The 54,022-nt window shown below is 72.5% G+C and carries 57 protein-coding genes and 1 tRNA gene (2 of these 58 cut by a window edge); 37 read left to right on the forward strand and 21 right to left on the reverse strand.

Annotated elements, in window-relative coordinates:
• On the forward strand, positions 1-598 hold the 3' portion of the coding sequence (locus tag ACZ6K0_RS25320) for an aldo/keto reductase (protein ID WP_376407524.1). It extends 380 nt beyond the left edge of the window; only the last 598 of its 978 coding nucleotides appear in the window; the start codon falls outside the window, past its left edge; its stop codon occupies positions 596-598.
• Entirely contained in the window at positions 595-2,856 is a 2,262-nt protein-coding gene (locus tag ACZ6K0_RS25325; RefSeq protein WP_469234545.1) for a helix-hairpin-helix domain-containing protein, read from the forward strand. Before ACZ6K0_RS25320 ends, ACZ6K0_RS25325 begins: the two co-directional genes overlap by 4 nt.
• 63 nt (positions 2,857-2,919) lie before the next feature.
• Here ACZ6K0_RS25325 and ACZ6K0_RS25330 read toward each other — a convergent pair whose 3' ends face one another.
• The gene (locus ACZ6K0_RS25330; RefSeq protein ID WP_469234543.1) at positions 2,920-3,609 is read right to left on the reverse strand and encodes a hypothetical protein; all 690 of its coding nucleotides are present in this window, start codon (positions 3,607-3,609) and stop codon (positions 2,920-2,922) included.
• A gap of 47 nt (positions 3,610-3,656) precedes the next feature.
• Between ACZ6K0_RS25330 and ACZ6K0_RS25335 the strand changes: the two genes are divergently transcribed.
• Positions 3,657-3,845, forward strand: a complete 189-nt coding sequence (locus ACZ6K0_RS25335) for a DUF5703 family protein (RefSeq protein WP_376407519.1) — start codon at positions 3,657-3,659, stop codon at positions 3,843-3,845.
• 55 nt (positions 3,846-3,900) lie between these two features.
• On the opposite strand, the gene ACZ6K0_RS25340 is transcribed toward ACZ6K0_RS25335, so the two are convergent.
• From ACZ6K0_RS25340 to ACZ6K0_RS25350, 3 genes are all read right to left on the reverse strand, one after another.
• Positions 3,901-4,779: a chaplin gene (locus ACZ6K0_RS25340; protein ID WP_469234541.1), complete on the reverse strand. Its 879-nt coding sequence runs from the start codon at positions 4,777-4,779 to the stop codon at positions 3,901-3,903.
• 155 nt (positions 4,780-4,934) lie between these two features.
• The gene (chpH, locus tag ACZ6K0_RS25345) at positions 4,935-5,168 is read right to left on the reverse strand and encodes a chaplin ChpH (RefSeq protein WP_015032475.1); all 234 of its coding nucleotides are present in this window, start codon (positions 5,166-5,168) and stop codon (positions 4,935-4,937) included.
• A 128-nt stretch (positions 5,169-5,296) separates the two neighbouring features.
• Complete coding sequence (locus tag ACZ6K0_RS25350; protein ID WP_376407515.1) at positions 5,297-6,622, reverse strand: M20/M25/M40 family metallo-hydrolase; 1,326 nt, start codon at positions 6,620-6,622, stop codon at positions 5,297-5,299.
• Positions 6,623-6,832: 210 nt separating this feature from the next.
• Here ACZ6K0_RS25350 and ACZ6K0_RS25355 point away from each other — a divergent pair.
• Positions 6,833-6,920 (forward strand) — tRNA-Leu (locus tag ACZ6K0_RS25355).
• A 70-nt stretch (positions 6,921-6,990) separates the two neighbouring features.
• Complete coding sequence (locus ACZ6K0_RS25360) at positions 6,991-7,917, forward strand: pseudouridine synthase (RefSeq protein ID WP_469234539.1); 927 nt, start codon at positions 6,991-6,993, stop codon at positions 7,915-7,917.
• Here the strand turns inward: ACZ6K0_RS25360 and ACZ6K0_RS25365 are convergent.
• The 4 genes from ACZ6K0_RS25365 to ACZ6K0_RS25380 all read right to left on the reverse strand — a co-directional run bounded on the left by ACZ6K0_RS25365 (position 7,901) and on the right by ACZ6K0_RS25380 (position 12,154).
• Positions 7,901-8,530 (reverse strand): MBL fold metallo-hydrolase, encoded by a 630-nt coding sequence (locus tag ACZ6K0_RS25365; RefSeq protein ID WP_469234537.1) that lies wholly within the window; start codon positions 8,528-8,530, stop codon positions 7,901-7,903. The two genes, ACZ6K0_RS25360 and ACZ6K0_RS25365, sit on opposite strands and share 17 nt — an antisense overlap.
• Complete coding sequence (locus tag ACZ6K0_RS25370) at positions 8,530-9,615, reverse strand: S-(hydroxymethyl)mycothiol dehydrogenase (RefSeq protein WP_376407503.1); 1,086 nt, start codon at positions 9,613-9,615, stop codon at positions 8,530-8,532. The genes ACZ6K0_RS25365 and ACZ6K0_RS25370 overlap by 1 nt, the downstream gene beginning before the upstream one ends.
• A gap of 123 nt (positions 9,616-9,738) precedes the next feature.
• Positions 9,739-11,199 (reverse strand): amino acid permease, encoded by a 1,461-nt coding sequence (locus ACZ6K0_RS25375; protein WP_376407501.1) that lies wholly within the window; start codon positions 11,197-11,199, stop codon positions 9,739-9,741.
• 253 nt (positions 11,200-11,452) lie between these two features.
• A complete protein-coding gene (locus tag ACZ6K0_RS25380) occupies positions 11,453-12,154 on the reverse strand; it encodes a FadR/GntR family transcriptional regulator (protein ID WP_376407499.1) in 702 nt (233 codons plus the stop codon).
• Between the two features lie 147 nt (positions 12,155-12,301).
• On the opposite strand from ACZ6K0_RS25380, the gene ACZ6K0_RS25385 reads away from it, so the two are divergent.
• The 3 genes from ACZ6K0_RS25385 to ACZ6K0_RS25395 all read left to right on the forward strand — a co-directional run bounded on the left by ACZ6K0_RS25385 (position 12,302) and on the right by ACZ6K0_RS25395 (position 14,813).
• A complete protein-coding gene (locus ACZ6K0_RS25385; protein ID WP_469234535.1) occupies positions 12,302-12,829 on the forward strand; it encodes a gluconokinase in 528 nt (175 codons plus the stop codon).
• 102 nt (positions 12,830-12,931) lie between these two features.
• Complete coding sequence (locus tag ACZ6K0_RS25390) at positions 12,932-14,329, forward strand: GntP family permease (RefSeq protein WP_469234533.1); 1,398 nt, start codon at positions 12,932-12,934, stop codon at positions 14,327-14,329.
• Positions 14,330-14,381: 52 nt separating this feature from the next.
• Positions 14,382-14,813, forward strand: coding sequence for an ASCH domain-containing protein (locus tag ACZ6K0_RS25395; protein ID WP_469234531.1), 432 nt, complete (start codon positions 14,382-14,384; stop codon positions 14,811-14,813).
• On the opposite strand, the gene ACZ6K0_RS25400 is transcribed toward ACZ6K0_RS25395, so the two are convergent.
• From ACZ6K0_RS25400 to ACZ6K0_RS25410, 3 genes are read right to left on the reverse strand one after another with little or no spacing between them, the layout of a single operon-like run.
• On the reverse strand, positions 14,801-18,172 hold the full coding sequence (locus tag ACZ6K0_RS25400) for an NACHT domain-containing protein (protein ID WP_469234528.1): 3,372 nt from the start codon (positions 18,170-18,172) through the stop codon (positions 14,801-14,803). The genes ACZ6K0_RS25395 and ACZ6K0_RS25400 overlap by 13 nt on opposite strands.
• On the reverse strand, positions 18,169-18,588 hold the full coding sequence (locus ACZ6K0_RS25405; RefSeq protein WP_469234526.1) for a hypothetical protein: 420 nt from the start codon (positions 18,586-18,588) through the stop codon (positions 18,169-18,171). The genes ACZ6K0_RS25400 and ACZ6K0_RS25405 overlap by 4 nt, the downstream gene beginning before the upstream one ends.
• Before the next feature lie 32 nt (positions 18,589-18,620).
• Positions 18,621-20,276 carry an FAD-binding dehydrogenase gene (locus ACZ6K0_RS25410; RefSeq protein WP_376407487.1) on the reverse strand — a complete coding sequence of 552 codons (1,656 nt, stop codon included), beginning with the start codon at positions 20,274-20,276 and terminating at the stop codon, positions 18,621-18,623.
• Positions 20,277-20,381: 105 nt separating this feature from the next.
• On the opposite strand from ACZ6K0_RS25410, the gene ACZ6K0_RS25415 reads away from it, so the two are divergent.
• The 7 genes from ACZ6K0_RS25415 (at position 20,382) to ACZ6K0_RS25445 (ending at position 24,587) form a co-directional block, all read left to right on the forward strand.
• A complete protein-coding gene (locus tag ACZ6K0_RS25415) occupies positions 20,382-21,014 on the forward strand; it encodes a TetR/AcrR family transcriptional regulator (RefSeq protein ID WP_469234524.1) in 633 nt (210 codons plus the stop codon).
• A 61-nt stretch (positions 21,015-21,075) separates the two neighbouring features.
• A complete protein-coding gene (locus ACZ6K0_RS25420) occupies positions 21,076-21,840 on the forward strand; it encodes a glucose 1-dehydrogenase (RefSeq protein ID WP_376407483.1) in 765 nt (254 codons plus the stop codon).
• Positions 21,841-21,867: 27 nt separating this feature from the next.
• A complete protein-coding gene (locus ACZ6K0_RS25425; protein ID WP_376407481.1) occupies positions 21,868-22,383 on the forward strand; it encodes an NUDIX domain-containing protein in 516 nt (171 codons plus the stop codon).
• Between the two features lie 53 nt (positions 22,384-22,436).
• A complete protein-coding gene (locus tag ACZ6K0_RS25430) occupies positions 22,437-22,832 on the forward strand; it encodes a YidH family protein (RefSeq protein WP_376407479.1) in 396 nt (131 codons plus the stop codon).
• Positions 22,833-22,839: 7 nt separating this feature from the next.
• Complete coding sequence (locus ACZ6K0_RS25435) at positions 22,840-23,151, forward strand: DUF202 domain-containing protein (RefSeq protein WP_376407477.1); 312 nt, start codon at positions 22,840-22,842, stop codon at positions 23,149-23,151.
• A 116-nt stretch (positions 23,152-23,267) separates the two neighbouring features.
• The gene (locus ACZ6K0_RS25440) at positions 23,268-23,564 is read left to right on the forward strand and encodes a hypothetical protein (RefSeq protein WP_469234520.1); all 297 of its coding nucleotides are present in this window, start codon (positions 23,268-23,270) and stop codon (positions 23,562-23,564) included.
• Between the two features lie 111 nt (positions 23,565-23,675).
• Positions 23,676-24,587 (forward strand): MBL fold metallo-hydrolase, encoded by a 912-nt coding sequence (locus ACZ6K0_RS25445; RefSeq protein ID WP_376407473.1) that lies wholly within the window; start codon positions 23,676-23,678, stop codon positions 24,585-24,587.
• A gap of 36 nt (positions 24,588-24,623) precedes the next feature.
• Here ACZ6K0_RS25445 and ACZ6K0_RS25450 read toward each other — a convergent pair whose 3' ends face one another.
• Positions 24,624-25,973: an enolase C-terminal domain-like protein gene (locus ACZ6K0_RS25450; protein ID WP_469234518.1), complete on the reverse strand. Its 1,350-nt coding sequence runs from the start codon at positions 25,971-25,973 to the stop codon at positions 24,624-24,626.
• 131 nt (positions 25,974-26,104) lie between these two features.
• Here ACZ6K0_RS25450 and ACZ6K0_RS25455 point away from each other — a divergent pair, with 131 nt between their 5' ends.
• Together ACZ6K0_RS25455 and ACZ6K0_RS25460 are read left to right on the forward strand one after the other, a co-directional pair.
• Positions 26,105-27,127, forward strand: a complete 1,023-nt coding sequence (locus ACZ6K0_RS25455) for a phosphotransferase family protein (protein WP_376407469.1) — start codon at positions 26,105-26,107, stop codon at positions 27,125-27,127.
• A gap of 6 nt (positions 27,128-27,133) precedes the next feature.
• Entirely contained in the window at positions 27,134-28,348 is a 1,215-nt protein-coding gene (locus ACZ6K0_RS25460) for an acyl-CoA dehydrogenase family protein (protein WP_376407467.1), read from the forward strand.
• A gap of 61 nt (positions 28,349-28,409) precedes the next feature.
• Here ACZ6K0_RS25460 and ACZ6K0_RS25465 read toward each other — a convergent pair whose 3' ends face one another.
• Complete coding sequence (locus ACZ6K0_RS25465) at positions 28,410-29,003, reverse strand: TetR/AcrR family transcriptional regulator (protein ID WP_376407466.1); 594 nt, start codon at positions 29,001-29,003, stop codon at positions 28,410-28,412.
• Between the two features lie 84 nt (positions 29,004-29,087).
• Entirely contained in the window at positions 29,088-29,864 is a 777-nt protein-coding gene (locus tag ACZ6K0_RS25470) for an SDR family oxidoreductase (protein WP_376407464.1), read from the reverse strand.
• 148 nt (positions 29,865-30,012) lie between these two features.
• Here ACZ6K0_RS25470 and ACZ6K0_RS25475 point away from each other — a divergent pair, with 148 nt between their 5' ends.
• The 5 genes from ACZ6K0_RS25475 (at position 30,013) to ACZ6K0_RS25495 (ending at position 35,842) form a co-directional block, all read left to right on the forward strand.
• Positions 30,013-31,302, forward strand: a complete 1,290-nt coding sequence (locus tag ACZ6K0_RS25475) for an exo-beta-N-acetylmuramidase NamZ family protein (protein ID WP_376407462.1) — start codon at positions 30,013-30,015, stop codon at positions 31,300-31,302.
• Positions 31,303-31,398: 96 nt separating this feature from the next.
• Positions 31,399-32,763, forward strand: coding sequence for an erythromycin esterase family protein (locus ACZ6K0_RS25480; protein WP_469234513.1), 1,365 nt, complete (start codon positions 31,399-31,401; stop codon positions 32,761-32,763).
• Positions 32,764-32,784: 21 nt separating this feature from the next.
• Positions 32,785-34,248 carry a serine-threonine protein kinase gene (locus tag ACZ6K0_RS25485; RefSeq protein ID WP_469577036.1) on the forward strand — a complete coding sequence of 488 codons (1,464 nt, stop codon included), beginning with the start codon at positions 32,785-32,787 and terminating at the stop codon, positions 34,246-34,248.
• Positions 34,249-34,478: 230 nt separating this feature from the next.
• Positions 34,479-35,096: a hypothetical protein gene (locus tag ACZ6K0_RS25490; RefSeq protein WP_376407458.1), complete on the forward strand. Its 618-nt coding sequence runs from the start codon at positions 34,479-34,481 to the stop codon at positions 35,094-35,096.
• A gap of 71 nt (positions 35,097-35,167) precedes the next feature.
• A complete protein-coding gene (locus ACZ6K0_RS25495) occupies positions 35,168-35,842 on the forward strand; it encodes a 3-keto-5-aminohexanoate cleavage protein (RefSeq protein ID WP_469234686.1) in 675 nt (224 codons plus the stop codon).
• On the opposite strand, the gene soxR is transcribed toward ACZ6K0_RS25495, so the two are convergent.
• Positions 35,839-36,312: a redox-sensitive transcriptional activator SoxR gene (gene soxR, locus ACZ6K0_RS25500; RefSeq protein ID WP_376407456.1), complete on the reverse strand. Its 474-nt coding sequence runs from the start codon at positions 36,310-36,312 to the stop codon at positions 35,839-35,841. The two genes, ACZ6K0_RS25495 and soxR, sit on opposite strands and share 4 nt — an antisense overlap.
• A gap of 114 nt (positions 36,313-36,426) precedes the next feature.
• Here soxR and ACZ6K0_RS25505 point away from each other — a divergent pair, with 114 nt between their 5' ends.
• Positions 36,427-36,888 carry a MaoC family dehydratase gene (locus ACZ6K0_RS25505; RefSeq protein WP_469234511.1) on the forward strand — a complete coding sequence of 154 codons (462 nt, stop codon included), beginning with the start codon at positions 36,427-36,429 and terminating at the stop codon, positions 36,886-36,888.
• Here ACZ6K0_RS25505 and ACZ6K0_RS25510 read toward each other — a convergent pair.
• From ACZ6K0_RS25510 to ACZ6K0_RS25520, 3 genes are all read right to left on the reverse strand, one after another.
• Positions 36,879-37,505, reverse strand: a complete 627-nt coding sequence (locus tag ACZ6K0_RS25510) for a TetR/AcrR family transcriptional regulator (RefSeq protein WP_125749469.1) — start codon at positions 37,503-37,505, stop codon at positions 36,879-36,881. The genes ACZ6K0_RS25505 and ACZ6K0_RS25510 overlap by 10 nt on opposite strands.
• 90 nt (positions 37,506-37,595) lie before the next feature.
• Positions 37,596-37,883, reverse strand: a complete 288-nt coding sequence (locus tag ACZ6K0_RS25515; protein WP_376407451.1) for a YiaA/YiaB family inner membrane protein — start codon at positions 37,881-37,883, stop codon at positions 37,596-37,598.
• Between the two features lie 113 nt (positions 37,884-37,996).
• Complete coding sequence (locus ACZ6K0_RS25520; RefSeq protein WP_469234508.1) at positions 37,997-39,148, reverse strand: acyl-CoA dehydrogenase family protein; 1,152 nt, start codon at positions 39,146-39,148, stop codon at positions 37,997-37,999.
• Between the two features lie 70 nt (positions 39,149-39,218).
• On the opposite strand from ACZ6K0_RS25520, the gene ACZ6K0_RS25525 reads away from it, so the two are divergent.
• From ACZ6K0_RS25525 to ACZ6K0_RS25540, 4 genes are all read left to right on the forward strand, one after another.
• Positions 39,219-39,899, forward strand: coding sequence for a TetR/AcrR family transcriptional regulator (locus ACZ6K0_RS25525; RefSeq protein WP_376407448.1), 681 nt, complete (start codon positions 39,219-39,221; stop codon positions 39,897-39,899).
• Positions 39,900-39,917: 18 nt separating this feature from the next.
• Complete coding sequence (locus tag ACZ6K0_RS25530) at positions 39,918-40,613, forward strand: ArsR/SmtB family transcription factor (protein WP_469234505.1); 696 nt, start codon at positions 39,918-39,920, stop codon at positions 40,611-40,613.
• Between the two features lie 146 nt (positions 40,614-40,759).
• Positions 40,760-41,680: a DMT family transporter gene (locus tag ACZ6K0_RS25535; RefSeq protein WP_376407444.1), complete on the forward strand. Its 921-nt coding sequence runs from the start codon at positions 40,760-40,762 to the stop codon at positions 41,678-41,680.
• 213 nt (positions 41,681-41,893) lie between these two features.
• Positions 41,894-42,880, forward strand: a complete 987-nt coding sequence (locus ACZ6K0_RS25540) for a TetR family transcriptional regulator (protein WP_376407442.1) — start codon at positions 41,894-41,896, stop codon at positions 42,878-42,880.
• Positions 42,881-42,908: 28 nt separating this feature from the next.
• On the opposite strand, the gene ACZ6K0_RS25545 is transcribed toward ACZ6K0_RS25540, so the two are convergent.
• On the reverse strand, positions 42,909-43,577 hold the full coding sequence (locus ACZ6K0_RS25545; RefSeq protein WP_376407440.1) for a TetR/AcrR family transcriptional regulator: 669 nt from the start codon (positions 43,575-43,577) through the stop codon (positions 42,909-42,911).
• 121 nt (positions 43,578-43,698) lie between these two features.
• Between ACZ6K0_RS25545 and ACZ6K0_RS25550 the strand changes: the two genes are divergently transcribed.
• The 10 genes from ACZ6K0_RS25550 to ACZ6K0_RS25595 all read left to right on the forward strand — a co-directional run bounded on the left by ACZ6K0_RS25550 (position 43,699) and on the right by ACZ6K0_RS25595 (position 52,643).
• Positions 43,699-44,637: a DMT family transporter gene (locus tag ACZ6K0_RS25550; RefSeq protein WP_376407438.1), complete on the forward strand. Its 939-nt coding sequence runs from the start codon at positions 43,699-43,701 to the stop codon at positions 44,635-44,637.
• A gap of 22 nt (positions 44,638-44,659) precedes the next feature.
• Positions 44,660-45,460: an oxygen-binding di-iron domain-containing protein gene (locus tag ACZ6K0_RS25555; protein ID WP_469234501.1), complete on the forward strand. Its 801-nt coding sequence runs from the start codon at positions 44,660-44,662 to the stop codon at positions 45,458-45,460.
• A gap of 35 nt (positions 45,461-45,495) precedes the next feature.
• A complete protein-coding gene (locus ACZ6K0_RS25560; RefSeq protein WP_376407434.1) occupies positions 45,496-46,212 on the forward strand; it encodes a DsbA family oxidoreductase in 717 nt (238 codons plus the stop codon).
• A 219-nt stretch (positions 46,213-46,431) separates the two neighbouring features.
• Complete coding sequence (locus ACZ6K0_RS25565; RefSeq protein WP_376407433.1) at positions 46,432-47,610, forward strand: pyridoxal phosphate-dependent aminotransferase; 1,179 nt, start codon at positions 46,432-46,434, stop codon at positions 47,608-47,610.
• Positions 47,600-48,133, forward strand: coding sequence for a DUF6190 family protein (locus ACZ6K0_RS25570; RefSeq protein ID WP_469234498.1), 534 nt, complete (start codon positions 47,600-47,602; stop codon positions 48,131-48,133). The genes ACZ6K0_RS25565 and ACZ6K0_RS25570 overlap by 11 nt, the downstream gene beginning before the upstream one ends.
• Positions 48,134-48,159: 26 nt before the next feature.
• Positions 48,160-48,963, forward strand: coding sequence for a dihydrodipicolinate synthase family protein (locus tag ACZ6K0_RS25575; protein WP_376407429.1), 804 nt, complete (start codon positions 48,160-48,162; stop codon positions 48,961-48,963).
• Positions 48,960-49,856, forward strand: a complete 897-nt coding sequence (locus tag ACZ6K0_RS25580; protein ID WP_376407427.1) for an iron-containing redox enzyme family protein — start codon at positions 48,960-48,962, stop codon at positions 49,854-49,856. The genes ACZ6K0_RS25575 and ACZ6K0_RS25580 overlap by 4 nt, the downstream gene beginning before the upstream one ends.
• Entirely contained in the window at positions 49,853-50,215 is a 363-nt protein-coding gene (locus ACZ6K0_RS25585; protein WP_469234495.1) for a Rieske (2Fe-2S) protein, read from the forward strand. The genes ACZ6K0_RS25580 and ACZ6K0_RS25585 overlap by 4 nt, the downstream gene beginning before the upstream one ends.
• Positions 50,212-51,711, forward strand: a complete 1,500-nt coding sequence (locus ACZ6K0_RS25590) for a purine-cytosine permease family protein (RefSeq protein ID WP_469234493.1) — start codon at positions 50,212-50,214, stop codon at positions 51,709-51,711. Before ACZ6K0_RS25585 ends, ACZ6K0_RS25590 begins: the two co-directional genes overlap by 4 nt.
• Positions 51,708-52,643: a PDR/VanB family oxidoreductase gene (locus ACZ6K0_RS25595; protein ID WP_469234491.1), complete on the forward strand. Its 936-nt coding sequence runs from the start codon at positions 51,708-51,710 to the stop codon at positions 52,641-52,643. The genes ACZ6K0_RS25590 and ACZ6K0_RS25595 overlap by 4 nt, the downstream gene beginning before the upstream one ends.
• Before the next feature lie 49 nt (positions 52,644-52,692).
• Here ACZ6K0_RS25595 and ACZ6K0_RS25600 read toward each other — a convergent pair whose 3' ends face one another.
• Together ACZ6K0_RS25600 and ACZ6K0_RS25605 are read right to left on the reverse strand one after the other, a co-directional pair.
• Positions 52,693-53,775 carry a Zn-dependent alcohol dehydrogenase gene (locus ACZ6K0_RS25600; protein WP_469234684.1) on the reverse strand — a complete coding sequence of 361 codons (1,083 nt, stop codon included), beginning with the start codon at positions 53,773-53,775 and terminating at the stop codon, positions 52,693-52,695.
• An 86-nt stretch (positions 53,776-53,861) separates the two neighbouring features.
• Positions 53,862-54,022, reverse strand: the end of a protein-coding gene (locus tag ACZ6K0_RS25605) for an aldehyde dehydrogenase family protein (RefSeq protein WP_376407419.1). The gene runs 1,231 nt beyond the window's last position; 161 of the gene's 1,392 nt are visible here — the last part of the coding sequence; the start codon falls outside the window, past its right edge; its stop codon occupies positions 53,862-53,864.

Raw genomic sequence — 54,022 nt, forward strand, 5'->3', positions numbered from 1 at the left:
CCTTGACGAGTCCCTCCAGGCACTCGACATCGCCGTAAGGAGCGGGCGGGCGCGGTACGCGGGCGTGGCGAACTTCTGCGGCTGGCAGCTGGCCAAGGCGGGCACCTGGCAGCTCGGCGGAGACCGGACCCGGCTCGCGGGCGCGCAGCTGGAGTACTCGCTGCTCCAGCGGGGCGTAGAGCGCGAGGTGCTGCCCGCCGCCCTGGACCTCGGCATAGGTCTGCTGCCCTCGTCGCCCCTCGGCCGCGGGGTCCTGACGGGCAAGTACCGCAGCGGCACCCCCACGGACTCGCGGGGCGCGTCGGAGACGATGGCGCCCTTCGTCGAGCCGTACCTGGACGAGGCGGCGAGCCGGATCGTCGACGCGGTCGCGACCGCCGCCGACGGGCTCGCCACGACCCCGCTGGAGGTGGCGCTCGCCTGGGTCCGCGACCGGCCGGGAGTGACCGCGCCGATCGTCGGCGCGCGCACGGCGCGGCAGCTCACGGCCGCGTTGTCGGTGGAGAGCCTTAGTCTTCCTGACGAGATCTGCCGGGCGCTGGACGATGTGTCGGCGCCCGTGCACCGCTATCCGGATCACGACTGGAGCACCCTGTGACCGAGCCTGCCGGGGAGACCGCGCCCGAGGCACCCGAGGCCGTGGAACCCGAGGCCCCCGAGGCCGTGGAGCCTGCGGAGGAGCCCTCCGAGGAGCCCGCCGAGGACGTACGAGAGGGCGCCGAAGCCGACGAGGCCTCCGACAACGACGAGGGCACCGACGCCTCCGCCGTCTCCGAGGCCTCTGAGGCTTCCGAGGCTTCTGACGCCTCCGAGGCTTCCGAAGCGGAGACGGACGGCGTCAAGGCCGAGGCCGCTCAGGGTTCCGACACGCCCGAGCTGAGCGACGCGCAGGCCGAGCTCGCCGCGCAGCGCGAGCTCCGGGCCCGGATCGAGGCCCGGAAGGCCGAGAAGGAGGGGCCCGTCGCGAGCGGCGCCAAGCTGAGCGGCACGGCGGCCGACCTCCTCGCGGCGGTCCGGGCCGTCGAGGGCGGCGCGGCCGCGGGCAGCGCGTTCTACGAGGCACCGGAGCCCGCGCCCCGGCGCCCCGCGCCCGAGGCCGCCCCCGCCGTGACCGTGCGGCCCCCCGTCCAGGACGCGGCGCCGGTTCCGGCGCCCGGCACCACGGCGGCCGTGCGGGAGGTACTGGCCCAGGGCGGCGCGCCCGAGACGCTGGCCGGGCAGGTCGCCGCCGCGCTCGGCGAGGGCGCCGCAGGGGCACTGCGCGAGGACCCCTGGCAGCTGCTCGCCGTGCCCGGGGTACGACCGGAGCAGGCGGACGGTTTCGCGCGGGCGCTGCTCGGCGGCGCCTGCGGACCCGACGACCCGCGCCGGACCGTCGCCCTCACCGTCTGGGTCCTTGAGCAGGCCGCGCTCCAGGGACACACCGCGCTGGAGCTCCAGACCGTGCGCGCCGGACTCGCCCGGCACACGGTGCCGGATCCGGACAAGGCGATCGAGACGGCGGTCTCCGAAGCGGCCGTCCTCGTCTTCCAGGAGGAGACGGCGGAGGAGCCCGGCACGGACGAGGACGAGCACGACGACGCGGCCGAGGCGGCGGAGGCGGAGGCCGCCGGGGAGCCGGCCACGCCCGTCCTGCTCGGGCTCGACCGGTACGCGCTGGCGGAGGAGAGCCTCGCCGACGGTCTCGCGCGGATCGTCAGGACGGCCACTGCCGGCACCTGGGAGGGCACCGAGCTGGAGCGCGCCGCCGGGGAGCACGGACTCGTCCTGCACACGGGCGGCGAGGCGGCCCGCGCCGAACCGGGCGCGCTGGTCGCGGCGGCCCGCGAGCGGGGCCTGCGCGCGCTGCTCGCGGTCCACGCGGAGGACGGGCGGCGGGCGCTCGGCGACGCCGGGGCGGACGCGGTGACGGTGGCCGCGCTGCTCTCCGGGACCGCCGGTCCCGGCCGTGACGAGGACGGCGCGTTCGCCCTGGACCTGCTGGCCGTCCTGGACGCTCCGCAGCTCGACGTGGAGACGGCCGCGATGCTCGTGGAGTCGCTGCCGGACGGCTGCCGGCTGGTGCTGAGCGGCGACCCCGAGGTCCTGGGGGCGCCGGGCGCGGGCCGGGTCTTCGCCGACGCGCTCGCCGCCCGGGTGTGCCCGCGGATCGCCTCGCGCGTGCCCGACCCGGGGCCGCTCGGCGAGCTCGTGTCGGGCATCGGCGTCGGTGAGCTGAACCAGGTCGAGGCGCCCGGCAAGGAGGTCGTGATCGTCCCCGTGCGGGACGCCGGCGAGGCCGTGCACCGTACCGTCCAGCTCGTGGCCGACTCGGTGCCCCGGGCGATCGGTGTGCCGTCCGAGCAGACCCAGGTGGTCACGGTCGGCCACGGCGGCTCTGCGGGTACGCGCGCGCTGAACGCGGCCCTCAAGCAGCGGCTCAACCCCGGCCCCGGCCGCTTCGGCGGCTACGACCCCGGGGACCGGGTGGCGTACGCGCCCGTGCCGGGGCGGACGGTGACGGGGACGGTCCTGTCGGCCGACGCCGAGGGCCTGCGACTGCGGTGCGGGGACGAGGCCTTGCTCGTACCGAAGGAGCGCGTGGAGTCGGCGCTGCGGCACGGCTGGGCGCTCACCGCGCACCAGGCTGCCGGGGCGCGCTGGCCCGCGGTGGTCGTGGTGCTGCCCGGGGACGCCGCGGCGGGCCTGAGCCGCGCGTGGGTGTACACGGCCTTCGGCCGGGCGGAGCGCCATCTGTCGGTCGTGCACGGCGTGGACCAGGCGCTGGCCCGCGCGGTGGCCGAGGGGGTCGCCCCGGAGCGCACGACGCGGCTGCGGCCGCTCCTGGAGGGCCTCCTCGCCACGCCCGAGGAGTAGGACCGGGAGAAAGCGGCGGAGGGCCGGAACACCCTTGTGGTGTCCCGGCCCTCCGCCGTCTCCTCAGGAGCCGACGGCCACGGGCCCGTCCCCGGCGACCTCGTCGTCGTCCTCGTCCTCGTGCTCGTGCTCGTCGTCCTGCTCGTCGAAGACGGAGCTCACGTCGAAGCGACAGATGATCCGCTCCGGATCGGCGTGCTCGAAGGGGGCGTTGAGCCACTCCCCCGGTTCCGGAAGCTCCTCGGCCGCGGTGACCCAGAGCGTGGAGTCGCCCTCCTCCAGGCCGAACTCCTTGTGCCGGGAGGCGATCTCGTCGGGCTCGTACTCGCCGAAGAGCACCCCGAGCGCGGCGAGCGGGGAGACGCCGGCCTTGCCCGCCGCCCCGGTCGTGTCCTCCTCGCCGTCGAGCTCGGCGACGCGCCGCGCCTGGGCGAGCAGGCGCTGCGGTTCCGCCACGGCGTAGTCGCGGCGGATCAGGAGGCTGAGGGCATGAGGTTCGTCAGGTCCGGCGTAGGGCGGCAGGGCGCCGTCCGCTCCGGGGATCTCGAAGGGGGTGACCTCGTCGTAGCGGTCGTAGAGGAGTTCGTCGTACTCCTCGGCGGCCGCGGCCAGGGCGTTGAAGGCCTCGTAGACGGCCGTGTCGTCGTCCCCCGTGCGGCGTTCGACCGCCGCGAGGTGACGGTCCAGTGCGGCTTTGACCGCCTCGGCGGCGGCACGTACCTCGGCAGCGGTGGGCTGCGCAGCATCAGACATGGGACGCACGCTATCCGTAGCAGGCCCGTGCCCGCACAATAGATGCGATGCCGGAATACGAATTTGTCGACGTGTACGTGCCGCGCGGTGTCTCCCGCAAGGAGGCGACGCGGCTGTTGACCGACCATGCCGAGTACGGACACTGGGAGTTGGAGCGCCTGAGCCTGCACCGGGACGGGAGCCGCAGAGTACGGCTGAAGCGGCGGATCATCCGCCAGATCCGGGCGACCTGGTAGGACGACGAGAAGGGGCCCCGCCGTGTGCGGGGCCCCCGTGCGTGGTGCGGTGGGATCAGGCCGCGCTGCGGGAGCGGCGGTAGATCAGCGCACCGGCGAGCAGCAGACCCGCGCCCGCGGGAACGATCACGCCGAGCGGGCCGGAGCCGGTCTCGGCGAGCTCCTCGACGGCACGCGGCTGCGTGAGGCCGTGGGTGTCGGGCGTGTTCGCACCGGGAGTGTGCGGGCCGCCCTCGCTTCCCGGAGTGCCGGGGGTACCGGGGTTACCGGGCGTGCCCGGAGTACCGGGGTTGCCAGGAGTCCCAGGGTTACCCGGGTTGCCGGGATTGCCCGGATTCCCAGGAGTCCCAGGGTTACCCGGGTTGCCGGGATTGCCCGGATTCCCAGGGTTACCAGGGTTGCCGGGGTTACCGGGGTTACCCGGATTCCCAGGGTTGCCGGGGTTGCCCGGATTACCAGGATTCCCAGGGTTGCCCGGATTCCCGGGGTTGCCCGGGTGCGTCGGCTCGATGCCGTTGCCGCAGTCGTTGCCCGCGGCGGCGTTGCCCAGGCCGATGCCCGTGACGCTGTTGCCGCACACGTTCACCGGGACGTCGACCGGCACCTGCACGGTGTTGCCGGAGCCCACGCCGGGAGAGTTGCTCGTGTGCCCGCCGGCGGAGGAACCGCCGCCCGGCTTGCCGGGCTTGGAGGTGTTGGCGCATTTGTTGCCCATCGCCGGATTCAGCAGTCCGACGACGTTGACGGTGTTCCCGCAGGCGTTCACCGGTACGTGTACCGGGACCTGGACGGAGTTTCCGGACGCTACGCCCGGGGAATTCGTTGCCGTACCGCTCGCGCCGGAATCGGCGTGCGCGTAACCGCCACCGACGGCGGCGAAAACGCCGCCCGCGGCCGCGACGGTGATGAGACCTTTGCGCGTGACCTGTCGCATAGCTTGTTCCCTGCCTTTTCGGCTCTCGCCTGCTCGGCTTCGAAAGAGCGCCACCGGGTGGAGAACCCGGGGCGGAAATAGCCACCGGCCCCGGAGTGCATGGCACGCACTCCGGGGCCGGACCGGCTCACACCCTCACGGGGCGAGGCACAACGTCAGGCGTTGACGCAGGTGTTGCCGAAGGCGGGGTTCAGCAGGCCGATCACGGAGACCGTGTTGCCGCACACGTTCACCGGGACGTGAACGGGAACCTGGACGACGTTGCCCGAGAGCACGCCGGGGGAACCGATGGCGGCACCCTGAGCGCCCGCGTCGGCAACGGCCATGCCCGCACCCGCGAGAACGAGACCGCCAGTGGCAGCCGCAGCAGCGACGACCTTCTTGATCATTATTCCTCCTAGTTGCCAATGCGATCCCAGCCGCGGACCGCACCACCTGTAACGAGGGGGAATGGAGGGGGCTACGAGCCCCCGAGTGCATTCACTCTTTCCGGTCACATGCGAAAGGGTGGGCGAATTCAGCAGGCGTCGAGGAAACGGTCCAGGACGCGGACGCCGAACTTCAGGCCGTCGACCGGCACGCGCTCGTCGACGCCGTGGAACATGCCGGCGAAGTCGAGCTCCGGCGGCAGCTGGAGCGGCGCGAAGCCGAAGCAGCGGATGCCGAGGTCGTCGAAGGACTTGGCGTCGGTGCCGCCGGACAGCATGTACGGCACGGCGCGGGCGATCGGGTCCTCGGCGCGCAGCGCCAGCTGCATGGCGTCGACCAGGGCTCCGTCGAAGCTGGTCTCCAGAGCCTTGTCGCCGTGCACGTCCTCGCGCTTCACCTTGGGACCGAGGATCCGGTCGAGGTCGGCCAGGAACTCCTGCTCGTACCCGGGCAGGAAGCGGCCGTCGACGTGCGCCGTGGCCTGGCCGGGGATGACGTTCACCTTGTAGCCGGCGCCGAGCATCGTCGGGGCGGCCGAGTTGCGCAGGGTGGCGCCGACCATCTTGGCGATGCCGCCGAGCTTGGCGAGGGTGCCGTCCATGTCCTCGGGGTCGAGCGGGGTGCCCAGCGCGTCCGAGAGCTCGTCGAGGAAGGACCGTACGGTCTTGGTCACCCTGACCGGCCACTGGTGGCGGCCGAGACGGCCGACGGCCTCGCAGAGCTCCGTGATCGCGTTGTCGTCGTTGGTCATCGAGCCGTGGCCGGCCGTGCCCTCGACGGTCAGCCGCATCCAGTGCATGCCCTTCTGGGCCGTCTCGACCAGGTAGAGCCGCAGGTTCTCGTTGACGGTGAAGGAGAAGCCGCCGACCTCGCCGATCGCCTCCGTGACCCCGTCGAAGAGACCACGGTGCTTGTCGACCAGGTGCCGGGCGCCGTACGTGCCGCCGGCCTCCTCGTCGGCGAGGAACGCGAGGACGATGTCGCGCGGGGGCTTGCGGCCGCTGCGCATCCGGTCGCGGACGACCGCGAGGGTCATCGCGTCCATGTCCTTCATGTCGACGGCGCCGCGGCCCCAGACGCAGCCGTCGGCGATCTCCCCCGAGAAGGGGTGATGGGTCCAGTCCTCGGCGTTGGCCGGGACGACGTCGGTGTGGCCGTGGATGAGCAGGGCCGGGCGGGACGGGTCCTCGCCCTCGATCCGGGCGACGGTGGAGGCCCGCCCCTTGTGCGACTCGATGATCTTCGGCTCGAGTCCGACCTCCGCGAGCTTCTCGGCGACGTACTCGGCCGCCGCCCGCTCGCCCGGGCCGGAGTGGTCGCCGTAGTTGCTGGTGTCGATGCGGATGAGGTCGCGGCAGAGGTCCACGACCTCGTCCTCGCCGGTGATGCCCTTCGCCCTGTTCGACTCGCTCACTCTGCTTCCTCCCACTACGTGCCCCACGTGGTTCCTGGTGATCTCCCCCCATCCTCCCGCGTGGCCCCCTCGCCGCCCAAGGGCGACGGTCGGCCGACATGCCGCCGTCACACGACGGAGGCCGAAAGGGGGTGGTGATCGACCCCCTCGAATGTTTGCTATTGTTTTCCACGTCGGAAGGGCCGAGCGGCCCGGAAGACAAGACACCTTGTCCGGGTGGCGGAATGGCAGACGCGCTAGCTTGAGGTGCTAGTGCCCTTTATCGGGCGTGGGGGTTCAAGTCCCCCCTCGGACACCACACGGAGTCCCGGTCGAGTTCATCTCGACCGGGACTTCTTGCATGGGTACGCGCGGCACGAGGCGGAGCGGTGAGACGGAGAGCGAAGGCGCCGGCCGCGCCGCTCCCCCAGCGGGACGGGATCGATCCCGTGCGGGTGCGGCTGCCGGAGGATCCGGGCGGCGCGTGGGCGACGGTGCGGGAGCATCTGGTCGACCGGTACGCGGCGGCCGTCGGGGCCGGGCGGGTCGAGGAGATGCTGCGGCAGGGCCGGTTCGTCGGGGTCGACGGGCCGGTGACCGGGGACGAGCCGTACACCGTGGGGCGGTATCTCTGGTTCCACCGGGACTTTCCGGCCGAGGTGCCGGTTCCGTTCGAGATCGGGATCGTGTACCGGGACGAGCGGATCCTCGTCGTGGACAAGCCGCACTTCCTGGCGACCATGCCCCGGGGACGGCACGTGACCCAGACCGCGATGGCCCGGTTGCGGCGGGAGCTGGAGCTGCCTCGACTGCAGCCCGCGCACCGGCTGGACCGGCTGACCGGGGGGCTCGTGCTGTTCGTCGTACGGGAGGAGGACCGGGGCGCGTACCAGACGCTGTTCCGGGACCGGCTCGTACACAAGGAGTACGAGGCGGTGGCGCCGTACGACCCTGCCGTGGAGCTGCCGGTGACCGTGCGGAGCCGGATCGAGAAGGAGCGCGGGGTGATGGCCGCGCGGGAGGTGCCGGGCGAGCCGAACAGCGAGAGCCGGATCGAGCTCCTCCGGCATGCGGGAGGGCTCGGCCGGTACCGGCTCGTGCCCGTCACCGGGCGGACGCATCAGCTGCGGGTGCACATGAACGCGCTCGGGCTGCCGATCCTGCACGATCCGGTCTATCCCGTCGTCCGTGAGGACGGGTCGGAGGACTTCTCGCGGCCGCTTCAGCTGCTGGCGCGGACGCTGGAGTTCACCGACCCGTTCACGGGGGATGTCAGGCGTTTCGAGAGCCGGCTGGCTCTCAGTGGCCTCGGTTGATCCACTCCTGGAGGTGCGGGGCCTCGGCGCCGATCGTCGTCGGGTCGCCGTGGCCCGTGCGGACGGTCGTCTCCGGAGGCAGGGTGAGGAGCTTCTCGCGGATCGAGTCGACGATCGTCGGGAAGTCCGAGAAGGACCGGCCCGTCGCGCCGGGGCCGCCCTGGAAGAGGGTGTCGCCCGTGAAGACCGTGCCGAGCTCGGGGGCGTAGAGGCTCACCGCGCCGGGGGCGTGGCCGGGGGTGTGGAGGACCGTGAGGTCCGTGCCGGCGATCGTGAGGACCTGGCCGTCGGCGAGTTCGCCGTCGGGGGTGTGGTCGGCGTGGGTCTGCTTCCACAGCGGCTGGTCGGCGGGGTGGAGCAGGATGCGGGCGCCGGTGGCGGCCGCGAGCGCCGGGGCCGCGTCGACGTGGTCGTTGTGGGCGTGGGTGCAGACGATGGCGCGCAGGGCGCGGCCGTCGAGGGCGGCGAGGATGGCCTCGGCGTCGTGGGCGGCGTCGATGACGATCGCCTCGGTGTCGTCGCCGACGATCCAGACGTTGTTGTCGACGTCCCAGGTGCCGCCGTCGAGGCTGAAGGTGCCGGAGGTGACGAGGTGGTCGATGCGGGCGGCCATCAGAGGACCACCACCGAGCGGAGGACGTCGCCCTCGTGCATGCGGGCGAAGGCCTTCTCGACGTCGCCGAGGCCGATGGTCTCGGTGACGAAGGCGGCGAGGTCGATGCGGCCCTGCTGGTGCAGGTCGATCAGCATCGGGAAGTCGCGGGAGGGCAGACAGTCCCCGTACCAGGAGGACTTGAGGGCGCCGCCGCGGCCGAAGACGTCGAGGAGGGGGAGCTCCAGCTTCATCTCGGGGGTGGGGACGCCGACGAGGACGACGGTGCCGGCGAGGTCGCGGGCGTAGAAGGCCTGCTTGTACGTCTCGGGGCGGCCGACGGCCTCGATGACGACGTCGGCGCCGAAGCCGCCGGTGTGCTCGCGGATCGCCTCGACGGCGTCTGTGGAGCGGGAGTTGACGGTGTGGGTCGCGCCCATCGTCTTCGCCGTCTCCAGCTTCCGGTCGTCGATGTCGACGGCGATGATCTTCGCGGCGCCGGCGAGGCGGGCGCCGACGATGGCCGCGTCGCCGACGCCGCCGCAGCCGATGACGGCGACGGTGTCGCCGCGGCCGACGTTCCCGGTGTTGATGGCGGCGCCGATGCCCGCCATGACGCCGCAGCCGAGGAGGCCCGCGACCTCCGGGGCGACGGCGGGGTCGACCTTGGTGCACTGCCCCGCGGCGACGAGGGTCTTCTCGGCGAAGGCGCCGATGCCCAGCGCCGGCGAGAGCTCCGTACCGTCGAGGAGGGTCATGCGCTGCTTGGCGTTGTGGGTGGCGAAGCAGTACCACGGGCGGCCTCGCCGGCAGGCGCGGCACTGACCGCACACCGCGCGCCAGTTGAGGATCACGTAGTCGCCGGGCGCGACGTCGGTGACGCCCTCGCCGACCGACTCGACGATTCCGGCGGCCTCGTGGCCGAGCAGGAAGGGGAACTCGTCGTTGATCGCGCCCTGCTTGTAGTGGAGATCGGTGTGGCAGACACCGCAGGCCTGGATCTTCACGACGGCCTCGCCGGGGCCGGGATCGGGGATCACGATCGTCTCGACCCGTACCGGTTCGTTCCTGCCGGGGGCGATGACCCCCTGGACGTGCTGCGGCATCGCGAACTTCCCTTCCTCCGACCGGATCTTGTAAGGCTCTTGCGTACCACTATCTCCTGACAAATAGCGAGTCCCCCGCAGGCGGTGCCTGTGGGGGACTCGCCGGCTCCCGTGGGGGGAGTCTCAGTGCCCGTGCGTCGCGGCCGTCGTGCGGACCCGGCGGCGGACCAGGAACCAGCCGCCGACGAGGGCGGCGGCGATGAGCGGCAGACAGGCGACGGTGGTGCGGCCGACGCCGCCGTCCATCCACATGAGGACGAGGACGGAGGCGAGGAAGCCCAGGGTCACGATCTGGGTGTACGGGGCCCAGGGCAGGTTGTAGCCGGGGCGGGTCAGCTTGCCCTGCTGGGCGTTGCGCCAGAAGAGCAGCGAGCAGACCATGATCATGGCCCAGGTGCCGATGATGCCGATCGAGGCGAAGTTGAGGACCAGCTCGAAGGCCTCGCCGGGCATGACGTAGTTGAGGGCGACGCCGAGGACGCCGAAGCCCGCGGTGAGCAGGATGCCGCCGTAGGGGACACCGCCCTTGTTCATGACACCGGTGAACTTGGGCGCGGAACCGGCGAGCGACATGGAGCGCAGGATGCGGCCGGTGGAGTAGAGGCCGGAGTTGAGGCTGGAGAGGGCGGCGGTGAGGACGACGAGGTTCATCACGCCGGCGGCGCCGGGGATGCCCAGCTTGTCGAAGACGGTGACGAAGGGGCTCTGGTCGCCGGTGTACGCGGTGTACGGGAGGATCAGCGCGAGCAGGACGACGGAGCCGACGTAGAAGAGGCCCACGCGCCACATGATCGAGTTGATCGCCTTCGGCATGATCTTCTCGGGGTTCTCGGTCTCGCCGGCGGCGACGCCGCACAGCTCGACGGAGGCGTAGGCGAAGACGACGCCCTGGATGAGCAGGAGCATCGGCATCATGCCGTTCGGGAAGATGCCGCCGTTGTCGGTGATGTTGCCGAGGCCCGGGGTGTGGCCGCCGACGTCGTGCGAGGTCACGACGAGGAAGATGCCGATCAGCATGAAGGCGACGAGCGCGCCGACCTTGATGATCGCGAACCAGAACTCCATCTCGCCGAAGTACTTCACGGAGATGAGGTTGGCGGCGAGGACGACCGCGAGGGCGATCAGGGCGAGGACCCACTGCGGGACGTCGCTGAACATCGCCCAGAAGTGCGCGTAGGTCGCGGCGGCGGTGATGTCGGCGACGGCGGTGGTCGACCAGTTGAGGAAGTACAGCCAGCCGGCCGTGTAGGCGCCCTTCTCGCCCATGAACTCACGGGCGTAGGAGACGAAGGCGCCGGACGAGGGGCGGTAGAGCACCAGCTCGCCGAGGGCCCGCACCACGAAGAAGGCGAAGACGCCGCAGACGGCGTAGGCGATGAAGAGGGAGGGTCCCGCCTGGGACATCCGGCCGCCGGCGCCGAGGAAGAGGCCGGTGCCGATGGCGCCGCCGATGGCGATCATGTTGATGTGCCGGGACTTGAGGTCCTTGCGGTATCCGGCGTCGCCTGCGTCGACGTGGGGGGTTGCGGCCGGGCTCGCCTGAACGGCGGACAGCGGCTCGGCCGCGGTGACGCGGTCACTCATGGAGTTGTTCGCCTTCGTGAGGGGGCAGTGCGGTACCCGGCCGTGCCTCCTGGGGGTTCTCCCCGGCACGGCCAGCGCACATCCTCACGGCAAGGAGCGCCCACTGACTGTGGCGCATGTCACTGAACGCCCATATTTGAGCTAGTTCAGAGCTTGACGGCGCTCGTGGTGCTTCACCTCGTGATGCTTTCGCCTCGCGGCGCTTGTGCCTCGTGGTGCTTGTGCCTCGTGGTGCTTGTGCCTCGTGGTGCTTCTACGGGGCGAGGACGTCCAGCTCCTGGAGGGCGCCGACCGCGATCTGGCGGGTGAGCTCCTCGGCGCGGGGCGCGTCCCGCTCCCGTACGGCCTCGGCGACCTGGACATGGAGGGTGACGGCGGCCGGGTCGGGGTCCTCGAACATCACCTGGTGGTGGGTGCGGCCGGTGAGGACCTCGGCGACGACGTCGCCGAGGCGGGCGAACATCTCGTTCCCCGAGGCGTTGAGGACGACCCGGTGGAAGGCGATGTCGTGGACGAGGTACTCCTCCAGGCGCCGGCCGCGCGAGGTGGCGACCATGCCGAGGGCCTGTTCGGTGAGCTCACGACACTGCTCGGGGGTGGCGTGGAGCGCGGCCAGACCGGCGGCGACGGGCTCGACGGCCGAGCGGAGCACGGTGAGGGAGCGGAGCTGGCGGGGGCGGTCGGCGCCGGCGAGCCGCCAGCGGATGACCTGGGGGTCGTAGACGTTCCAGCTCGCGGTGGGGAGCACGGTCACGCCGACGCGGCGGCGGGACTCGACGAGGTGCATGGACTCCAGGACGCGCACGACCTCGCGGACCACCGTCCGGGAGACGTCGAAGCGCTGGGCGAGCTCGTCGGTGCGCAGCACAGTGCCCGGCGGGTACTCCCCCGCGGTGATCGCGAGACCCAGGGTGGCGAGGACGTGCGAATGAAGCCCCTGGGCCGGTGTCGTCATGGTGGCCAGCCTATGCGGGTGGGCGTGGATGATCACGCCGGGAATTAAAAGTACTACTTTTATGTCACAGCCTCTTGAATACGTCGTACCCAATGGGTTTCATGGGCGCGACGGATCGATGTCGAAGAAGACAGCGAGGCACCACCCATGAGCACCACCCCCCAGCCCGGCACAAGGACAGTCGTCGTCGTGATGGGCGTCGCCGGGACCGGCAAGACCACGATCGGTCCGCTGGTCGCCGAGGCGCTGGCCCTCCCCTACGCGGAGGGCGACGACTTCCACCCGGCGGCCAACGTCGCCAAGATGTCGGCCGGCACCCCCCTGGACGACACCGACCGCGAACCGTGGCTCGACGCCATCGGGGCGTGGGCGCACGACCGGGCCGGGCTCGGTGGCGTGGTCAGCAGTTCCGCGCTGAAGCGGGCGTACCGGGACCGGCTGCGTGCCGCGGCGCCCGGCGTCGTCTTCCTCCACCTGACCGGCGACCGGGAGCTCATCGAGGGGCGGATGGCCGCGCGCAAGGGGCACTTCATGCCGACGGCGCTCCTCGACTCCCAGTTCGGCACCCTGCAGCCCTTGCAGGACGACGAGGCCGGTGTCGCCGTCGACGTCACCGGCACCCCCGAGGAGATCGCCGCCCGGGCCGTCGCCGCGCTGCGCCGGCTCACCAGCTGATCCGCGACACAGCTCCCGACACCGCTCGCGACATCGCCTCCGGCATCGCTTCCGAATCCGCCCCCGACACCGCCCCCCGGCCCTGACCTCCAAGGACCCAGCGTGACCAGTCTCAGCGTCGAGATCCTGGCAGCGGACGCCGCCGAACCCATCACCTCGGCAGGCAACGCCCAGCTCGGTATCGCCGTGCTCGCAGGCATCGCCCTCATCGTCCTGCTCATCACCAAGTTCAAGCTGCACGCGTTCCTGGCGCTGACCATCGGGTCGCTCGCGCTCGGCGCGTTCGCGGGTGCGCCGCTCGCCGACACCATCAAGTCCTTCACCACCGGCCTCGGCAACACCGTCGCCGGCGTGGGCGTGCTGATCGCGCTCGGCGCGATCCTCGGCAAGCTCCTCGCCGACTCGGGCGGCGCCGACCAGATCGTCGACACGATCCTGGCCAGGACGAGCGGCCGGGCCATGCCCTGGGCGATGGTCCTCATCGCCTCCGTGATCGGCCTGCCGCTCTTCTTCGAGGTCGGCATCGTGCTGCTGATCCCGGTCGTGCTGCTCGTCGCCAAGCGCGGCAACTACTCCCTGATGCGGATCGGCATCCCGGCCCTCGCCGGCCTCTCCGTGATGCACGGCCTGATCCCGCCGCACCCGGGCCCGCTCGTCGCGATCGACGCGCTCGGCGCCAACCTCGGCGTCACGCTCGCCCTCGGTCTCGTCGTCGCCGTCCCGACCGTGATCATCGCCGGACCGCTGTTCTCCCGGTACGCCGCCCGCTGGGTCGACATCAAGGCCCCCGAGAACATGATCCCGGTCCGCCCCTCCGAGGACCTGGAGAAGCGCCCCGGCTTCGGCGCCACTGTGGCGACCGTCCTGCTACCCGTCGTCCTGATGCTGGTCAAGGCGCTCGTCGACATCGTCGTCGACGACCCGGACAACGGCGTGCAGAAGGTCACCGACGTCATCGGCTCGCCGCTCATCGCGCTGCTCGCCGCCGTCATAGTCGGCATGTTCACCCTGGGCCGGGCGGCCGGCTTCACCAAGGAGCGGATCTCCTCGACCGTCGAGAAGTCCCTCGCCCCGATCGCGGGCGTGCTGCTGATCGTCGGCGCGGGCGGCGGCTTCAAGCAGACCCTCATCGACATCGGCGTCGGCCAGATGATCCTGGACTTCTCCAAGAGCTGGTCCATCCCTGCGCTGCTGCTCGCCTGGCTGATCGCGGTCGCGATCCGGCTCGCGACCGGTTCCGCGACGGTGGCGACGATCTCGGCGGCGGGGCTCGTGGCTCCGCTGGCGGAGGGCATGTCGACGAGCGAGACGGCGCTGCTCGTGCTCGCGATCGGTGCGGGGTCGCTCTTCTTCAGCCACGTGAACGACGCCGGGTTCTGGCTCGTGAAGGAGTACTTCGGCATGACCGTCGGCCAGACGATCAAGACCTGGTCGGTGATGGAGACGATCATCTCGGTCGTGGGCATCGTGGTCGTGCTGCTGCTGTCGCTGGTGTTGTAGCCCCGGGCGAAATCGGCCGTACGGGCCGGTCGTGGCTGACAGACTGTCGGCCATGACCGGCCCTCACGCGCTCAAGCCCTTCCTGCTCGCCTACCCCGGCCCCCTCCGGGACCAGCTCGTCGCGGCGGTGCTGGCCGGCGAGAAGGTCTCCACGACGGGCCTCCTCGTGGAATGGCAGATCGAGAACGAGGAACTTCCGGAGGTGGGCGAGCGCTCGGCCCTCATCGACTCGGACGGCCGCGAGGTCGCGGTCGTGGAGGTGACGGAGGTCCGGGTCCTGCCGCTCGGCGAGATCGACCTCCAGCACGCCCTGGACGAGGGCGAGGGGTATCTCTCGGTACCGGAATGGCGGTCGGCCCACGAGCGCTTCTGGCACAGCGCGGAGATGCGGGAGGGGCTGGGCGACCCCGGGTTCCTGGTGGACGACGGGACGATGGTGGTGGCGGAGCGATTCCGGGTGGTGGAGTCGCTTCAGGTGGGGTGAGGGGCGAGGACGGTCAGGAGGCGTTCGGCGAGGGCGCGGATCTCGGGGGCGTCGTCCACGGCGGCCTCCCGGAGGAGCGGGATGAGCCCGGGGTCGTCGCGGCGGATGTCGGCGATGAACCGGAGGGCTGCGACCCGTACGCCCGGGTCGGGGTCCTCGTCGAAGCGGTTCCGGGCGAGGTCCCCCACCTCCGGCGTACCGCCGCATCGGTCGACGAGCCGACGGAGTGCCGTGATCCGTACGGCGGGGCTCTCGTCACCGGCGGCGAGGTCGAAAACGGTGCGGACCGCGTCGGCGTCGTCGGCGTGCTTCGTCAGCAGGCGGTGGATCGCCCGGGCCCTGACCGGCCCGGCGGGATGGTTCCGTGCCTGCTCGATGGCGAGCTCCCGCGCCTCGTCGACGTCCAAGTCCGCCAGTCTGCCGAGGGCGTAGATCTGGAAGGCCTGGCTCGGGTCGTTCCGTACCCGAGCCAGAAGGACGTCCCGCACCGTCGCGTCGTCCCCCTCATTCCGTACCAAGAGACTCAGCGCCGTATCCCGGACGCCATCGTTCTCGTCGTGCACGAGGCGATCGGAGAGCAGGGCGGAGTGGCTGCCGTCCCCCGCTTCCACGAGACACCGCAGCGCGGCCTTCCTGACTGTGGGGTCCTCGTGGCCGGTGAGGTCGTGGAGGAGCCCGTGGGTACGGGGGTCGTCCGATCCGATCGACCGGACGACGGTGATCGCCGCGGCCACGACCTGGGCGTCCCCGTCGTTCCTCAGCCGGTCCTGCACGAGTACACGGACGTCCGGGTCGTCGCCCGCGGTCTCCTCCACGGCGGACAGGGCTCCGAGACGCATCTGGGGATCGGCGTCCCGCAGACCGGCCTCGATCAGCGCCGTACGCCTGCTGCCCTCGGAATGAACGATGAGACGGTACAGGGCGCCCTTACGAACGCCGGAGTCCGTGTCGTTCAGGGCTTGTTCGAGCGCCGCGCGAACCTCGCGGTCGGCGGGCCGCTCACGAGGCAGGCAACCCAGCGCCGTCAGGCGCACGTTCGCGTCGGTGTCGCGGCTCAGCCGTTCGAGCGCGAGGCGCTTCGACAGACCGGGAGCCGCGCCGAAGTCGTTCCTCAGGACTCGCAGGATCGTCGATCGCGCCACGGGGTTCTCGTCCTCTCGCAGGCATCGCTCGATCGAGTCCAGTGCCTCCGGAGCACTGTCCGCGTGGCGCTGGAGCAGCCGGGCCGCGGCGATCCTCACCACGACGCTGCCGCTCGTGACGGCCGATGCCGCGATGCGCAGGGCCGCCGGCGGCTCCTCCGCGGCCCAGAGGGACGCGAGGACGTCCACGGCGAGCTGCTCGGTGGAGTTGACCGACATGATTCCGCCGTCATGCCTCTCGTCGCGGCTCCATCGTTCGTGCCACCGCGGGAACTCGTCCCGGCCCGCCCAGGTGTCGCCGAGCGCCAGCAGCGCCGGCCCGAGGGACGCGATGGTCTCGTACGGGTTGAAGAAGCTCACGCCCAGCCGCGTGGCGACCTCGAAGAGCCTGATCACCTCTCTCACCATCGCCGTGCTCTGGGGCGCGAGTACGCCCGGTCGGCGGACCTCTCCCAGGCAGCGGGCCACGAACGCGACCTCGACGAACGCCGTGTCGTCGAATCCGCTCGTCTGGGCGGCGGGCGCGCGCCGTGCCAGGAGCCGGTCGATCACGCCCGCCACGAAGCGTTCGTCGAGCGAGCCCACTAGCAGGAGTAGGGTCTCGTGCCAGGTCGGGTCGTGGACCTTCGTCGCGAAGAGGTTCTGGAGGTCTTCCTCCGACAGGGCCCGCTGGTGGTTGAAGCGGTGGGCCAGGTCCGTCGCCGTGAGGTATTCCAGGAACGTGCGGTGGACGAAGCCGTAGATCTCGCCGCCGAAGCGGCTGAGGATGAAGTTGCGGTGGCGGAACTGGTCCAGCATCACGCGGGCCGCGGTGGCCGCGCGGTCCGGGGGCAGGGCGTAGCGGTCCTGGAGGTACTCCTCGAAGCTCTGGAGGAGGTCGGGGCCCGCGATGTGGTTGCCGGAGATGCCTCCGTGGCCCTCCTGCATCTGGCGGGCGATGAGGCGGAGGAGTTCGCGTTTGTCCTCGGCCGCCAGGTACGGGAGGTGTTCCTCGACCTGGCGGTCCTTGAGGTACTTGCTCGGGTCCCAGTGCTCGACCAGGACGTCGACGGCGTGCTCGTACACCGTGCGCCGGTCGCGCGGGAGTTCACGGCGGCGGCCGATGATCGCGAGGATCGTGAGGATGAGCGGATTGCCGGCGAGTTCGCGTACGGAGGTGGAGGCGTCCACGGCCGTGGTGACGCGTTCGACCAGTTTTCGGGTCTGGTCGGGGTCGTCCCGGCACGAGATCGCGAACCACTGGCCCGCGAAGGCACCGGTCTGGTCCCGGTCGAGGTCCTGGAGCATGAAGTTGCCGAAGCCCGCGCCGTCGAGGACGGCCCGCTGGTAGCCGTACTCGCGTGAGGTGACGACGATGCGGGCCCGGGGGTGGCGGGCGGCGAAGCCCGCGATGCGGCGGCTGACCGCGTCCCTGAAGTCCTTCTCGAAGAGTTCGTCGAGACCGTCGAAGATCACGAGGGAGGTGTACGGGCCTGCGCCGTCGAGGGTGGCCGCCAGCACCTCGGGCGGCAGTCCGAGCCCTTCCGTCGTGTACTGGTGCGCGAGGTACGCCTCGAAGGTGCTCTCGCGCCACGCCGCCTGCGCATACTCCCGGAGTTCGACGATCAGCGGCAGCCTGCCGTGCAGCGCTTCCAGGCCCTGCTGCGGTTCGGGGGCCGTGAGGGCCAGGGTCAGATAGCGGGCCAGGGTCGACTTGCCCGCGCCCGGGTGGCCGAGGATGACGACGCGGTCGTGTTCCGGGGCGGTCAGGACGTCGAGGACGTCCTGCGGCGGGCGCTCCTGGTAGGCGCGGCGGACGCGTTCGACCGTTTCCCGGTCGATGCCGGGCGGCAGGTCCAGGAGCTCCGCCTCGGCCGGGTCCATCAGGCGGCGCAGGAGTTCCTGGGGCAGTTCGACGGGTGGCGGGTCGGCCCGTACGGACTGGGGGACGAAGACGTCGCGGAGGTGGACGGCGGGGTGCTCGCCCTGTTCCCGGAGGGGGGTGAGGACTTCGAGGTCCAGACGGCCGTAGCGCTGACGGACGCGGGTCGCGTACTGCGCTCGGGCCGTCTCGATCTCCGGCGGCCCCGGTTGAGTCGGCAGCCGCCCGCCGGCCGAGATGACGGTGACGTCTCCCCCGACGTGGCTGATGAGCGTGACGTCGCCCCCGGCCGTCGCACCCGACGCCGACTGAGCCGCCGGCCCGGACGGCTTCCCGCGCCCGAAGAACCACCTCACGGCGTCGGCCTCGGCGGCTCGATGCGGACCGAGCCGTCCACCCCGTCGATCTGGTGCACGTCCCCCGCCGCACGGGCGCCGTGGGCCGACTGGGTGGAGCCGCTCCCCTGGCCCTCCGCCGGTGGGGTGGCGGGCGGGGTGCTCCCCGTGGCGCCGCCTCCCGTGATGACCACGTCCCCCGTGACGTTCCGGATCTGGTGCAGGGCGCCGCCCGTCACCGCGTGGTCCGCCGACTGGGTGGTGCCGCGGGTGGCGAAGCCCGCCAGGGCCAGGGCGAAGCCCGCCACCGTGAAGAAGAGGCTGAGGACACTGCTCCACTTGTCGGCCTCGTCCAGGCCCTGGAGGACGAGGAAGGCCGCCAGGCCGCCGAGGGCCGTGATTCCGCCAATGACAGTGCACAGTAAGCGTTTTGTCACTCCGTCATCTTGCCCCGGCGGCGGGCCCGTCGTCAGCCGACCGCTTGTGCCGCCGCCCTTCCCGCCGCCCGTCCCGAGAAGATGCAGCCGCCGAGGAACGTGCCTTCGAGGGAGCGGTAGCCGTGGACTCCGCCGCCGCCGAAGCCGGCCGCCTCGCCCGCCGCGTACACGCCCTCCAGGGGTTCGCCGCTCTCCGTCAGGACGCGGGAGGAGAGGTCCGTCTCCAGGCCGCCGAGGGACTTGCGCGTGAGGATGTTGAGGCGGACGGCGATCAGGGGGCCGGCCTTGGGGTCGAGGATGCGGTGCGGGGCGGCCGTACGGATGAGCTTGTCGCCGAGGTACTTGCGGGCGCCGCGGATCGCCGTGACCTGGAGGTCCTTCGTGAAGGGGTTGGCGATCTCGCGGTCGCGGGCGGTGATCTCCCGGCGGAGGGCGTCCTCGTCGATGAGCGGCTCGTCGGTGAGGGCGTTCATGCCGCGGACGAGGGCGGAGAGGTCGTTCTCGACGACGAAGTCGGCGCCCTTGTCCATGAAGGCCTGGACGGGTCCCGGGACGTCGGCGCGGGCTCGGCCGATGACGTCACGGATCGACTTGCCGGTGAGGTCGGGGTTCTGTTCGGAGCCGGAGAGGGCGAACTCCTTGCCGATGATCCGCTTGTCGAGGACGAACCAGGTGTGGTCGTGGCCGGTCCGCATGATGTGTTCGAGGGTGCCGAGGGTGTCGAAGCCGGGGAAGAGGGGGACGGGCAGCCGCTTGCCGGTCGCGTCCAGCCAGAGGGAGGACGGTCCGGGCAGGATGCGGATGCCGTGCCGGGCCCAGATCGGGTTCCAGTTCTCGATGCCCTCGGTGTAGTGCCACATCCGGTCGCGGTTGATGTGGTGGGCGCCGGCCTTCTCGGCGACGCCGAGCATGAGGCCGTCGACGTGGGCGGGGACGCCGGAGAGCATCCTGGCGGGCGGGGTGCCGAGGCGGGCGGGCCACTGTTCGCGGACGAGGTCGTGGTTGCCGCCGATGCCGCCGGAGGTGACGATCACGGCCTGGGCGCGGAGCTCGAAGGTGCCGGTGGCCTCGCGGGTGCTGGCCGTGCCCCGGGCGGCGGTGGAGGGTTCCAGGATCTCGCCGGTGACGGTGTCGACCGCGCCGGCGGTGCGGCCGAGCGCGGTGACGCGGTGGCGGAAGCGGAGCTGGACGAGGCCGCGGGCGACGCCCTCGCGGACCCGCTGCTCGAAGGGGGCGACGAGGCCGGGGCCCGTGCCCCAGGTGATGTGGAAGCGGGGTACGGAGTTGCCGTGGCCGTTGGCGTCGTAGCCGCCGCGCTCGGCCCAGCCGACGACCGGGAAGAACCGCACGCCGCGCGCGTGGAGCCAGGAGCGCTTCTCGCCGGCGGCGAAGTCCACGTACGCCTCGGCCCACTTCCTCGGCCAGTGGTCCTCGGACCGGTCGAAGCCGGCGGTGCCGAACCAGTCCTGGAGGGCGAGGGCGTGGCTGTCCTTGACGCGCATCCGGCGCTGCTCGGGCGAGTCGACGAGGAAGAGGCCGCCGAAGGACCAGTGGGCCTGGCCGCCGAGGGACTGCTCGGGTTCCTGGTCGAGGAGGATCACGGTGCGGCCGGCTTCGACCAGCTCGGCGGTGGCGACGAGCCCGGCGAGGCCGGCCCCGATCACGATCACATCAGCGTCGTAGGACATGGATCGCATCTTGGATACACGGATGTATCGAGTCAACCGTTTCGCCGCTCCCGTCTCCCGTCCCCGCCCTTTCCGTTTTCTAATGTCGAGCATTAATATGCTCGTATGGCGAGGACGTCGGGACCCGAGACCCGGGACAAACTGATCCGCGCGGCGGAGGAGCTCTTCGCCGCCCGAGGCGTCGACGGCGCGCAGCTGCGGGACGTCGTGGCCCTGGCCGGGCAGGCGAACCCCTCCGCGGTGCAGTACCACTTCGGCTCGCGCGGCGGGCTGCTCGACGCGGTCATGGCCGGCCGCCAGGCCCGTACGCGCCAGGTGCTCGCGCCGCTGCTCGACGCGGCCGGCGACGACGACCTGAAGGGCCTCGTCGCCGCCCTCGTCACCGCCGAGGCGAGCGAGCTGCGCACCGACAGGGGCCGCCGCTGCCTGCGGATCTCCGCGCAGCTCAGCCACGAGAGCGGGATCCGCACCCGTACCCCGCACCCCACGCTCGACGGCACCGTCTACTGGCAGCTCATCGAGCGGATGGCGGACGGGCTCGCCGCCTCCGGGCTGCCCGAGCCCCTGCTCCTGGAGCGCCTCGACCTGGCGCTGACCGTGGTGGGCGCGGCCATGGCCGACCGGGCCCGGCAGTACCTCGACGGCACCGAGCCCCTCACGGGCGAGGCGCTCTTCCTCGCCGATCTGGTCGAGACGACCACCGCGCTTCTCCGGGCCGCACAGCCCCGGAGCGTCTGAACAGCGACAGCGACAGCAACCGCGACAGCAACGCACTCGCAGACCCCGAAGGGATCCCCTCATGAACGACCTCACCGGCAAGACCGTGCTCATCACCGGCGGCGCTCGCGGCCTGGGCGCCGAGGCCGCCCGGCAGGCCGTGGCCGCCGGCGCCAACGTCGTCGTCACCGACGTCCTGGACGAGGACGGCAAGGCGACCGCCGAAGCGCTCGGCGACCGGGCGCGCTTCTTCCACCACGACGTGACCTCCGAGGAGGAGTGGGCGGCGGCCGTCGCGTTCGCCGTGGCGGAGTTCGGCGGGCTGCACGGCCTGGTGAACAACGCGGGCATCTCCACCGGCGCCTTCCTGGAGACCGAGTCCGTCGAGCACTTCCGCAGGGTCCTCGACATCAACCTGACCGGTGTCTTCATCGGCATGAAGGCCGCCATCCCCGCGATGAAGGAGGCGGGCGGCGGTTCGATCGTCAACATCTCCTCGGCCGCCGGCCTGATGGGCCTGGCCCTGACCGCGGGCTACGGCGCCTCCAAGTGGGGCGTCCGCGGGCTGACGAAGATCGGCGCGGTGGAGCTCGGCACGGCGAAGATCCGCGTCAACTCCGTCCACCCCGGCATGACGTACACCCCGATGACGGCCTCGGTCGGCATCGAGCGCGGCGAGGGCAAGTACCCGAACACGCCGATGGGCCGGGTCGGCGAGGCCGACGAGATCGCGGGCGCCGTCGTCTTCCTGCTGTCGGACTCCGCCTCGTACGTGACGGGCGCGGAGCTGGCGGTGGACGGCGGCTGGACCACCGGTCCGACGGTCAAGTACGTCATGGGGCAGTGACCGCGGCCGTCCTGCTTGGATGGCGTCATGAGTGCCGCTGAAGAGATCCACGACGTCGTCGACGAGCACGACCGGGTGATCGGGCAGGCCTCGCGCGGTGAGGTGTACGCGCGGGGCCTGATCCATCGCTGCGTCTTCGTCCGGGTCCGGGACGCCGAGGGCCGGACCTTCGTCCACCGCAGGACGCCGACCAAGCTGCTCTTCCCCTCCCAGTACGACATGTTCGTCGGCGGGGTCGTCGGTGCGGGCGAGTCCTACGACGAGGCCGCGCTCCGCGAGGCCGAGGAGGAGCTGGGGGTCACCGGGCTGCCCCGGCCCGAGCCGGTGCTGAAGTTCCTGTACGACTCCGGGGGCGTCGCCGGGAAGTGGTGGTCGGCGGTGTACGAGGTCCGGTGCGAGCTGCCGGTGGATCCGCAGGTGGAGGAGGTCGCCTGGCACGCCTTCCTGACGGACGGGGAGCTGGCCGCGCGGCTCGGCTCCTGGGAGTGGGTGCCCGACGGCACGGCCGCGTACGAGCGGCTGAGGGCACACGGGAGCTGGTGACGGGGCACCGGGCGGGCCGGGCGGGCCGAACACCCGGCCGTTAGGGTGCACGTGTGAGCGATTTTGTGCAGAGCCTGCGGCTGTGGTTCGCGCCGCAGCGGATCCGGGACGAGGGGGAGACGCCGGACTACCGCTTCTCCCTGGCCAACGAGCGGACCTTCCTGGCCTGGATCCGGACCGCTCTCGCCCTGGTCGGCGGTGGTTTCGCCGTCGACCAGTTCCTGCCGGACCTGCGCTGGGGCATCCGGGTCGGGCTCGCGCTCTCGCTGCTCGCGGCCGGGGTGCTGTGCGCGCTGCGGGCGGTCAACCACTGGGTGCGCTGCGAGCGGGCGATGCGGCGCGGCGAGGACCTGCCGGCGTCCCGGTTCCCCGCGGTGCTGAGCATCGCGGTGGCCGTGGTGGCGCTCGCGATGGTGGTGGTCGTGGTCTTCGGCTGGACGGGGCGGTGACCGGGCGGTGACGGAGGCCCGCGACCCCGGGCTCCAGCCGGAGCGGACGCGCCTCGCCTGGCGGCGTACGACCCTGTCGTGGACGGTGGTGGCGGTCCTGGCCGTGAAACTGGCGCTCCATGACGACACCACGACGACGAGGGGGCTGGCCGCGCTCGCGCTGTCGGCGCTCGTCTGGATCGGTTTCCTGGCCGTCGCCCACCGCCGGATCCACTCCCTGAGCACCGCCCGGCCGCGCTCGCTCTCCCACCGGGGCGCGCTGCTCGCGGCGGGCTGCACGATCGCGCTGGCCGTCTTCGGGGCGGCACTGATCTGGTGAACCGGGGCGGCGGCGGTCCGTGAGCGGTGAGGCGGGTGAAGCGGGTGAATCGGGACGAGAGGCCCGTACGGGACTAGCCTGAGAGGGTCAGCCGCCCCCGTCACGGAGGCCACGCCATGACCGTTCTCCACCACGAGCACCCCACGCACGCGCACTCCCACAGCCCGTCGTGCGGGCACACCGCCGTCACCCACGGGGACCACGTCGACTACGCCCACAACGGGCATCTGCACCGCGAGCACGCCGGACACTGGGACGAGTGCGAGACCACCTCGCACATCGCGCACACCCACCCGGACCACACGCACGGGCCGGAGTGCGGACACACCGCCGTCGCGCACGGCGACCACCTCGACTACGCGCACGACGGGCACCGGCACGCGCCGCACGGCAACCACTGGGACGACCACTGACACCGCCCTCGACCCGGGCTGCCTTCCCCCGGCTTCCCCCGGCTTTCCCTGACTGCGGCCAACTGGCACTCTTCCCCTGTCCAGTTGAGCTCTCAGCCGGGGGAACCCCTTTTGTCTGCCACCGATCCCTACGTCGTCGCGCTCGCGCCGAACGTCCACGCCTTCGTCCAGCCCGACGGCGGCTGGTGCCTGAACAACGCCGGCTTCCTCGGCGACGCGGGCGAGTCCCTCCTCGTCGACACCGCCGCCACCGAGCGCCGGGCGCGACTGCTGCGCGAGGCGGTCCTCGCGGAGGGGCTGCCGCTGCCCCGGACCATCGTGACCACGCACCACCACGGCGACCACACGTACGGCAACGGCGTCTTCCGGCCCGAGGCCCGGATCGTCGGGCACGAGAACTGCCGGACCGAGCAGCTCGCCGCCGGGCACCAGCTCCATCTGCTGTGGCCGCAGACCGACTTCGGGCAGGTCGACATCCTGCCGCCGTCCGTCACGTACCGCGAGCTGCTGACGCTGTACGTCGCCGACATCGAGGTGCGGGTGATCCACCCCGGCCCGGCGCACACCACGGGCGACTCGATCGTGCACCTCCCGGAGCAGGGCGTGGTCTTCACCGGCGACCTGGTCTTCCACGGCGGTACGCCCTTCCTGCCCATGGGGTCGCTCGCCGGGTCGCTGCGCGCGCTCGACCTGCTGCGCTCGCTCGACGCGCCGACGGTGGTGCCGGGGCACGGGCGCGTGACCGACCCCTCGGCGTACGACACGACGGAGCGGTACCTGCTCTGGGTGCGGGAGCTGGCCGCCGAGGGATACGCGAAGGGGGCGACGCCGCTGGAGACGGCGCGGGGCGCGGAGCTCGGGGAGTTCGCCGCGTGGCAGGAGAGCGAGCGGCTCGTCGCGAACCTGCACCGGGCGTACGCGGAGCTGGACGGCCTGCCGGAGGGGTCGCCGCTGGACCCGGCGGCGGTGTTCGGCGACATGGCCGCCATGAACGGCGGGGTGCCGGTGGCCTGCCACGCGTGAGCGCCCTGCTCCCCCGGGCCCTGCCCCGAGGGCGTCTCACCAGCGCGGGACCCGGGGCGTGCGCCAGCCCGGGTCCGCGACCCTCATCGCCGCCGCGTCGTCGCGCTCCCGCAACGTGCCGTCGTCGTCGAGCCAGCGGCGGTGCAGGGCGGCCAGCGCGGTCCGGTCGAGCTCGACGCCGAGGCCGGGCGCGTCGGAGACCGCGAGCCGGCCGGCGCGGAAGACGGGCCGGGTGGTGACGACGTCCTCGGTCTGCCAGGGGTAGTGGGTGTCGCAGGCGTGGTCGAGCTCGGGCAGCGTGGCGGCGACCTGTGTCATGGCGGCGAGGCTGATGCCCAGATGGGTGTTGGAGTGCATGGAGAGCCCGACGCCGTACGTGCGGCAGAGCGCGGCCAGTTCGCGGGTGCGGTGGAGCCCGCCCCAGTAGTGGTGGTCGCAGAGGACGATCCGTACCGCTCCCTTCGCGAAGGCCTCCGGGACCTCCTCGAAGGTGGTCACGCACATGTTGGTGGCGAGCGGCACGTCCGTACGGGCGGCGATCTCGGCCATCGCGCCGGTGCCGCTCGCGGGGTCCTCCAGGTACTCCAGGACGTCCTTGAGCTCGCGCGCGACGGCGAGGGAGGTCTCCACGGACCAGGCGCCGTTGGGGTCGAGGCGGAGCGGGCGGCCGGGGAACTCCTCGGCGAGCGCGCGGATCGCGGCGATCTCCCGCTCCGGCTCGAACACCCCGCCTTTGAGCTTGAAGGAGCGGAAGCCGTACAGCCGGTCGAAGCGGCGGGCCTGGGCGACGATCCCGGCGGGGTCGAGGGCCGCGCCCCAGTCGTCCGCCGGGTGGCCCGTCGGGGCGCCCGTCGGGGCGCCCGCCGGGCCGCCCGACGGTCCCGCGCCCGGGTGGGCGGCCCAGCGGTAGAAGAGATAGGCGCTGTACTCGACGGTGTCGCGGACCTTCCCGCCGAGCAGGGCGTGGACGGGCAGGCCGAGGGTCTTGCCGAGGGCGTCGAGACAGGCGGTCTCGAAGGCGGAGACGACGGAGAGGCGGAGTTTGTCGGCGGTTCTGACGCCGCGCAGCCCGCCGGCGTCGACGTCCGCGGCGTCGCGCTCGGCCTCCGGGCCCACCGGATCGGCGGTTGCCGCCAGACCGAAGAGGGAGTTCACGTCCGTGACCGGATGGCCGGGCAGGGCCTCGGCGAGGGAGCGGGCGAGGTCGAGGTACACGCCGTCGCCGTACGTCTCCCCGAGGCCGATCACCCCGCCCCTGGTGATCACCTCCACCACGAGCCGGGGGGTAAAGGGCTGGTGGACACCCTGGACGTTGAGGAGGGGCGGGTCGGAGATGAGGATCGGGGTCAGCCGGACTTCGTCGACGAGCAGCTTCAGCGCATCCATATGTGAACCCTATTCAGGGATGCGATCCAGGGCCAGAGTGCGGTACGGGGTTTCCCGGCCCCCCCCTGGACGACATACCGACTGGTCGGTCATCATGAACGCCGACCGAAGCCGAACCGGAGGTACGCCCCATGAGTTCCGCCCCGCCACCAGGTCTCGATCCCGAGCGGCTGCGCCGGTTCCTCGATCGCGAGCGGCCCGGCCTGGTGTCCGGCCCCCTCGAAGCCCGGCTGATCGAGGGCGGCCGGTCGAACCTGACGTACGTCGTGACCGACGGCACCGGCCGCTGGGTCGTCCGCCGGCCGCCGCTCGGGCACGTCCTCGCCACCGCGCACGACATGCGGCGCGAGCACCGCGTCATCAGCGCCCTGCACACGACGGACGTGCCGGTCCCGCGCTCACTGCTGCTCTGCGAGGACGAGTCCGTCCTCGGGTCGCCGTTCTACGTCATGGAGTTCGTCGACGGGACGCCGTACCGCTCGGCCCGGGAGCTCGCGCCGCTCGGCCCCGAGCGCACCCGCGCCGCCGTCCTCGGCCTGGTCGACACGCTCGTCGACCTGCACGCCGTCGACCCCGCGGCCGTCGGGCTCGGCGACTTCGGCCGCCCCGAGGGCTTCCTCGACCGGCAGCTGCGCCGCTGGGGCAAGCAGCTCGACGCCTCGCGCGGCCGGGACCTCGCGGGGATCGACGAGTTGCACGCCGCCCTCGGCCGCGCGCTGCCCGGCTCGCCGCCGCCCACCGTGATCCACGGCGACTACCGCCTCGACAACGTCCTCATCGGCGAGGACGACCGCATCCGGGCCGTCCTCGACTGGGAGATGTCCACGCTCGGCGACCCGCTCACCGACCTCGGCCTGCTCGTCATGTACAGCACGCCGCTCGATCTGCCGGACTCCCCCGTCTCCACGACCGCCACGGCCCCCGGACACCCGAGCGCCGCCGAGCTGGTCGAGCGCTACGCCGCCCGCTCGGGCCGCGACACCTCCGCCCTCGCCTGGTACACGGCCTTCGCCTGGTTCAAGCTCGCCGTGATCCTGGAGGGCATCCACTACCGCTGGACCCTCGGACAGACGGTCGGTGCCGGCTTCGACCGCATCGGCGAACTCGTCCCCGTCTTCATCGAGCACGGCCTCACCACCCTCCAGGAAGGCTGATCCGCCATGGACTTCGCGTACGACGCCCGCACCGAGGAACTGCGGGCGAAACTCCTCGCCTTCATGGACGAGCACGTGTACCCCGCCGAGGCCGTCGCCGAGGAGCAGCGGGCGCTGCTCGCCTCGCCCTGGGACACCCCGCAGGTCGTCGAGGACCTCAAGGCCGAGGCCAAGCGGCAGGGCCTGTGGAACCTCTTCCTTCCCGACGCCGAGTACGGGGCCGGGCTGACCAACCTCCAGTACGCGCCGCTCGCCGAGATCACCGGCCGCAGCCCGCACCTCGCCCCGACCGCCCTCAACTGCGCGGCCCCGGACACCGGGAACATGGAGCTGCTCGCCCAGTTCGGCGACGAGGCGCAGAAGAAGCAGTGGCTGGAGCCGCTCCTCTCGGGCGAGATCCGCTCGGCCTTCGCGATGACCGAGCCCGAGGTCGCCTCCTCCGACGCGACGAACATCGAGACCCGGATCCGGCGGGACGGCGACACGTACGTCGTCGACGGACGCAAGTGGTACATCTCCGGGGCGATGAACCCCGACTGCAAGGTCTTCATCGTCATGGGCAAGACCGACCCGGACGGGACGGACCTCCGCCGCCAGCAGTCGATGATCCTCGTGCCGCGCGACACCCCCGGTGTCGAGGTGCGGCGCGCCATGCGGGTGTACGGGTACGAGGACCACTACCACGGCGGTCACGCCGAGGTGGTCTTCGACGGCGTCCGCGTCCCCGCGTCGCACCTGGTCGGCGAGGAGGGCGGCGGCTTCGCCATCGCGCAGGCCCGCCTCGGCCCCGGCCGCATCCACCACTGCATGCGGCTCATCGGGATGGCCGAGCGTGCCGTCGAGCTGATGTGCCGGCGTGCGGTCACCCGGACCGCGTTCGGGAAGCCGCTCGCCCAGCAGGGCGTCGTGCAGAACTGGATCGCGGACGCCCGGGTGACGATCGAGCAGTTGCGGCTGCTCGTCCTCAAGACGGCCTGGCTCATGGACACCGTCGGCAACCGGGGCGCGCACACCGAGATCCAGGCCATCAAGATCGCGACCCCCCGCGCGGTGGTCGACATCATCGACAAGGCCGTGCAGGCGCACGGGGCGGGCGGGGTCTCGCAGGACTTCCCGCTGGCCGAGCTGTGGGCGGCGGCGCGGACGCTGAAGCTCGCGGACGGGCCGGACGAGGTGCACCAGCGGTCGCTGGCCCGCCGGGAGCTGAAGAAGTACCTGTAGCGAGGAGCCGGGCGGCTACTCGCCGGTCACGGGCGGCGAGGGGCCGACGGCTACGCGCCGGTCACGGGCGCAGGGCCCGCAGCAGGAGGTCGGCCAGGTGGTCGGCCACCTGCGCGGGGGTGAGCGGGCCGTCCGGGCGGTACCAGGTCGACAGGTGGTGCACCGAGCCGAAGTGGTAGTCGACGACCAGGTCGGCGGGGGTCGCCGAGGAGAACACCCCGGACTGCTGGCCCTCCTCGATCAGCGCCCTGAACCGCTCGTGGTAGCGCCGCCGCTCGGCCCTGACCTGCTTGTTCTTCTCGGGGCTGAGGTGGTGCATGGAGCGGAAGAAGATGGCGGCGTCGTCGAGGTTCTCGATCGTGGTGACGACGACGTCGGCGGCGGCGCCGCGCAGCCGGTCCGCGACGGGCGCGTCGGCCTTCGCGTAGGCGTCGAGCCGCTCCTGCTGGAGGCGCAGGACCCGGGAGTAGACCTCCTGGAGGAGGTCCTCCTTGGAGCCGAAGTAGTGGTAGAGGGCGCCCTTCGTGACCCCGGCTGCCTCGACGATCTCCTGGACGGAAGTGCGGTCGTAACCCTGCTCCGCGAAGAGCCGGGTGGCGGCGGCGAGGAGCCTCTGGGGGACCGGTGCCCCGCTCTCGTCCGTCGTCCTGGCCATGCTCCGCCGCCTTCCGTCGTGATCGTTCCTGGTCGGGGGAACACCGTTCCCGTCCGTAGATCTTCCCATCCGCCGCGGCCCCGGCTAGCGGGCGCCCGTCTCCCATGTGCGCTGGACGTGGTTCATGGTGCCGAGCCAGCGCTCGGGGTCGGTGGCGCGGTTGCGGTAGTAGGCGGCGACCTCGGGGTGGGGCAGGACGAGGAACCGGTCGGCGGCGATGGCGTCGAGGAGGGCGTCGGCCACGTCCTCGGGCTCGATGGCGGTGGGGGCGAGGACGAGATCGCCGGCCGATCCGGCGGCGGTGAGCATGTCCGTACGGACGCCCTGGGGGCAGATCGCGTGGACCTTGAGGCCGCGGTGGCGGTAGGTCAGGGAGAGCCACTCGGCGAAGGCGTACGCGCCGTGCTTGGAGACGCTGTACGGGGCCGCGCCGATCATGGTGAGCAGTCCGGCGGCGGAGACGGTGGAGACGAAGCGGCCGCTGCCGCGTTCCAGCCAGCCGGGGAGCAGGGCGCGGGCCGCGCGGACGTGGGCCATCACGTTGACGTCCCAGGCGGCGGCCCAGACGTCCTCGTCGGCGAAGGCGTCGCCGGGCGAGGAGAGGCCGGCGTTGGCGCACCAGACGTCGATGGTGCCGCCGAGGGCCTCGCGGGCCTCGTCGACGACGGCGGAGGCGTCGCCCGGGACGGCGAGCGCGCCGATCTCCTCGGCGACGGCCTTGGTACGGACGGGGTCGAGGTCGTTGACGACGACCCGGGCCCCTTCGGCGGCGAAGCGGCGGGCGAGGGCCGCGCCGATCCCGCCGCCCGCTCCCGTGACCACCACACCGGCGCCCCGGAGCTCGTTCGTGTCCGCGTTCATGGACCCACCTCTCGGCTGTGACGACCCGGACAGACTAACCAGTCGGTATGGAGTGGCGGAAGACCCGTTCCGCACGCCTCGTTCCCCGGGGCGGTCAGGAGCGCTAGCGTGCGTGCCCATGTCATCCCGATCACCCCGAGGGGGTTCCATGAGCCTGTCGCGACGGAGTCTGCTGGCCGCCGGAGGGGCCGTCGGGGCGGTGGCGGCCACCGCGTCCACCGCCGCGGCCGCAGCCGCCCCCACCTCCGCGTCCGCCTCCGCCCCCGGCCACTCCCCCGCCTCCGGCCACGGCCGCGTGCGGACCGGCTTCGAGCGGCTCGCGGCGGACGGGTACGCCCTGCTGGCCGGCGAGCGGGTCGGCGTCGTCACCAACCCGACCGGCATCACCGCCGACGCCCGGCACGTCGTGGACGTGATGCACGCCGACGAACGGGTCGACCTGGTCGCCGTCTTCGGCCCCGAGCACGGCTTCCGGGGCACCGCCCAGGCCGGCGGATCCGAGGGCCGGTACGACGACCCGGCGACCGGGCTGCCGGTCTACGACACGTACCTGAAGAGCGGACAGCCGCTGGCGGACGTCTTCACGGCGTCCGGGGTGGACACGGTCGTCTTCGACATCCAGGACGTCGGCGCGCGCTTCTACACGTACATCTGGACGCTGTACGACTGCATGGTGGCCGCCGCGCTCGCCGGGAAGCGGTTCGTGGTCCTCGACCGACCAAACCCGGTCACCGGGCGGGCGGCGCTCGGCCCCGTCCTCGACCGGGCGTTCGCGACGTTCGTCGGGCGCGAGCCGATCGCGCAGGCGCACGGCATGACGGTGGCCGAGCTGGCCCTGCTCTTCAACGCGGAGTTCCTGGCGACGCCCGTGGCCCTGGAGACCGTCCGCATGACGGGGTGGCGGCGCGGCGCGTTCTTCGACGCGACCGGGCTGCCCTGGGTGCCGCCGAGCCCGAACATGCCGACGCCGGACACCGCGCTCGTCTACTCCGGCACGTGCCTCTTCGAGGGGACGAACCTGTCCGAGGGCCGGGGCACGACCCGCCCCTTCGAGCTGCTCGGCGCGGAAGGGGTCGACCGGCGGTGGGCGGAGGCGGCGAACGCCCTCGGCCTGCCCGGAGTCCGCTTCCGCGAGGCGTACTTCGCCCCGACCTTCTCCAAGTTCCAGGGGAAGACCGTGGGCGGGGTGCAGCTGCACGTCGACGACCGGGACTCCTTCGACCCGGTACGGACCGGGGTCGGGCTCCTGGTCACCGCCCGGAGCTCGTGGCCGGGCTTCGCCTGGCGCCCGGACAACTGGATCGACAAGCTGACCGGCTCGACCCGGGTACGGACCCTGATCGACGCGGGCGCGGACACCGACGAGGTCGTCGGGGCATGGGAGGCGGACCTGGCGGCCTTCCGGGCGGTGCGGCGGGAGCATCTGCTCTACCGCTGACGGGGGTTGACCCCCGGTTCACGGGGGTCAACCCCCGTGTCGGCACGGGGGCGGGCGGGATGTCCCCCGGGGCGTCCCGCCGACGAGGCTTGCCCCATGAACCTCAGGAACCTCAGGAAGCTCTCCTTACGGCGCCGCTCCTCCCGCGGCGGCCCGGTCCTCGTCGGGGTGCTGGTCGCCGCCTGCCTCGGCGCCCTGACACCCGCCGCCGGTGCGGCCGCCCGGCCCGCCCCCGACCCCGCCCGCGAACTCGCCCGCTCCGCCCACCCCCTGACCGACCTGCGCCCCCTCGACCGGATGATCGGCTCGGCCAAGGTCGTCGGCATCGGCGAGGCCACCCACAGCTCGGGCGAGTTCTTCGAGACCAAGCACCGGATCTTCGAGCACCTCGTGGAGGAGCAGGGCTTCACCACCTTCGCCCTGGAGGCCAACTGGTCGACCGGGCTCCTCGTCGACGAGTGGGTCCGCACCGGGCGCGGCGACATCCACGCGATCATGCGGGACGAGTTCCAGGAGTCGTACCGCCTCTGGAACACCGAGGAGTACCTCGACCTGTTCCAGTGGATGCGGAAGTACAACCGGCTCCACCCCGGGCACCAGGTCCGCTTCATGGGCAACGACCTCGGCTACGCCGGGCCGAACCTCTTCGACGCCGTCACCTCGTACGTGGCCCGCACGCGTCCCGCGCTCCTCCCCCGCTTCCGGGAGCTGTACCGGGCGTCGCGGCCCTCCGGCGGGGTCGAGCCCTGGATGAAGGCGTACCTGGTCAAGCCGCGCCCCGAGCGGCAGCGGATGTCCGCCGACGTGAACCGGGCGCTCGCGCTCCTGGAGGAGCAGGCGCCCGGCACGGGCCCGGGGGCGCGGGAGGCGCACGTCTGGGCGGTGCAGCACGCGCGTGCCATCGCCCAGGTCGGCACCGAGTTCTCGTACGACATCCTGTCGGAGACGGGCGTCGCCGAGGCGATGCTCTACCGGGACCGCGTCATGGCGGAGAACACCGTGTGGTGGCAGCGGCAGACCGGCGACCGGATCGTGCTCTCGGCGCACAACGGGCACGTCGGGTACGTGACACCGAAGCCGGACCAGTACCCGCGGCTCCAGGGCGCCTTTCTGCGGGACCTCCTCGGCAAGGACTACGTGAGCGTCGGCGCGACCTTCGGGCAGGGCTCGTTCAACGCGCACGACACCGAGGCTCCGGGCGAGCCGCTGCGGGCCTTCACCGTCGGCCCCCTCGGCCCCGACAGCCACTCCGCCACCCTGGACCGGGTCTCCCCCGGCGCCTTCTACCTGGACCTGCGCCGGACGACCCCGGCGGCACGCAACTGGCTCGCCGTGCCCCGGCCGGTCCGGCACATCGGGACGGCGTACCCCTGGCCGGGCGATGTCGTGACCCTTCGGCTCCCCGCCTCGTACGACCTGCTGATCCACTTCCCGCGGGTCTCGGCGGCGCGGCTGCGCTGACGGCGCGGGTGCGCCGGCCGCGTGACCACACGCCGGCTGCGTGACCACGCGGCCGGCGCTGACGGCGCGCCAGGAGGGCGGCCCCGGCACGTCTGGACGGGTCCCCGCGCGGGCATGCTGGCCGTGGAGCCGCTGCCCGCGCACCCGCGCGCCCTCGGCGCGGCGGCCACCTCGACGTGGAGGGACGGTCGGGCCGTGACCGGGATGAGTGTGGAACCGTACCGGGAGATCACCTTCGACAAGGACGGCGACGGGCCGGCGGGACAGTCCGCGGCCCTCGCGGCACTGGCCCGGCAGGGGGTGACGGACCTGGTGCTGCTCGCGCACGGGTGGAACAGCTCCCCGTCCGGAGCCACCCGCCTCTGCTCGGACTTCTTCGCCCCCTTCCCCGGGCTTTTCGGGCCCGGGGTCGAGGCCGGGTACGCGGGGGTGATCTGGCCCTCGATGATGTTCACGGACGAGCCGGTGCCCGACTACCGGGCGCTCGTGACGGTCCTCCCGGAGAAGGAGCCGGTCCTCGGGCGGCTCGCCGAGCTGCTGGCGCTCGCTCCGGCGGACGAGGCCGCGTTCGCCGAGTTCGGGGAGCTCCTGAGGGAGCTGACCGGCGTGTCCGGGGGCGCGGAGGGCGTCTCCGGGGTCGCGGAGCCCGTGCCGGAGTTCCTGGTGGCGGATCCGGTGGCGGTGTGCGCCCTGTTCACCGAGGCCCTGGAGGGCCGCGGTGCGGAGGAGGGCTTCGGGGAGGGGCCCAAGCGGTACTGGAAGGGGGCCAGGGAGGCGCTGCGGCAGGCCACGTACTACGTGATGAAGCGGCGGGCGGGCCGGGTCGGCGAGTTCGGGCTCGGGCCGCTGCTCGGCGAGGTCGCCCGCACGGCCCCCGGTCTGCGCGTCCACCTCGTGGGGCACAGCATGGGCGCCCGGCTCGTGGCGTACGCGCTGCGGGGCCTTCCGGAGGGGGCGCGGCCGGTGGCCTCCGTGACCCTGCTTCAGGGCGCCTTCTCGCACTACGCCTTCGCCGCCCGGCTGCCGCACGACCCCCGGCGGTCCGGTGCGCTGCGGGACATGCAGCGCCGGGTGCGCGGTCCGGTGGTGGCCTGCTACTCCCGGCACGACACGGCGCTCGGGGTGATGTACCCGCTGGCGTCCCGCCTCGCGGGCGACTCCGAGTCGCTGGCCGGTCCGGCGGGCGGTCGTACGGCCGGTCCGGCGGGTGGTCCGGCAGGCGGTGCGTCGGGGAGTCCGGCAGGCGGTCCGTCGGTCGGCCTGCTCGGCTCGGACGACCCGCGCTGGGGCGCGATCGGGCACGACGGCGTCCAGGCGGTGCCGGGGACGGCGCGGCGGACCGTGGCGGACGTGCCGTACGAGGGCGTGCCCGGCTCGGGGTGCGTGAACGTGGACGCGGCGGAGGTGGTCCGCTCGCACACCGACATCCGCCGTCCCGAGCTGGCCCGGGTGGTGGTGTCGGCGGCCCGGGCGGGCCGCCCGTAGCCCCGTCGAACGCGCACGCGACCCCTTCGCACGCACACGCGACCCCTTCGCACGCACACGCGACCCCGTCGGACGCGCACGTCGACCTCATCGGACGCGCGCGTTCCGCTGGGTTTCGATGATCCCTTCCGCCCCGTTGATGGGTGCCATCCGAATTTCGATGGAACACGGCGGGCCACTCGTTCGTCCCTCTGATACCGCGGTAGGACCAGCGACGGAGGTGGCGAGAGATGGCCGGTTTCCGGAGTCTCGCGAGACAGGTGCGTGATCCCGGGTGCGACACGGCGCTGCGCAGGTACTCGCTGCGCAAGTGTCTGGAGCGCTTCGCGCCCTACGGGCACAGGGCGACCTGGGACCATCTGTGCCGCAGGCACAGGTTCGGTCCCGAGGACCGGGAGCTCGATCCGGGGCGGCTCGTGGCCGCTCTCGACGAGCTGGAGGAGGCGCGGGCCGTGTGGCTCGCGTACGAGGAGCAGTTCGCCGCCCGGCGGCGGCGCGAGAAGCACGACGGGCTGCGCGGGCTCGGCGCGGTCGACGACTGGCACCGGCGCGTCTGGGGCGGCAACGGGGTGGTGCGGTGCGGCGACCCGGCGGTGCACCCGTCGGACCCGTTGCCGGAGGTGCTGCGCCGGCTGATCGCCGCCCTGGAGGACGGCCCGGGCGAGCGCTGTCCGGTCTGCGCGGGGCCGCGGATCGAGTGGCGGGCGGGGCCGGGGGACACGTACGAGCCGTGGCTCGGTCCGGTGTGCGGGGACTGCGGCGTGGGCGTCCCGCGCGCGGTGCTGACGTCGGGCGCGCTGGCCCGCGCCCGCGGGGAGCGGCGCCGGCCGCTGGCTCCGGCGGCGTGAGCACGGAAGAGGCCGCGCTTCAGGTGTGCCTCAACGGGTCACGGGGGCCGGGGGCCGCGGCCGGGGTGCCGATGCGGCCGATGTCGCCGGAGTCGATGGCCGAGGCCGCGGCCCTGGCGGTGGCGGCGGGCGCGCGGGACGTGCGGGTGCACCCGCGGACGCCCTGCGGTGCGGAGTCCCTCTCGCCGCGGGTGCTCGCGCCGGTCCTGACGGCGGTCAGGGCGGCCGTCGCCGTGCCCGTGGGGGTGACGGCGAGTGCGTCCGCCGAGCCCGATCCCGGGCGCCGGGTCGAGCGGGTGCGTTCCTGGGCCGTCCTCCCGGAACCGCCGGACCACGCCTCGGTCGACTGGCACGAGCCGGGCGCGGAGGAGGTGGCGGCGGCGCTCCTGGAGCGCGGTGTCGGTGTCGAGGCCGGAGTGCGGTCGGGCACGGACGGCCCGGCGCGGTTCGCGCGCTCGCCCCTGGCGGCCCGCGTGCTGCGGGTCCGCGCGGAGGTCACCGACCCGGACCCGGCGACGGCCGTGGCCACGGCCCGGGCCCTGCTCGACGGCCTCGACGTCCCGTCCGGGCCGCCGGTCCTGCTCCACGGCGTGGACGGCGGTACGTGGCCGGTGCTGCGCCTGGCCCGCCGCCTCGGACTCGGCACCCGGATCGGACTGTCCGACACCCTGCTCCTGCCGGACGGCACCCGCGCCCGCTCCCCCGCCGAACTGGTCACGGCGGCACTCGCCCCGGACGGGCTCTAGGTCTCGTCGGCGGGCCGGCGGACCGGGAGGAGTCGGGAGCCGGACATCCGCTCGCCGAAGACGTCGTCGGGGTTGGAGAGGACGCAGGTCTCCAGGGACAGGCAGCCGCAGCCGATGCAGTCCGTCAGGTGGTCGCGCAGCCGGCCCAGCTGTGTGATGCGCGCGTCGAGTTCCGTGCGCCAGGCCGCCGAGAGCTGCGCCCAGTCCTCGTTCGTGGGGGTGCGCTCCTCGGGGAGCCGGGCGAGCGCGTCGCGGATCGTGGCGAGGGGGATGCCGACGCGCTGCGCGGCCCGGACGAAGGCGACCCGGCGCAGGGTGTCGCGGCCGTAGCGGCGCTGGTTGCCCGTGGTGCGGCGGCTGTTGATGAGCCCCTTGGCCTCGTAGAAGTGCAGGGCGGAGACGGCGGCCCCGCTACGGGCGGAGAGCTGGCCGACGGTGAGCTCGTGGATCTTCTCTGGAATCTGCGGCACTCCGCGACCCTACTGGTCCTTCAGGGGCGGCCGTTGACACCGGCCGTCGTACCCCACATGCTGAGCAAGCGCTTAGATACCAAGCGGTATGTCGTACGAGAAGGGACGAGGAACATGGCCGAGCCGAGGATCTTCACCTCCGCCGATGAGCTGCGCGCGGGGGTCGGCGAGCAGTTGGGGTACAGCGACTGGCTGGAGATCGACCAGAAGCGCATCGACCTCTTCGCCGAGGCCACCGGCGACCACCAGTGGATCCACGTCGACCCGGAGCGCGCCGCCGACGGCCCGTTCGGCGCGACGATCGCGCACGGCTATCTGACGCTGTCGCTGCTGCCGCTGTTCGTTCCGCAGGTCCTGCGGGTCGAGGGCATGAAGATGGGCCTCAACTACGGCACCGAGAAGGTGCGGTTCCCGTCCCCCGTACCGGTCGGCTCGCGGCTGCGCGCCACGGCCGTCCTCACGAAGGTCGAGGAGGCCGGCGGCGGCGTGCAGGTGACGGCGGCGGTGACCGTGGAGCGCGAGGGCGCCGACAAGCCGGTCTGCTTCGCCGAGTCGGTCTCCCGCTACTACTTCTGAACCCCGACCATCCTCAGCACGAGGTCGGCGTAGAGCGCGCCGACCTCGTCGGGCGTCCGGCGGCCCTGGGTGTTGAACCAGCGCGAGACGTCGATGCAGAGGGAGAGCACCGCGACCGTGGTGCCGGGCACGTCCGGCACCACGAACTCGCCCGCCGCGACGCCCTCGTCGATGATCCGCCGCACCGCGGCGTCGGACTGCCTGCGCAGCTCCACGATCTCGGCGCGGTGCTCGGGGCCCAGGGCGTCGAGCTCGTACTGCACGACCCGCGCGGTCGTGTGGCGCTCGGCGTGCCAGCGGACGAAGGAGTGCACGGCGTCGGCGAGCCGCTCGGCGGCCGTGCCGTCGCCGTCGGCCGCGGCCCGGAGGATCTCCAGGGCCTTGTCGTGGCCGATGCGGCTGATCCGGTGGAGCAGCTCTTCCTTGGTCTTGTAGTGGATGTAGAGCGCGGCCGGGCTCATGCCGGCGCGGCCCGCGATGTCCCGGGTGGTGGTGGCGTGGTAGCCGCGCTCGGCGAACGCCTCGACGGCGGCCACCAGCAGTCGCCGGGCCGCCTCGGGCGTGACCTCGCCCCAGGGCATGTCCTCGCCCCCGGGCGTCTCCTCCGCCGCGCTCATCCCACACTCCCTCTCGGACCCCGTCAGGACGAACACCATACAACGAGGGTGAGCAAGCGCTTAGAGATCGGCGGCTCGGAGATCGATCGCTCAGAGCTTCTGGAAGGGGTCGTGCTCGGCGAGGAGCTTCTCCAGGCGGGCCTGGTCGACGCGGCTGACGATCTGGCCGGCCTCCTGGCGGTCGCGGACGACCTTGGCGAGCGTGAAGGCCGAGGTCGTGAGGTAGAGGACCGCGACGGCGAGGAAGGCCCGCACCCAGGCGCTGGCCTCCAGCTGGAAGATCCCGATGGCCACGGCCGCGAGGGCGATCCCGAAGGAGAGGACGGCCTGCGCGTAGTAGGCCGCGGTGTTCTGCTGCTTGACCGGTGTGTCGCTCATGCCGACAGCATCCGACGGATGTGGCGGGCGCCACATCCGTCCGCGTACTCAGCGGGGTACCGCGAGGTACTCAGATGTCGGTTCGCATGTCCCTTCCGTCGTCAGCTCAGTCGTCAGAAGGCCGAGACCCCCGTCAGTGCCCGTCCGATGATGAGCTTCTGGATCTGGCTGGTGCCCTCGTACAGGGTCATGACGCGCGCGTCGCGGAGCAGCTTGCCGACCGGGTACTCGTCGATGTAGCCGTAACCGCCGAAGACCTGGAGGGCGTTGTTCGCCGCGCGGACGGCGGCCTCGGAGGCGTACAGCTTCGCCTTGGAGGCGGCGGTGGCGAAGTCCCGGCCCCGGTCGATCAGGTCGGCGACCCGCCAGGTGAGCAGCCGGGCGGCGTCGACGTCCACGGCGATGTCGGTGATCAGCTCCTGGACGAGCTGGTACGAGGCGATGGGCTTGCCGAACTGCTCGCGCTCCCCCGCGTAGCGCACGGCGGCGTCGAGCGCGGCCTGCGCGATGCCGACGCAGCCGGCCGCGACGGACATGCGGCCCTTGGCGAGGGCGGACATGGCGACGGTGAAGCCCTTGCCCTCGGGGCCGAGCATCGCGGCGGCCGGGACGCGGACGTCCTCCAGGACCAGTTCGGCGGTGGCCTGGCCGCGCAGGCCGAGCTTGCCGTGGACGGCGCGGCGGGTGAGGCCGGGGGTGTCCGTGGGGACGAGGAAGGCGGAGACGCCCTTGTGTCCCGGGGTGTCATTGGTGCGGGCGAAGAGCAGGACGAGATCGGCCCAGGTGCCGTTGGTGATGAACATCTTGGTGCCGTTCACGACGTAGTCGTCGCCGTCGCGGACCGCGCGGGTGGTGAGGTTCCCGGCGTCGGATCCGGTGCCCGGCTCGGTGAGGCCGAAGCAGCCGAGCGCCTCGCCGGCGGCGAGCCGGGGGAGCCAGGCCCGCTTCTGCTCCTCGGTGCCCCAGGTGGCGAGGGTCTTGGCGACCAGGCCGAGGGAGACGGAGACGATGCCGCGCACGGAGGAGTCGCCGCGGCCGAGCTCCTCGGTGACGAGGCAGTACGCGAGGTGGTCGCCGCCCGAACCTCCGTACTCCTCCGGGAGGGTGAGCCCGAGGAAGCCGACGGCGCCGAGCTTCTTCACGATCGCCCGGTCCACCTCCTCGGCGCGGTCCCACGCGACGGCGTGCGGGGTGACCTCGCGCGCGACGAAGTCCTCGGCGAGCCGCCGTACGGCTTCCTGCTCCTCGCTCAGTTCCAGATTCATGCGGTGCCACCCCACTCGGCCATTTAATTACCACTGCTAGTTTTTGCGGTGCGGGCCTACTATGTGCGCCATGGCCCGACCGCGCAAGCCCCTGCTCAGCCGAGACCGCATCGTGGAGACGGCGGGTGCGCTCGTGGACGCGGAGGGGCTCGCCGCGCTCTCCACCCGGCGGCTCGCGGCCGAGCTCGGGGTGAGCGGCCCCTCGCTCTACAACCACTTCCGCACGAAGGACGAGATCCTCGACGCGATCGCGGACGCGGTGAGCGCGAAGATCGACCTGTCGATGTTCGAGGAGACCGACGGCCGCGACTGGCGCACGGCGCTGCACGACTGGGCGGTCTCCTACCGCGCGGCCCTCGCCGACCACCCGCACATCGTCCCGGTCCTCGCCCAGGGCCCCGGCCGCCGCCCGGCGGGCCTGCGCGTCGCCGACGCGGTCTTCGGCGCCATGGTCCGGGCGGGCTGGCCCCCGGCCCAGGCCACCTCCATCGGCGCGCTGATGCGGTACTTCGTCACCGGCTCCGCCCTCGGCTCCTTCGCCCGCGGCTTCGTCGACGACGAGACGGCCTACGACCCGGCCGACTACCCGCACCTCGGCCAGGCCCACCTCCTTGCCGAGCACCGCCAGAAGGTCGACGAGCGCGCCTTCGAGACGGGCCTGCGCGCCCTGCTCGACGGGCTGCGGATCCAGTACGAGTCCCTGGTGCGGTCCGGGACGGCAGGCGACGTTTCGGCGACCGCCGAACGGTGAGTGCGGGACCCTGGGGCCATGGCAGCCAGTGATCTCGCCGCGCTCGCGGCGCTCTTCGCGGACGAGAGCCGCGCCGCGTTCCTGCTCGCCCTGCTCGACGGACGGGCCTGGACGGCCGGGGAGCTCGCCCGTCACGCGGGCGTGGCCCCGTCCACCGCCAGCGAGCACCTCGGCAAGCTCGTCGCGGGCGGGGTGCTCACGGAGGAACGGCAGGGCAGGCACCGGTACGTCCGCCTGGCCGACCCGGGGATCGCGCACCTCGTCGAGGACCTGGCCGCCCGGTCGGAGCCCCGGGTGGCGGCGCCGGCCCGCTCACTGCGGGCCGCGAGCGCCGGGCAGGCCATGGCCAGGGGGCGGACCTGCTACGACCACCTCGCCGGGCGCCTCGGGATCACGATCACCGAGGCGATGACCGCGCGCGGACTGCTGCGCCAGGACACCGGGTTCGCGCTCACGGACCGGGGCGTGGCGTGGTTCGAGGAGCTGGGCGTCCCCCTCGTCCGCACGGGGCGGCGGCCCGTCGCGCGCGGCTGCCTCGACTGGACCGAGCGCCGGCCGCACCTCGCGGGGACCGCGGGCGCCGCGCTCTGCCGCCACGCGCTGGACACCGGGTGGTGCGTGCGGATCGGGTCCGAGCGGGCTGTGAAGGTGACGACGGAGGGCGAGTCCGCGCTGTACGAGTCGCTGGGCATCGCCCCGACGACCCTGCGCTGAGCCGGGCGGGCCCGGCTCCGGCGGCCCTGCGCCTTGCCCTGCCCGCCCGGCTCCCACGGCCCTGCGCCGGGCCGGGCGGGCCCGGCCGTCGCCCACCCTCCGATATTGCGGTGAGCGCCGAACCGTCCGCGCCCTACGGTCGAGCCATGCAGAACCGAACCTCGCGCCTCGCGCTCGCCGCCGCCGGTGTCACCGTCGTCCTCTGGGCCTCCGCCTTCGTCTCCATCCGCAGTGCCGGGGCGGCCTACTCCCCCGGCGCGCTCGCCCTCGGGCGGCTCCTCGCCGGGGCCCTCGTCCTCGGCTGCGTCCTCCTGATCCGGCGGGAGGGGCTGCCTCCACGGGCGGCCTGGCGCGGGATCCTGATCTCGGGGCTGCTCTGGTTCGGCGTCTACATGGTGGTCCTCAACTGGGGCGAGCAGGAGGTCGACGCGGGTACGGCGGCGATGGTGGTGAACATCGGGCCGATCCTGATCGCGCTGCTCGGTGCGCGGTTCCTGAAGGAGTCGCTGCCGCCCCGGCTGATCGCGGGCATGGCCGTCTCCTTCGCCGGCGCGGTGGCCGTGGGCCTCTCCATGTCAGCCGGGTCTTCCGGGTCCGGCTCGCACGCCTCGGTGCTGGGCGTGCTGCTCTGCCTGGTCGCGGCGGCGGCGTACGCGGGCGGGGTCGTGGCCCAGAAGCCGGCGCTCGCGCACGGCAGCGCGCTCCAGGTGACGACCTTCGGCTGTCTGGTGGGCGCGGTGGCCTGTCTGCCGTTCGCCGGGCAGCTCGTCGAGGAGGCGGGCCGGGCCCCGCTGTCGGCGACCCTGAACATGCTCTACCTGGGGGTGTTCCCGACCGCGCTCGCTTTCACGACCTGGGCGTACGCCCTGGCCCGTACGACCGCGGGCCGGATGGGCGCGACGACGTACGCCGTACCCGCCCTCGTCGTCCTCCTCGCCTGGGCCCTCCTCGGCGAGCTGCCGGGGCCGCTCACGCTCGCCGGGGGCGCGCTCTGCCTGGCGGGCGTGGCCGTGTCGCGTTCCCGGTCGCGCGCGGCCACCGCTCCCGGAACGGCCGAATCCACCTGACAGGTCATGGCCATGGTTCCGGTCACTTCACGGGCGGGTTCCGCTCCTCGCCCGCCCGCGACCTGGGGAGGAGGTGCCCGTCAAGCTCCGTTTCCGGCCTGAGGCGCCGGACGGCACGTTTCGCCGCCGCCCGGCCGGATAGTTTCGAAACGGTCACAGGCGCGAGCCGGAACATTACGCTCCGGCGCCTTCTCGCAAGCCCAGGGGGAGCACATGGCGATTCAACAGCGGGCGGAACGGACGAGACAGGAGATCCTGTCGGCCGCCGCGCGGGTCTTCGACGGACTCGGCTACGAACGTGCGTCGCTCGCCAGGATCGCCGGCGAGGCCCGGGTGACCACCGGAGCCCTCGTCTTCCACTTCGCGACCAAGGCGGACCTGGCGACCGCCGTACGGGGCCGGGCCCGGGCGGTCACCCGGACCACGGTCGAGTCGGCCTGCCTGTCCACGGAGGGTGTGGGCGGCACCGCGATCGACAAGCTGGTGCTCACCACGCACGCGCTGATCCGGCTCTTCGAGACCGACCACGCGGCGCGGGCGGGCGAGCGGCTGGCCCGCGAGCTGGACGCCACCGGCCCCTTACCGTCGTCCGGGGACTGTCCCTGGCGGCGTGAGGTCGCCCGCCTCGCCCGGTACGCCGCCGCGGAGCAGGCGTTACGCCCCGGGGTGGACGCGACGGCGGTGGCGGCCCTGATCGGTTACGTGATCACGGGCGTGGAGCTGGAGATGCGCTCGCCGAGCGCGGCGGCCGACGACGAGACCTGGCCGCCGACCGGGACCGGCGCCATCCTCGGACCGGCGGAGGAACGCCTGCGCCGCATCTGGGAGTTGATCCTGCCGGGCCTGGTCCACCCGGCCACCCGGCGGCCCCGGCCCACGAAGGCGACCGTCAAGACGATCGCCACGACGACGTTCCCGGCGCCGACGGCGTTCCCGTCCACGGCCGCCGCCCAGGTCACGGCTTCCGCGCCGCTCACGGCTTCCGTACCGGCCACGACATCCGCGCCGCTCACGGCCGCCGCGCCGGCCATGACGTCCGCGCCGCTCACCGCTTCCGTCCCGGCCACGACGTCCGCGCCGCTCACCGCAGCCGCGCCGGCCCCGGCCGCCGCCCCCGCCGCGGCTTCCGCCCCGGCCTCGGCCTCCGCACCCGCCGCGCGTTCGGCCCAGGAGCCCGGCACCTCGACCGCGATGCCCTAGGGCCTGTCCGGCGGAGGACGTCACACCGTCAGTTCCCGTGCCCCGAGCGCAGCAGCTGGCGGGCGAAGGCCGTCAGCGAGCGGCCGATCCGTTCGGTGGACAGGCCGAGTTCGTGCCGCTGGAACTGAAAGAGCTCCGGCGCGAGCGGGCTGAGCGCGATGTCGATCATCGGGTCCGGGTCCTCGACCCCGTGGTCGACGAGCAGCGTACGGACGTGCACGCGCCAGAATCCGTACGCGCCCGTCCTGAAGCGCGCGGCCCCGGTCTCCGCCCCCAGCGCCAACGGCAGATGACGTTCCAGCAGGTCGAGCATGGCGAGGTAGAACGCCGCGAGCCGCTCCCCCGCGGGCGCCCCGGGGCCGAGCGGCGGCGGTCCGTAGATCAGCTGGCCCTGGAGCCGGCGCTCGTGCTCGTCGAGGAGCGCGACGGCGACGGAGGCCGGGTCGGGGAAGCTCCGGTAGAGCGTGGCGCGGCCCACGCCGGCCGCCTTGGCGATCCGGTCCATGGTGACCGACCGGGGGTCCTGCTCGGCGAAGAGCTGCTCGGCGGCGGCCAGGATCTGGGCACGGTTCCGCTCCGCGTCCGCGCGTCTGCGCGGCGCGACCGGCTGTTCGTCCGCCGCCTGCAGATCGCCGAGGAGCCCGCCGACCCGGTGCACGGAGGAGGCTCCACGACCTCGCTGCTCGTCGTCGCTCATGGACCAGACCTTACTTCCCCGAGGAATAAGTGGACACCTTGTCCGCTTGGACTCTCCCGTGGCATGCTAAACGGACTCAGTGTCCACTTACCGCTCCCCATCCCGCCCCAGGGAGATCCAGATGCACACCGCGCTCCTCGCCGCGGCCCTGCTGGTCGGCTGCCTCCTGGCCGTCCAGGCCTCGGTGAACCTCCAGCTCAACTCCGCCGTCGGCACCCCGTACGGCGCCTCGACCATCCAGCTCGGCGTCGCGACCGGGCTCCTCACCGTGCTCGCGGTGGCGGCCGGAGCGCTCGGCGCGCTCGGCAAACTGCCCGACGTGGAGCCCTGGCAGCTGCTCGGCGGGCTGGCCAGTCCGCTCTACATCACCAGCGGCATCCTGCTGTTCCCCCGGCTCGGCGCCCTCGCCGCCGTCGGGCTCTTCGTCACCGGCCAGATGTTCTCCTCGCTCGCCCTCGACCTCTTCGGGCTCCTGGGCCTCGAACAGCAGGACCTCAACCCCGGGATCGTCATCGGCGCCCTCGCCGTGCTCGCGGGCATCGTCGTGATCATCCGGGGCATGAAGGCGGCGGCCCCTCCCGGCGCCCCCAAGATGTCGAGCGCCGGTCGCGCCGGCTGGCTCGCGCTCGGTGTCCTCGCCGGAGCCGTCCTGCCGGTGCAGGGCGCGGTCAACGCCCAGCTCCGCGCCCAGCTGAAGGAGCCCATCACCGTCGCCGTGATCAGCTTCGCGGTGGCGACCTTCACGATCGCCGTCGTCCTGCTGGTGCTCTACGTGACCCGTCGCACGCCGAAGCCGAAGATCGCCCCGCTGAAGAAGATGCCCTGGTGGGGCTGGCTCGGTGGCGCGTGCGCCGCCGCCTACGTCACCGGCACCTTCCTGCTCATGCCCACCATCGGCGCGGCGGTGACCATCGCCCTCACCGTGACGGGGCAGCAGCTCACCTCGGCGCTGATCGACCACAAGGGCCTGTTCAAGCTCCCGCAGCGCTCCCTGACGAAGCCGCGCGCCCTGGGCCTCGTCCTGCTGATCGCCGGCTCCCTGACCATCCAGCTCGTCTGACCGCCCGACCGAGGGATGTGCCATGAAAGCCTCCTACACCGCCGGGCCGGACATCCACGTCCTCCCCTCGGCGCTGCCCATACCCGGCCTCGGCGACCAGCCGGTCAACGCCTTTCTCGTACGGTCCGACACGCCGTTCCTCGTGGACACGGGCATGCCCGTCGACCGGGAGGGCTTCCTGGAATCCCTCTGGTCGCTGATCGACCCGGCCGAGCTGCGCTGGATCGTCGTCACCCACGACGACCGCGACCACACCGGCGCCCTGGCCCGGATCCTGGAGGCCGCGCCGCGCGCGAAGGTGCTGACCAACGCGATATCACTGACGCGAATATCGGAAGAGTTCTCCATTCCCCAGGAACGGGTGGTGACGGCGAACCCCGGAAGTCGCGTGAAGATCGGCGACCGAGAGCTGAGTTTTCACCGGCCGCCCACCTTCGATTCACCCGGGACACTCGCCGTGTTCGACCATTCCGACGGCACGCTCTACAGCTCCGACAGCTTCGGGACCGTGGTCGAGGAAATAACCCAGGACTTCGCCGATCTCAGCGAGGCGGAATTCTTCGAGGGGTTCGACGTCCTGAACCGGGCCATCGCCCCGTGGACCGCGCTGGTCGACGAGGAGAAGTTCCTCCGGCCCGTACGCGAACTGGCCGCACTGCGTCCCGCGCGACTGCTCAGCGCCCACGGGCCGACCGTCCGCGAGGACGCCGTACCCCGGCTCTTCGACGCCATCGCCCGCATCCCCTCCCTGCCCGCCTGGCTCCCCGGCGCCGACCTCGACCTCGAGGCAGCGCTCGACGCCCACGAGTCCCCCGCCGGCTGAGCCCCGCCCGACCGCTTCCCGAACCGAGGAGAACCATGTCCGACCCCACCCGCCCCGACCCGACCACCGTCGACCTGACCCCGCCGCGCGGAGTCGTCACCGTCTTCTCCGACATCTGGTGCTCCTTCGCCCACATCGCCATCCACCGGCTGCACGCCACCCGCGCCCGGCTCGGCCTGGCGGAGCAGGTCTCCTTCGACCTGCGGGCCTTCCCGCTGGAACTGCTCAACGAGGCCCCGAGCCCGCGCCCCGGCACCGACAGCGAGGTCGCCCGGATGGCCAGCCTGGAGCCGGCCGCCGGCTGGCAGCTGTGGCAGGCCAAGGACTGGTCCTACCCGTCGACGACGCTGCCGGCCCTGGAGGCCGTCCTCGCCGCGAAGGAGCAGAGCCTGCACGCCTCGGAGCAGCTCGACCTCGGGCTGCGCCGGGCCTTCTGGGCCGAGTCGCGCACCATCAGCCACCGCAAGGTGATCCTCGACGTGGCCAGGGACACCGGCGCGGTCGACGTCGACGCCCTCGCCGAGGCGCTGGACGACGGCCGGGCGCGCCGGACGCTCTCCGACCACGCCGCCGTGTCCCGTACGGACCGGGTGAACTGCAGCCCGCACCTGTTCCTGTCCGACGGCTCCGACTACGCCAACCCGGGCATCGACGTGGGCTGGGAGGGCGGCTACGGCATCGGCTGGCCGGTCATCAACTCGGACGACCCGAAGGTGTTCGAGGACATCCTGCTGCGGGCCGCCACCGAATAGTTGAATTCGCAGCGAAGAGCTGCCTAATCTTCGGAACGACGGCCGGGCATTCCCTTTAGCGGAATGCCCGGCCGTCGTTCCTTTTTTTTGTCCGTAGAACATCGCGGTGATTATTAATTGCGTGACCCGGCCGTTATTCGCAAGGGCGCTCGAAGCTCCTAAAGTCGTTCCCGCCGCCGGAATTCCGGAAGCAGATCCGTATCGACACGGGAGTTCTTCATGTCGTTGACCGACAAGGCAGACGTCAGCACCTTCGTCGACCTCACGCAGCACGAGATCGAAGCGCTGAAGACCCGGTTCAACCTTGCCGACGCGCACACGCACCAGCGGCAGTCCGCCTCCCAGGAGGCGATCGTGCGGCGGCTGCCCGACCTCTGGCACGAGTCCGAGTCGAAGCAGCAGGCCCACTTCGAGCGCCAGTTCATCGACGCCTTCTTCCGCCTGCACCAGCAGCCCACCGCCCGGGCGATGGACCGCACGCTCCTGTCGTACTCCGCCAGCGTCTCGACCATGGTCGCCGGCATGTTCCTCAAGCAGCGCGGCAAGTCGGTGCAGCTGGTGGAGCCCTGCTTCGACAACCTCGTCGACCTGCTGCGCAACATGCAGGTGCCGATCTCCCCGCTCGCGGAGTCCGCGCTGCACGACAAGGACTCGATCTACGAGCGGCTCGTCGAGCAGGTCGACGCGGACGCCCTCTACCTCGTCGACCCGAACAACCCCACCGGCTTCACGCTGCTCGCCGAGAAGCTGGAGGGCTTCCGGGAGGTCGTCCGCTACTGCGTGGACCACGACAAGGTCCTCGTCATGGACTTCTGCTTCGCCTCCTTCGCGCTCTGCGACGAGGGCGTCGGCCGGGTCGACATCTACAAGCTCCTGGAGGAGTCCGGCGTCACGTACATGGTCATGGAGGACACCGGGAAGACCTGGCCGATCCAGGACGCCAAGTGCGCCATGATCACCGCCAGTCGGGACATCCAGGAGGAGGTCTACAACCTCCACACGAGCGTCCTCCTGAACGTCTCGCCCTTCGTCCTCAACATGGTCACGCAGTACGTCGAGGACTCCATCACCGACGGCTTCGCCTCCGTGCGCGACATCATCAAGACCAACGGCGACGCCGCCCGCGCCGCCCTCAGCGGCACGATCCTGGAGTTCCAGGAGCCGGTCGTCGGCACCAGCGTCGCCTGGTTCCGGATCACCGCCGAGCACCTGACCGCCACCCAGCTCCAGGCCGTCCTCTTCGACGAGGAGGTGTACGTCCTGCCGGGCACCTTCTTCTACTGGAACACCAAGTCGAAGGGCGAGCGGTTCGTCCGCCTCGCCCTGGCCCGCGAGCCCGAGGTGTTCGCCGGCGCCATGGAGCGGATGCGGAAGGTGCTCGAGCGCTATGCCGGCTGACGACACCGCCGTGGCGTTCATCGACGCCACGCTCTTCATGGGCATGCACAGCGAGGACGACGCCGTCCGCGTCGCCTCGAAGGCCTTCTTCGCGGACCGCCTCGCCGCGGGAACCGCCGGCCGGGTCGTCATGAGCTGGGAGCAGGTCGGCCGCTGCGACGACCTCGTGTGGGCGTACGACCGAGGGGTCCAGGACGACTACTACCCCTTCATGGACGTCCTCCACACGGACCTCGCCATCGACCGGATCGCCTACGACGAGGCGGACGTCCGCCGGGCCTTCACCGCACCCGGGCTCGACGGCCTCCCCACGCACGAACGCCTGCTGCTCGCCCAGGTCATCGGCCGAGGGGGCACGCTGCACACCGCGAGCCCCCGGCTCCTCGGGACCGCCGGACTCCCCGTCGTACCGATCGCCCGGGCCGGCGCGCCCGCGCCGGTCGAGGAGCCGACGTTCCCCCCGTACCTGGAGGACCTCTACCGGCGCTCGCTGGTCCTGACGGTCGCCTCCCAAGACCTCTGACACATCCTCCGAAGGGCACCCCTGTCATGCCTGGCACCTACTCCGGGACCATCGTCCCGCTGATCACCCCCCTCGACGAGAACGGCACCGTCGACGAGCAGAGCGTCGCCCGCCTCATCGGCCACATCCGCACCGAGGTCACCGCGCTCATGCCGGCCCTGACCTCCGGCGAGGGCTGGAAGCTCGACGCGCGGCAGTGGCAGGACGTGGTCACGTACACCGTGAAGCACGCCGACGGCCTGCCCGTCCTCGCCGGGATCCAGCTCCCGGACACCGACTCGGTGATCGACCGGGCCCGCACGGCCGTCGCGCTCGGCGCCGACGCCGTCGTCGTCACCACGCCGTTCGGCGCGGACGTGACGCAGGACCGGATCGTCGAGCACTACCGGGCCATCCGCGCCGCCGTCGACATCCCGATCTTCCTCTACAACGAGGAGGCGCTGTCGGGCAATCGGATCGAGTTCGACACGCTGCTGCGGATCTGCGAGATCCCCGGGATCGTCGGCATCAAGGAGTCCAGCGGCGACGCCGCGTTCACCCGGAGGATGGCCGAGGCGAAGACCGGTATACCGGTCTTCGAGGGCTGGGAGAACCTCCTCGTCGACGCCCGCGGCATCGACGGCTTCATCGGCCCGCTGGCCAACATCGAACCCGCGCTCTGCAACCGGATGCTCGTCGACCCGACGCCCGAACGGCAGGCGGAGATCAACACCGTGTGCGAGCAGTACGGCGTCTTCCTCGACGACTGGTACCGCTGGGTGAAGAAGGAGCTGCACAGCCGAGGCGTGATCAGCTCCCCCACCACGCACGAGGAGGTCAAGGCGGCATGAGCGCCTCGCCCTCAGCCTCCTCCGACTTCGCACCCGCTTCCACCGGCGCCCCGGTCGTCGCGCACTCCGTCACGGCCCCCGCCGCGACCGCCCAGCGCGACCTGCACGCCTTCTACCGGCGGGTCCCCAACCTCGGCGACTACGGATCGATGGCCGCGATCGAGGAGCGGTGGATCCTGCCGGCGGCCCGCGCATACGAGGCCTCGGCGCCCCGGTTCGCGAACACCGGCGAACTGCTCGGGACGCTCACGGAGTTCCTCGCCGAGGAGGAGGCGGATCTCCCGGAGAGCGCGACCTTCCTCGCCGAGCACGCGACGCTGGAACAGTTCAAGACCGTGGTGGCGCAGTTCGCCCTCGACGGGCTCACCGAGTCCGAGTCGCTGCTCCCGGTCGTCCCCCGGCTGCCGTACCGCTCGGGCATGGCGGTCTTCCGGGTCCTCATCGACGAACTCGGCTGCGGCAACGACGAGAAGGCCCACTCCCAGCTCTACCGGGACCTGCTCACCGAGCTCGGCATGAGCACCCGGCTCGACGACTACCTCGACGGTACGAGCGCCGAGTGCTACGCCTACGTCAACATGTTCCACTGGCTGGCGAGCCGGGCGCCCTCGCCCCAGTACTTCCTGGGCGCGTACGCCTACTTCGAGACCAGCGTGCTCTACGCGTTCCAGAGCTTCGCCCGGGCGGCCCGGCGGCTCGGCATCGCCCGCGACGCCTACTACACCGAGCACCTCTACATCGACACGTACCACAGCAGTCACATGAAGACGGCGATCCGGGCGCTCGACGAGCCGGACCTCGCGAAGATCTGGGCGGGCGTGCGGCTGGCCTCGGACATCGTCGGCACGGCCACCGAGGCGGCCGTCGCGCGGGCACGGGAGACCGTCGGATGACGGCCGTGCCCGCCGGGCGCCGGCGCGCGGCCGACGAGCCCGTCGTCCGGCAGGTGACCGAGGAACTGGTCCTGGTCGAGGCCGGCGGCCGCAAGGTGCTCGCGGCCGCCGTCTGCCCCCACCGCGGGGGCCGGCTCAAGTACGGCAGGGTCGACGGGGACAGGCTGCGCATCACCTGCCCCCTGCACCACACGACCTTCGATCTGACGAGCGGCGAGCGGACCTCGGGCGCCGCCTGCGCCGCCCTCCGGGTCGTCGACGTCCTGCCCGACACCCAGGACGTCGTTCCCGGCCGCGACGACACCCCCGACCGGGGCGTCGTCACCGGGCCCGACGCCCTCCCCGGGGGCGCCCCGTGACCACCACACCGACCGGGGCGGCGTCCTACGTGACGCCGCCCCGTGCGGCGGTCGGGCACGACGGCATCGCGCCCGTGCCCGAGGCCGAACGCACCTCGTCCCCGGCCGACTTCGGCTGGATCTGGCCGTCCGCACAGTTCTCGTTCGGCACCGTCGTGCTCGGCGCGCTGCCCGTGGTCTTCGGCCTCGGCTGGTGGGCCTCGGCGAGCGCGATCGCCGTGGGCGTCGCCGTCGGTTCACTGCTGCTCGCGCCCCTCGCCCGCTTCGGCGTCCGTACCGGCGCCAACGACCCCATGGCGAGCGGGGCGCACTTCGGCGTGCGCGGCCGGATCGTCGGCAACACCATCACGGTGGTGACGGCGCTCGGCTTCTTCGCGATCGCCGTCTGGACGGGCGGCACCGCCGTCATGGTCGCGGGCCACCGGCTGCTGTCCACCCCGACGGGCCCGGGCGCGCTGACGGTCGCGATGGCCGTGACGGCGGCGGCGGTCGCGCTGGTCGCCGTGCGCGGCCACGAGACGCTCGTCCGTACGTACCGGGTGACCGCGGTCACCGGCGGGGCGGTCCTGCTCGGCACCGTGCTGGTCCTGGCCCCGCGCTTCGACGCCGGATACGCCGGCTACACGGCGCACTCCGGCGGGTCGCTCGCCCTCGGCAGCGTCCTGCACACCTGGCTGCTCGCGGCCACCGCCTCGGCGACCATGCCGCTGTCGTACGCGACCTTCCAGGGCGACTACACCCGCTTCATGCCCGCCGGCACGCCCACCGGGCGGGTCGTCCGGGCGAGCGGGATCTCCATGTTCCTCAGCAGCCTCGCGGCGCTGCTCACCGGCGCGTACGTGACGACCCTCTTCCCCGTCCCCGACGAGCCGTGGCTCCAGGGCCTGACGGACGCGGTCCCCGGCTGGTTCGCGGTGGCGGTCGTCGTCTTCGGCTTCGCGGGCACCCTGCCGCAGGCGGGACTCTGTCTGTACGCGGCCGGGCTCTCCGCCAACTCGGTGTTCTGGCGGGCCTCGCGGGCCACCGTCACCGCCGCCGTCGCCCTCCTCGCCATGGCCGTGCTCTACGTGGGGGCCGTGGTGTACGACGCGATGGACGCGATGTCGGCGTTCGTGACGCTGCTGCTCACGGTCGTCGCGCCCTGGGCGGCGGTGCTCTCCGTCGGCTACGTGCTCCACCGCGGCCGGTACGACGCGGAGGCGCTGCGCACCTTCACCACCGGCGGCGGCGGGCGCTACTGGTACGTGCACGGGATCAACCCGCGGGCCGCCGCGGCCTTCGCCGCCGGTTCGGCCGTCGGGATCCTGTGGGTCAACAACCCGCTGTACACCGGTCCGTTGACGGGACTGACGAGCGGGGTCGACCTGAGCCTGCCGGCCTCCTTCACGGTCGCCGCCGTGCTGTACGGGGTGCTGTGCCGGGTGTGGCCGGAGCCCCTGCTGCCGCCCTTCCCCGACCCGGGAAGGGCCACCGCCCCCACCCGAGGAGACTCATGACCACGCTCCGGCTCACGGTCCGCTCGGCCGTCCGCGAGGCCGAGGGCGTCCTCGGGCTGCTGCTCGCCGACCCCGCGGGCGCGGCGCTGCCGCCGTGGGAGCCCGGCGCGCACCTGGAGGTGACGCTGCCGTCCGGTGCGGTCCGGCACTACTCACTGTGCGGCGACCCGGCGGACCGGAGCACGTACCGGCTCGGGGTGCTGCGCGAGCCCGCCGGGCGGGGCGGCTCCGAGGAGGTCCACACGTCGGTCGGCGAGGGCACGGTCCTCGGGGTCCGGGGCCCGTTCAACCGCTTCCCGCTCGTGACCGCCGAGCGGCATCTGTTCATCGCCGGCGGCATCGGCATCACCCCGCTGCTGCCGATGGTCCGCTCGCTGCCGCCCGGGTCGTGGTCCCTGCTGTACGGGGGCCGGAGCCTCGCGGCGATGGCGTACCGCGACGAGCTCGCCGCGCTCCCGGGGGTCACGCTCGTCCCGCAGGACACGGCGGGACTGCCCGACCTGGACGCCGCCCTCGCCGGGCTGCCCGACTCGACGGCCGTCTACTGCTGCGGCCCGGAAGGGCTCCTCAGGGCGGTCGAGGAACGGTGGCCGGGGCCGCTCCACACGGAGCGGTTCGGCGCGCCGCCCGCCGGGCAGGAGCCGTCCGGCGGTGCGGAGGGCTTCGACGGCTTCGACGTCGAGCTGCGCCGGAGCGGGCGGACCCTGCGGGTCGAGCCCGGCCGGACGCTGCTCGACGCCGTGCGCGAGGTGCTGCCGGGTGTCGCGTACTCCTGCGAGGAGGGCTGGTGCGGCACCTGCGAGACGAAGGTCCTCGCGGGCACGCCGGAACACCACGACTCGGTCCTGGGCGAGGAGGAGAAGGCCTCGGGAACGACGATGATGATCTGCGTGGGCCGCTCGCGCGGCGCGCGCCTCACCCTGGATCTGTGACGGACGCGGCCCGCACCGCCGCCGTCGTCGGGCGGTGCGGGCCGGGATGTCAGGGGAAGATCACCAGGGCGCGGCCGCCCTTGCCCGCGAGCATGTTGTCGAAGGCCGCAGGGATGCCGTCCAGGGTGATCCGCTCGGTGACGAGGGCGCCGAGGTCGAACCGGCCCGCCCTGATGTGCTCGGCGAGGACCGGCAGGTCCTCGGCCGGGTTCGAGTTGCCGTAGACGCAGCCGCTCAGGGTGCGGCCCCAGTGGAAGAGCTCCAGGGCGTGGAAGGTGACCTGCTGGTCCTTGCCGCCGATGCCGACGACCGTGGTGCGGCCGCCGCGGCGCGTGGAGTCCCAGGCGGTCCGGATGGTGACGGCGCGGCCGACGCACTCGACGGCCACGTCGACGCCCTGGCCGCCCGTCAGCTTCCGGATGTCCTTCGCGGTGGTCTCGGAGGCGACGACGTACTCGGTGGCGCCGGCCGCCCTCGCCAGGGCCTCCTTCTCCGGGGAGACGTCGACCGCGACGATCGTGGACGCGCCCGCGATCCGGGCGGCCTGGAGCGTGGCGAGGCCGACCCCGCCGACGCCGAACACCGCGACGGTCTCGCCCTCCCTGACCCGCGCGGAGTGGTGGACCGCGCCCCAGCCGGTGAGGACGGCGCAGCCGAGCAGGGCGGCGTCGGTGAGCGGAACGCCGTCGGGGACGGGCAGGACGCAGTTCGCGGCGACCACCGTCTCCTCGGCGAAGGCGGCGACGTTGAGTCCGGGGTGGAGCTCGGTGCCGTCCTCGGTGCGGGCGTGGATGTTCGCGGCGCCGTTGAGGGCGTTCGCGCAGAGCCAGACCTCGCCGAGCGAGCAGGGGTGGCAGCTGCCGCAGGACGGCGCCCAGTTGAGGACGACGCCGTCGCCGGGGGCGACGTGGGTGACGCCCTCGCCGACCGAGACGACGGTGCCGGCGCCCTCGTGGCCGAGGACGGCCGGGACCGGTACGCGCATGGTGCCGTTGGAGAGGGACAGGTCGGAGTGGCAGACCCCGGCGGCGGCGAGCCGGACCCGGACCTGGCCGGGGCCGGGCTCGGGGAGTTCGATGCCGGTGATCTCCAGGGGAGAGCCGACGGCGGGCAGGACGGCGGCGCGGATCACGCTCACGTGCGGTGCTCCTCGGGACTCGGAACTGTCATGGCTGTCAGGGCTGTCAGGGCTGTCAGGGCTGTCAGGGCTGTCAGCTGTCAGAACTGGAGGGACTTCGTCTGGAGGTACTCGGCGAGGCCGTGCGCGCCGAGCTCCCGGCCGACGCCGGACTGCTTCCAGCCGCCGAAGGGGGCGAGCGGGTTGAACCGGCCGCCGTTGATGTCGACCTGGCCGGTCTCCATGCGGCGCGCGAAGGCGA

This window comes from Streptomyces sp. NPDC042346, assembly GCF_055581845.1.

Excerpts from the sequence above, each read along its gene's own strand:
- ACZ6K0_RS25330 (WP_469234543.1), bottom strand. The coding sequence starts at position 3,609 with ATGTCTGATGCTGCGCAGCCCACCGCTGCCGAGGTACGTGCCGCCGCC.
- ACZ6K0_RS25335 (WP_376407519.1), top strand. The coding sequence starts at position 3,657 with ATGCCGGAATACGAATTTGTCGACGTGTACGTGCCGCGCGGTGTCTCC.
- ACZ6K0_RS25340 (WP_469234541.1), bottom strand. The coding sequence starts at position 4,779 with ATGCGACAGGTCACGCGCAAAGGTCTCATCACCGTCGCGGCCGCGGGC.
- chpH (WP_015032475.1), bottom strand. The coding sequence starts at position 5,168 with ATGATCAAGAAGGTCGTCGCTGCTGCGGCTGCCACTGGCGGTCTCGTT.
- ACZ6K0_RS25365 (WP_469234537.1), bottom strand. The coding sequence starts at position 8,530 with ATGGCCGCCCGCATCGACCACCTCGTCACCTCCGGCACCTTCAGCCTC.
- ACZ6K0_RS25370 (WP_376407503.1), bottom strand. The coding sequence starts at position 9,615 with ATGCCGCAGCACGTCCAGGGGGTCATCGCCCCCGGCAGGAACGAACCG.
- ACZ6K0_RS25375 (WP_376407501.1), bottom strand. The coding sequence starts at position 11,199 with ATGAGTGACCGCGTCACCGCGGCCGAGCCGCTGTCCGCCGTTCAGGCG.
- ACZ6K0_RS25380 (WP_376407499.1), bottom strand. The coding sequence starts at position 12,154 with ATGACGACACCGGCCCAGGGGCTTCATTCGCACGTCCTCGCCACCCTG.
- ACZ6K0_RS25385 (WP_469234535.1), top strand. The coding sequence starts at position 12,302 with ATGAGCACCACCCCCCAGCCCGGCACAAGGACAGTCGTCGTCGTGATG.
- ACZ6K0_RS25395 (WP_469234531.1), top strand. The coding sequence starts at position 14,382 with ATGACCGGCCCTCACGCGCTCAAGCCCTTCCTGCTCGCCTACCCCGGC.
- ACZ6K0_RS25410 (WP_376407487.1), bottom strand. The coding sequence starts at position 20,276 with ATGTCCTACGACGCTGATGTGATCGTGATCGGGGCCGGCCTCGCCGGG.
- ACZ6K0_RS25415 (WP_469234524.1), top strand. The coding sequence starts at position 20,382 with ATGGCGAGGACGTCGGGACCCGAGACCCGGGACAAACTGATCCGCGCG.
- ACZ6K0_RS25420 (WP_376407483.1), top strand. The coding sequence starts at position 21,076 with ATGAACGACCTCACCGGCAAGACCGTGCTCATCACCGGCGGCGCTCGC.
- ACZ6K0_RS25425 (WP_376407481.1), top strand. The coding sequence starts at position 21,868 with ATGAGTGCCGCTGAAGAGATCCACGACGTCGTCGACGAGCACGACCGG.
- ACZ6K0_RS25440 (WP_469234520.1), top strand. The coding sequence starts at position 23,268 with ATGACCGTTCTCCACCACGAGCACCCCACGCACGCGCACTCCCACAGC.
- ACZ6K0_RS25450 (WP_469234518.1), bottom strand. The coding sequence starts at position 25,973 with ATGGATGCGCTGAAGCTGCTCGTCGACGAAGTCCGGCTGACCCCGATC.
- ACZ6K0_RS25455 (WP_376407469.1), top strand. The coding sequence starts at position 26,105 with ATGAGTTCCGCCCCGCCACCAGGTCTCGATCCCGAGCGGCTGCGCCGG.
- ACZ6K0_RS25460 (WP_376407467.1), top strand. The coding sequence starts at position 27,134 with ATGGACTTCGCGTACGACGCCCGCACCGAGGAACTGCGGGCGAAACTC.
- ACZ6K0_RS25465 (WP_376407466.1), bottom strand. The coding sequence starts at position 29,003 with ATGGCCAGGACGACGGACGAGAGCGGGGCACCGGTCCCCCAGAGGCTC.
- ACZ6K0_RS25470 (WP_376407464.1), bottom strand. The coding sequence starts at position 29,864 with ATGAACGCGGACACGAACGAGCTCCGGGGCGCCGGTGTGGTGGTCACG.
- ACZ6K0_RS25475 (WP_376407462.1), top strand. The coding sequence starts at position 30,013 with ATGAGCCTGTCGCGACGGAGTCTGCTGGCCGCCGGAGGGGCCGTCGGG.
- ACZ6K0_RS25480 (WP_469234513.1), top strand. The coding sequence starts at position 31,399 with ATGAACCTCAGGAACCTCAGGAAGCTCTCCTTACGGCGCCGCTCCTCC.
- ACZ6K0_RS25490 (WP_376407458.1), top strand. The coding sequence starts at position 34,479 with ATGGCCGGTTTCCGGAGTCTCGCGAGACAGGTGCGTGATCCCGGGTGC.
- ACZ6K0_RS25495 (WP_469234686.1), top strand. The coding sequence starts at position 35,168 with ATGCGGCCGATGTCGCCGGAGTCGATGGCCGAGGCCGCGGCCCTGGCG.
- ACZ6K0_RS25505 (WP_469234511.1), top strand. The coding sequence starts at position 36,427 with ATGGCCGAGCCGAGGATCTTCACCTCCGCCGATGAGCTGCGCGCGGGG.
- ACZ6K0_RS25510 (WP_125749469.1), bottom strand. The coding sequence starts at position 37,505 with ATGAGCGCGGCGGAGGAGACGCCCGGGGGCGAGGACATGCCCTGGGGC.
- ACZ6K0_RS25515 (WP_376407451.1), bottom strand. The coding sequence starts at position 37,883 with ATGAGCGACACACCGGTCAAGCAGCAGAACACCGCGGCCTACTACGCG.
- ACZ6K0_RS25520 (WP_469234508.1), bottom strand. The coding sequence starts at position 39,148 with ATGAATCTGGAACTGAGCGAGGAGCAGGAAGCCGTACGGCGGCTCGCC.
- ACZ6K0_RS25525 (WP_376407448.1), top strand. The coding sequence starts at position 39,219 with ATGGCCCGACCGCGCAAGCCCCTGCTCAGCCGAGACCGCATCGTGGAG.
- ACZ6K0_RS25530 (WP_469234505.1), top strand. The coding sequence starts at position 39,918 with ATGGCAGCCAGTGATCTCGCCGCGCTCGCGGCGCTCTTCGCGGACGAG.
- ACZ6K0_RS25535 (WP_376407444.1), top strand. The coding sequence starts at position 40,760 with ATGCAGAACCGAACCTCGCGCCTCGCGCTCGCCGCCGCCGGTGTCACC.
- ACZ6K0_RS25540 (WP_376407442.1), top strand. The coding sequence starts at position 41,894 with ATGGCGATTCAACAGCGGGCGGAACGGACGAGACAGGAGATCCTGTCG.
- ACZ6K0_RS25545 (WP_376407440.1), bottom strand. The coding sequence starts at position 43,577 with ATGAGCGACGACGAGCAGCGAGGTCGTGGAGCCTCCTCCGTGCACCGG.
- ACZ6K0_RS25550 (WP_376407438.1), top strand. The coding sequence starts at position 43,699 with ATGCACACCGCGCTCCTCGCCGCGGCCCTGCTGGTCGGCTGCCTCCTG.
- ACZ6K0_RS25555 (WP_469234501.1), top strand. The coding sequence starts at position 44,660 with ATGAAAGCCTCCTACACCGCCGGGCCGGACATCCACGTCCTCCCCTCG.
- ACZ6K0_RS25560 (WP_376407434.1), top strand. The coding sequence starts at position 45,496 with ATGTCCGACCCCACCCGCCCCGACCCGACCACCGTCGACCTGACCCCG.
- ACZ6K0_RS25565 (WP_376407433.1), top strand. The coding sequence starts at position 46,432 with ATGTCGTTGACCGACAAGGCAGACGTCAGCACCTTCGTCGACCTCACG.
- ACZ6K0_RS25570 (WP_469234498.1), top strand. The coding sequence starts at position 47,600 with ATGCCGGCTGACGACACCGCCGTGGCGTTCATCGACGCCACGCTCTTC.
- ACZ6K0_RS25575 (WP_376407429.1), top strand. The coding sequence starts at position 48,160 with ATGCCTGGCACCTACTCCGGGACCATCGTCCCGCTGATCACCCCCCTC.
- ACZ6K0_RS25580 (WP_376407427.1), top strand. The coding sequence starts at position 48,960 with ATGAGCGCCTCGCCCTCAGCCTCCTCCGACTTCGCACCCGCTTCCACC.
- ACZ6K0_RS25585 (WP_469234495.1), top strand. The coding sequence starts at position 49,853 with ATGACGGCCGTGCCCGCCGGGCGCCGGCGCGCGGCCGACGAGCCCGTC.
- ACZ6K0_RS25595 (WP_469234491.1), top strand. The coding sequence starts at position 51,708 with ATGACCACGCTCCGGCTCACGGTCCGCTCGGCCGTCCGCGAGGCCGAG.